This window comes from Halobacillus sp. GSS1, from assembly GCF_017307035.1.
GTDB classification, from domain to species: Bacteria; Bacillota; Bacilli; order Bacillales; family Halobacillaceae; genus Halobacillus; species Halobacillus litoralis.
Genome location: NZ_JAFLHE010000001.1, coordinates 114,335 through 172,005, shown reverse-complemented (window position 1 = coordinate 172,005; position 57,671 = coordinate 114,335). Strand labels below are relative to the sequence as shown.

The 57,671-nt window shown below is 45.0% G+C and carries 54 protein-coding genes (2 of these 54 running past the window's edge); 2 read left to right on the top strand and 52 right to left on the bottom strand.

Features of this window, described 5'->3' with window-relative positions; all coding sequences use genetic code 11:
- The 10 genes from pknB to J0K78_RS00825 all read right to left on the bottom strand — a co-directional run.
- A protein-coding gene (gene pknB, locus J0K78_RS00870) for a Stk1 family PASTA domain-containing Ser/Thr kinase (RefSeq protein WP_206945006.1) crosses the window boundary here: on the bottom strand, positions 1–241 show its beginning. 1,814 nt of this gene lie to the left of the window's left edge; only the first 241 of its 2,055 coding nucleotides appear in the window; its start codon is at positions 239–241; its stop codon lies off the left edge, out of view.
- Positions 241–1,002: a Stp1/IreP family PP2C-type Ser/Thr phosphatase gene (locus tag J0K78_RS00865; protein WP_206945005.1), complete on the bottom strand. Its 762-nt coding sequence runs from the start codon at positions 1,000–1,002 to the stop codon at positions 241–243. Before J0K78_RS00865 ends, pknB begins: the two co-directional genes overlap by 1 nt.
- Before the next feature lie 146 nt (positions 1,003–1,148).
- Positions 1,149–2,495 (bottom strand): 16S rRNA (cytosine(967)-C(5))-methyltransferase RsmB, encoded by a 1,347-nt coding sequence (gene rsmB / locus J0K78_RS00860; RefSeq protein WP_206945004.1) that lies wholly within the window; start codon positions 2,493–2,495, stop codon positions 1,149–1,151.
- Complete coding sequence (fmt, locus tag J0K78_RS00855) at positions 2,488–3,435, bottom strand: methionyl-tRNA formyltransferase (RefSeq protein WP_206945003.1); 948 nt, start codon at positions 3,433–3,435, stop codon at positions 2,488–2,490. Before fmt ends, rsmB begins: the two co-directional genes overlap by 8 nt.
- Before the next feature lie 22 nt (positions 3,436–3,457).
- The gene (gene priA / locus J0K78_RS00850) at positions 3,458–5,866 is read right to left on the bottom strand and encodes a primosomal protein N' (protein WP_206945002.1); all 2,409 of its coding nucleotides are present in this window, start codon (positions 5,864–5,866) and stop codon (positions 3,458–3,460) included.
- A complete protein-coding gene (gene coaBC, locus J0K78_RS00845) occupies positions 5,863–7,068 on the bottom strand; it encodes a bifunctional phosphopantothenoylcysteine decarboxylase/phosphopantothenate--cysteine ligase CoaBC (protein ID WP_206945001.1) in 1,206 nt (401 codons plus the stop codon). Before coaBC ends, priA begins: the two co-directional genes overlap by 4 nt.
- Before the next feature lie 104 nt (positions 7,069–7,172).
- Entirely contained in the window at positions 7,173–7,400 is a 228-nt protein-coding gene (rpoZ, locus tag J0K78_RS00840; RefSeq protein WP_146816568.1) for a DNA-directed RNA polymerase subunit omega, read from the bottom strand.
- A 2-nt stretch (positions 7,401–7,402) separates the two neighbouring features.
- Entirely contained in the window at positions 7,403–8,017 is a 615-nt protein-coding gene (gene gmk, locus J0K78_RS00835) for a guanylate kinase (RefSeq protein WP_160913089.1), read from the bottom strand.
- Positions 8,018–8,031: 14 nt separating this feature from the next.
- The gene (remA, locus tag J0K78_RS00830; protein WP_027954142.1) at positions 8,032–8,295 is read right to left on the bottom strand and encodes an extracellular matrix/biofilm regulator RemA; all 264 of its coding nucleotides are present in this window, start codon (positions 8,293–8,295) and stop codon (positions 8,032–8,034) included.
- Between the two features lie 79 nt (positions 8,296–8,374).
- Positions 8,375–9,265, bottom strand: a complete 891-nt coding sequence (locus J0K78_RS00825) for a YicC/YloC family endoribonuclease (protein WP_242517673.1) — start codon at positions 9,263–9,265, stop codon at positions 8,375–8,377.
- Between the two features lie 141 nt (positions 9,266–9,406).
- Here J0K78_RS00825 and J0K78_RS00820 point away from each other — a divergent pair, with 141 nt between their 5' ends.
- On the top strand, positions 9,407–11,122 hold the full coding sequence (locus J0K78_RS00820) for an Rqc2 family fibronectin-binding protein (RefSeq protein ID WP_206944999.1): 1,716 nt from the start codon (positions 9,407–9,409) through the stop codon (positions 11,120–11,122).
- 104 nt (positions 11,123–11,226) lie between these two features.
- Entirely contained in the window at positions 11,227–11,352 is a 126-nt protein-coding gene (locus tag J0K78_RS20135; protein WP_255534767.1) for a hypothetical protein, read from the top strand.
- 37 nt (positions 11,353–11,389) lie between these two features.
- On the opposite strand, the gene J0K78_RS00815 is transcribed toward J0K78_RS20135, so the two are convergent.
- The 42 genes from J0K78_RS00815 to J0K78_RS00610 all read right to left on the bottom strand — a co-directional run.
- Positions 11,390–13,564, bottom strand: a complete 2,175-nt coding sequence (locus J0K78_RS00815; RefSeq protein ID WP_206944998.1) for an FUSC family protein — start codon at positions 13,562–13,564, stop codon at positions 11,390–11,392.
- A gap of 874 nt (positions 13,565–14,438) precedes the next feature.
- Positions 14,439–15,065 (bottom strand): orotate phosphoribosyltransferase, encoded by a 627-nt coding sequence (gene pyrE / locus J0K78_RS00810; protein ID WP_206944997.1) that lies wholly within the window; start codon positions 15,063–15,065, stop codon positions 14,439–14,441.
- Complete coding sequence (gene pyrF / locus J0K78_RS00805; RefSeq protein WP_206944996.1) at positions 15,040–15,762, bottom strand: orotidine-5'-phosphate decarboxylase; 723 nt, start codon at positions 15,760–15,762, stop codon at positions 15,040–15,042. Before pyrF ends, pyrE begins: the two co-directional genes overlap by 26 nt.
- Positions 15,728–16,660: a dihydroorotate dehydrogenase gene (locus J0K78_RS00800; protein WP_206944995.1), complete on the bottom strand. Its 933-nt coding sequence runs from the start codon at positions 16,658–16,660 to the stop codon at positions 15,728–15,730. Before J0K78_RS00800 ends, pyrF begins: the two co-directional genes overlap by 35 nt.
- Entirely contained in the window at positions 16,657–17,415 is a 759-nt protein-coding gene (locus J0K78_RS00795) for a dihydroorotate dehydrogenase electron transfer subunit (RefSeq protein ID WP_206944994.1), read from the bottom strand. Before J0K78_RS00795 ends, J0K78_RS00800 begins: the two co-directional genes overlap by 4 nt.
- Positions 17,412–20,615: a carbamoyl-phosphate synthase large subunit gene (gene carB, locus J0K78_RS00790; protein ID WP_206944993.1), complete on the bottom strand. Its 3,204-nt coding sequence runs from the start codon at positions 20,613–20,615 to the stop codon at positions 17,412–17,414. Before carB ends, J0K78_RS00795 begins: the two co-directional genes overlap by 4 nt.
- Complete coding sequence (locus J0K78_RS00785) at positions 20,594–21,703, bottom strand: carbamoyl phosphate synthase small subunit (RefSeq protein WP_206944992.1); 1,110 nt, start codon at positions 21,701–21,703, stop codon at positions 20,594–20,596. The genes carB and J0K78_RS00785 overlap by 22 nt, the downstream gene beginning before the upstream one ends.
- Positions 21,684–22,973 carry a dihydroorotase gene (locus J0K78_RS00780; protein ID WP_206944991.1) on the bottom strand — a complete coding sequence of 430 codons (1,290 nt, stop codon included), beginning with the start codon at positions 22,971–22,973 and terminating at the stop codon, positions 21,684–21,686. Before J0K78_RS00780 ends, J0K78_RS00785 begins: the two co-directional genes overlap by 20 nt.
- Positions 22,974–23,870, bottom strand: a complete 897-nt coding sequence (locus J0K78_RS00775; protein WP_206944990.1) for an aspartate carbamoyltransferase catalytic subunit — start codon at positions 23,868–23,870, stop codon at positions 22,974–22,976. It lies immediately after the preceding gene.
- 160 nt (positions 23,871–24,030) lie between these two features.
- Positions 24,031–25,419 carry a solute carrier family 23 protein gene (locus J0K78_RS00770; protein WP_206944989.1) on the bottom strand — a complete coding sequence of 463 codons (1,389 nt, stop codon included), beginning with the start codon at positions 25,417–25,419 and terminating at the stop codon, positions 24,031–24,033.
- A 183-nt stretch (positions 25,420–25,602) separates the two neighbouring features.
- Positions 25,603–26,145, bottom strand: a complete 543-nt coding sequence (gene pyrR, locus J0K78_RS00765) for a bifunctional pyr operon transcriptional regulator/uracil phosphoribosyltransferase PyrR (protein WP_206945876.1) — start codon at positions 26,143–26,145, stop codon at positions 25,603–25,605.
- A 192-nt stretch (positions 26,146–26,337) separates the two neighbouring features.
- Positions 26,338–27,249, bottom strand: coding sequence for an RluA family pseudouridine synthase (locus tag J0K78_RS00760; RefSeq protein WP_206944988.1), 912 nt, complete (start codon positions 27,247–27,249; stop codon positions 26,338–26,340).
- Positions 27,246–27,719, bottom strand: a complete 474-nt coding sequence (gene lspA / locus J0K78_RS00755; RefSeq protein WP_206944987.1) for a signal peptidase II — start codon at positions 27,717–27,719, stop codon at positions 27,246–27,248. The genes J0K78_RS00760 and lspA overlap by 4 nt, the downstream gene beginning before the upstream one ends.
- A 742-nt stretch (positions 27,720–28,461) precedes the next feature.
- Positions 28,462–28,986 (bottom strand): DivIVA domain-containing protein, encoded by a 525-nt coding sequence (locus J0K78_RS00750; protein ID WP_206944986.1) that lies wholly within the window; start codon positions 28,984–28,986, stop codon positions 28,462–28,464.
- A gap of 78 nt (positions 28,987–29,064) precedes the next feature.
- Positions 29,065–29,838 carry a YlmH family RNA-binding protein gene (locus J0K78_RS00745; RefSeq protein WP_206944985.1) on the bottom strand — a complete coding sequence of 258 codons (774 nt, stop codon included), beginning with the start codon at positions 29,836–29,838 and terminating at the stop codon, positions 29,065–29,067.
- 73 nt (positions 29,839–29,911) lie between these two features.
- The gene (locus J0K78_RS00740; protein WP_089652828.1) at positions 29,912–30,181 is read right to left on the bottom strand and encodes a YggT family protein; all 270 of its coding nucleotides are present in this window, start codon (positions 30,179–30,181) and stop codon (positions 29,912–29,914) included.
- Positions 30,182–30,184: 3 nt separating this feature from the next.
- A complete protein-coding gene (locus J0K78_RS00735; RefSeq protein ID WP_206944984.1) occupies positions 30,185–30,634 on the bottom strand; it encodes a cell division protein SepF in 450 nt (149 codons plus the stop codon).
- 21 nt (positions 30,635–30,655) lie between these two features.
- Positions 30,656–31,327, bottom strand: coding sequence for a YggS family pyridoxal phosphate-dependent enzyme (locus tag J0K78_RS00730; protein WP_206944983.1), 672 nt, complete (start codon positions 31,325–31,327; stop codon positions 30,656–30,658).
- A gap of 18 nt (positions 31,328–31,345) precedes the next feature.
- A complete protein-coding gene (gene pgeF, locus J0K78_RS00725) occupies positions 31,346–32,146 on the bottom strand; it encodes a peptidoglycan editing factor PgeF (protein WP_206944982.1) in 801 nt (266 codons plus the stop codon).
- A gap of 57 nt (positions 32,147–32,203) precedes the next feature.
- On the bottom strand, positions 32,204–32,479 hold the full coding sequence (locus tag J0K78_RS00720; RefSeq protein WP_089652824.1) for a YlmC/YmxH family sporulation protein: 276 nt from the start codon (positions 32,477–32,479) through the stop codon (positions 32,204–32,206).
- 700 nt (positions 32,480–33,179) lie between these two features.
- Entirely contained in the window at positions 33,180–33,959 is a 780-nt protein-coding gene (gene sigG / locus J0K78_RS00715) for an RNA polymerase sporulation sigma factor SigG (protein ID WP_146818891.1), read from the bottom strand.
- 82 nt (positions 33,960–34,041) lie between these two features.
- Positions 34,042–34,761 carry an RNA polymerase sporulation sigma factor SigE gene (sigE, locus tag J0K78_RS00710; protein WP_089652821.1) on the bottom strand — a complete coding sequence of 240 codons (720 nt, stop codon included), beginning with the start codon at positions 34,759–34,761 and terminating at the stop codon, positions 34,042–34,044.
- 18 nt (positions 34,762–34,779) lie between these two features.
- Entirely contained in the window at positions 34,780–35,688 is a 909-nt protein-coding gene (gene spoIIGA, locus J0K78_RS00705; RefSeq protein ID WP_370551071.1) for a sigma-E processing peptidase SpoIIGA, read from the bottom strand.
- Between the two features lie 753 nt (positions 35,689–36,441).
- On the bottom strand, positions 36,442–37,602 hold the full coding sequence (gene ftsZ / locus J0K78_RS00700; protein WP_160913051.1) for a cell division protein FtsZ: 1,161 nt from the start codon (positions 37,600–37,602) through the stop codon (positions 36,442–36,444).
- Positions 37,603–37,677: 75 nt separating this feature from the next.
- Positions 37,678–38,973: a cell division protein FtsA gene (gene ftsA, locus J0K78_RS00695; RefSeq protein WP_206944981.1), complete on the bottom strand. Its 1,296-nt coding sequence runs from the start codon at positions 38,971–38,973 to the stop codon at positions 37,678–37,680.
- A gap of 193 nt (positions 38,974–39,166) precedes the next feature.
- A complete protein-coding gene (locus J0K78_RS00690) occupies positions 39,167–39,523 on the bottom strand; it encodes a small basic family protein (protein WP_206945874.1) in 357 nt (118 codons plus the stop codon).
- A 1-nt stretch (position 39,524) separates the two neighbouring features.
- On the bottom strand, positions 39,525–40,229 hold the full coding sequence (locus J0K78_RS00685) for a DUF881 domain-containing protein (RefSeq protein WP_206944980.1): 705 nt from the start codon (positions 40,227–40,229) through the stop codon (positions 39,525–39,527).
- A 5-nt stretch (positions 40,230–40,234) separates the two neighbouring features.
- Positions 40,235–40,939: a DUF881 domain-containing protein gene (locus tag J0K78_RS00680; RefSeq protein ID WP_206944979.1), complete on the bottom strand. Its 705-nt coding sequence runs from the start codon at positions 40,937–40,939 to the stop codon at positions 40,235–40,237.
- Complete coding sequence (locus J0K78_RS00675) at positions 40,926–41,741, bottom strand: cell division protein FtsQ/DivIB (RefSeq protein ID WP_160913045.1); 816 nt, start codon at positions 41,739–41,741, stop codon at positions 40,926–40,928. The genes J0K78_RS00680 and J0K78_RS00675 overlap by 14 nt, the downstream gene beginning before the upstream one ends.
- Before the next feature lie 402 nt (positions 41,742–42,143).
- Positions 42,144–43,238, bottom strand: coding sequence for a stage V sporulation protein E (gene spoVE, locus J0K78_RS00670; protein ID WP_206944978.1), 1,095 nt, complete (start codon positions 43,236–43,238; stop codon positions 42,144–42,146).
- Between the two features lie 64 nt (positions 43,239–43,302).
- Complete coding sequence (gene murD, locus J0K78_RS00665; protein ID WP_206944977.1) at positions 43,303–44,646, bottom strand: UDP-N-acetylmuramoyl-L-alanine--D-glutamate ligase; 1,344 nt, start codon at positions 44,644–44,646, stop codon at positions 43,303–43,305.
- Entirely contained in the window at positions 44,643–45,629 is a 987-nt protein-coding gene (gene mraY / locus J0K78_RS00660; RefSeq protein WP_206944976.1) for a phospho-N-acetylmuramoyl-pentapeptide-transferase, read from the bottom strand. Before mraY ends, murD begins: the two co-directional genes overlap by 4 nt.
- Positions 45,630–45,668: 39 nt before the next feature.
- On the bottom strand, positions 45,669–47,027 hold the full coding sequence (locus J0K78_RS00655; RefSeq protein ID WP_206944975.1) for a UDP-N-acetylmuramoyl-tripeptide--D-alanyl-D-alanine ligase: 1,359 nt from the start codon (positions 47,025–47,027) through the stop codon (positions 45,669–45,671).
- The gene (locus tag J0K78_RS00650) at positions 47,024–48,499 is read right to left on the bottom strand and encodes a UDP-N-acetylmuramoyl-L-alanyl-D-glutamate--2,6-diaminopimelate ligase (RefSeq protein ID WP_206944974.1); all 1,476 of its coding nucleotides are present in this window, start codon (positions 48,497–48,499) and stop codon (positions 47,024–47,026) included. The genes J0K78_RS00655 and J0K78_RS00650 overlap by 4 nt, the downstream gene beginning before the upstream one ends.
- A gap of 48 nt (positions 48,500–48,547) precedes the next feature.
- Positions 48,548–50,470, bottom strand: coding sequence for a stage V sporulation protein D (locus J0K78_RS00645; protein ID WP_206944973.1), 1,923 nt, complete (start codon positions 50,468–50,470; stop codon positions 48,548–48,550).
- Positions 50,471–50,557: 87 nt separating this feature from the next.
- The gene (locus tag J0K78_RS00640) at positions 50,558–52,696 is read right to left on the bottom strand and encodes a penicillin-binding protein (RefSeq protein ID WP_206944972.1); all 2,139 of its coding nucleotides are present in this window, start codon (positions 52,694–52,696) and stop codon (positions 50,558–50,560) included.
- Between the two features lie 17 nt (positions 52,697–52,713).
- Positions 52,714–53,085, bottom strand: coding sequence for a cell division protein FtsL (gene ftsL / locus J0K78_RS00635; protein ID WP_146818696.1), 372 nt, complete (start codon positions 53,083–53,085; stop codon positions 52,714–52,716).
- Positions 53,082–54,062: a 16S rRNA (cytosine(1402)-N(4))-methyltransferase RsmH gene (gene rsmH / locus J0K78_RS00630; RefSeq protein ID WP_160913030.1), complete on the bottom strand. Its 981-nt coding sequence runs from the start codon at positions 54,060–54,062 to the stop codon at positions 53,082–53,084. Before rsmH ends, ftsL begins: the two co-directional genes overlap by 4 nt.
- A 21-nt stretch (positions 54,063–54,083) precedes the next feature.
- Entirely contained in the window at positions 54,084–54,515 is a 432-nt protein-coding gene (gene mraZ, locus J0K78_RS00625; protein ID WP_089652804.1) for a division/cell wall cluster transcriptional repressor MraZ, read from the bottom strand.
- A 162-nt stretch (positions 54,516–54,677) separates the two neighbouring features.
- Positions 54,678–56,303 carry a bacillithiol biosynthesis cysteine-adding enzyme BshC gene (gene bshC, locus J0K78_RS00620; RefSeq protein WP_206944971.1) on the bottom strand — a complete coding sequence of 542 codons (1,626 nt, stop codon included), beginning with the start codon at positions 56,301–56,303 and terminating at the stop codon, positions 54,678–54,680.
- A gap of 792 nt (positions 56,304–57,095) precedes the next feature.
- Positions 57,096–57,479, bottom strand: a complete 384-nt coding sequence (locus tag J0K78_RS00615) for a DUF3397 domain-containing protein (RefSeq protein ID WP_206944970.1) — start codon at positions 57,477–57,479, stop codon at positions 57,096–57,098.
- Positions 57,476–57,671 carry the 3' end of a 2-dehydropantoate 2-reductase gene (locus tag J0K78_RS00610; RefSeq protein ID WP_206944969.1) on the bottom strand. 686 nt of this gene lie beyond the right edge of the window, so the window shows 196 of its 882 coding nt (coding positions 687–882); the start codon falls outside the window, past its right edge; it ends in the stop codon at positions 57,476–57,478. Before J0K78_RS00610 ends, J0K78_RS00615 begins: the two co-directional genes overlap by 4 nt.

The following is a 57,671-nucleotide window of genomic DNA, read 5'->3' as shown; positions in this document are numbered from 1 at the left end:
CTTCTTCCCCCACATCATAAATGTTGACGATATTCGGATGAGAGAGACTCGTAGCTGACTGGGCTTCTCTATGAAAGCGAGCAATAAACTCCTCATCATTTCCATGTTCCAGCCGCAATACTTTAATGGCGACCTCCCTGTCCAGAATGGTATCGTAAGCAAGGTAGACATTCGCCATACCGCCGCCACCGATCATCTCTTGTACACGATAACGGTCATTAAGGAGACGGTTATTCAACATTATTCCGCACCTTCTTTCACGTCTGAAGAAGGATGATGATGAATGACTGCAAGCGTAATGTTATCTTCCCCTCCACGTTCATTCGCAAGGTCGATCATCTGCTGAGTAAAGGATGACCATTCACCTTCAAATGTTTTCAATTCACTTAATTCTTCATCAGTCACTTTATTTGTTAGACCGTCTGTGCATAAAAGGAGGCGGTCATTCTCTTCGAATTCCATCGTTTTTACATCGGCAGTCAAATCGAATTCCGTACCAAGCGCTTTTAATAAAACGTTTTTCCGAGGGTGGTGTTCCGCCTGTTCTTCGGTAATCTGACCGGACCGCACAAGTTCGTTCACAAGGGAATGGTCCTCTGTGATTACCTTGAAACCATAGTCATTAGCAAAATAACAGCGGCTGTCTCCAATATGGCCGATTGTCGCGAATTCTCCTGTACACAAAGCTACCACGACAGTCGTTCCCATCCCTGCACATTCTTCATGAGCATTGGCATAAGATTTGATTTCATTATTTGCCGAGCGCACGGCTTCTTTGATCCATTTTTCTGCTTCATCAGGAGTTTCAATGAGATTGGCTTCCTGCCATTTTTTATGTATATGTGAGGTCGTCATCTGGCTGGCTACATCACCGGCCTGGTGCCCGCCCATTCCGTCGGCTACAATGGCAAGAACTTGTCCAGCATCGTTTTTAAAAACTCCGCCGGCATCCTCGTTATGAATTCTGACTTTCCCCTGATCTGTCTCGTAATAACCTATCATGGTCTCACCTGCCTCATATTTATAACTTCAACCAAACATGGGTGTTGATTCTTAGATGGCATTCCCTCTTTGTTTAAAGGGAAGGAATTGCAACCATTACCGGCGCAGATTCCTTCCTGATTGTGCTTTCTATTTCAAAGGGGGTCTTACTTCTTTCTCAATCGTGTTAAGAAAAATCCATCCGTGTCCCACTCTTGTGGGAAAAGCTGAAGGCCTGTCTCGGTAAGGCCTATGCATTCTTTAAGAGCTTCTGGAAGCTCCTCGAAGAAGGCTGGGTCTACTTCAAAGTCCGGATGCTCTTCTAAGAAATGTCTGACGGCTTCCTCATTTTCATGACGGTCTACTGTACATGTACTATAGACCAGCTTGCCCTCCGGTTTTAATAGTGGTGCGACTTCTCTCAAAAGATCATCCTGAATATTTCTTAGCGAGAAAATATCTTCCTCTTTTTTATGGTATTTAATGTCCGGTTTGCCACGTAAAACTCCAAGGCCGGAACATGGAGCATCCAGCAGGATACGATCAAAGGCCCCCTGCTCATGCTTTTCTCCAAGTTTTCTTGAGTCTGCTTGGCTTGCGGTAATCGATGTGAGCTGCAGCTGTTCGGCCTTTTTGCTTACCAGCTTCGCTTTTTTCTCATGGAGGTCATAAGCTACGACTTCTCCCTCGTCCTCCATTTTTTCAGCGATATGTGTGGTTTTCCCTCCAGGGGCGCTGCAGGCATCCAGTACCATCAAACCTTTCTCAAGGTCCATCATTTCAGCTACAAGCATGGAACTTTGGTCTTGAACCGTGACATAACCATTTTGGAAAAGAGAATGTGAGAGAATCGCACCCTCCAGCACAAGAAATCCTTGAGGAGAAAGTGTACTCTCTTCGACTTTAAAGCCATCGTCTTGGAGCTGCTTCATCGCATCTTCGCGTGAAATTCTAAGCGGCTGGACTCTGAGAGACATAGGAAGGTGTTGGTTGTTTGCTTCACACATCGCTTTCGTTGTTTCAAATCCGTACTGTTCGACCCAGCGATTCACGAGCCATTGAGGATGACTGGTTTCGGTCGCCATTCGCTCTACAGGGTCTTCGATTTTGTCCAGGCTCTGGACTCCTTTACGCTGAACGTTCCGAAGCACGCCGTTCATAAATGATGAAATGCCTTTATGTCCCCGCTTCTTCGAAATTTCCACCGCTTCATGGATGATCGCATGATCCGGTACTCTTTCCAGGAAGATCATCTGGTAAACAGACATATAAAGGAGCCATCTGACCCATGGCTTTATTTTCTTCTGTTTGGCAATGTAAGGCTCGATGGAATAATGGATCAAATCCCGGCGTTGAAGTGTACCGTAGACGATTTCAGTTAACAGTGCACCATCCTGCCTGGAAAGCTTTTGTTTGGAAATCTCCCGGTCTAATAAAACGTGACTGAATCCGCCCTGCTCACCAATCCGAGTAAGAAGATCAAGGGCTGACTCTCTTAATGCATACTTAGTCATGCGTCTCACCTAGGCGTTCGCCTACCTGCAATGACTGACCGGCACCATTAATAAAGGCTTGTCCGTCCATCTTTTTCTTCCCAGAGGGTTGGAGAGTAACGACCTTTACGGCTTTACTTCCGCCTGTGGTTACAAGAAAACCATCTTCATCAATTCTTACAACTGTGCCTGGGGCTTCTTCAAATGTTCCTTCCACTTTCTGAATCCACCAGACTTTCATCGGCTTGCCGTTCCAATACGTATAGGCGACCGGCCATGGGTGAAGACCACGCACATGATTGTAGACCGTTTGTTGATCTTTGCCCCAATCGATAAGTTCCTGTTCCCTCTTGATATTGGAAGCGAAAGTGACTTTGGATTCATCCTGCTCTTCTGGCGTGATCTCGCCATTTAATAATTTCGGCAGGGTGTCCGCTAATAAGTCAGCTCCGGCGACGGAAAGTTTATCATGCAGCGTTCCTACATGGTCATCGTCTTCAATCGGAACCGTCACCTTTGAAAGCATGTCACCTGCATCGAGACGTTTGACCATATACATGATGGTGACACCTGTCTCATTCTTTCCTTCAAGGATGCTGTAATGAATCGGTGCACCACCTCTGAATTCGGGCAATAAGGAGGCATGGACATTGATACATCCATGTTCAGGCTCCTGAAGTAAAGCTTCCGGTAAAATTTGACCGAAGGCAGCGGTTACGATCAAGTCGGGATCGTAAGCAAGAACTTCTTGATATTCTTCTTTGATTTTTTCTGGTTGAAATACTGGGATTCCGTGTTTTTCCGCCGCTACTTTGACAGGGGGCGGGGTCATGGTTTTCTTTCTCCCTTTCGGACGGTCCGGTTGTGTGATCACAAGGACAACCTCATACCCCTCTTCAATGATGCGGTCTAGGACAGGTACGGCGAAATCCGGTGTCCCCATAAATGCGATTCGTGTCATGACTTTGTTGCTCCCTTCTTGCTTACATCAGCTGATACGGTTGAAAATCAACCGTGATCTGCAAACCATTTTCTTGTTTCATTTCATCTTCATAATAATGCAATATCCGTTCAACGAACTTTCGCTGCTCAGGTTCCTTCTTGTATTTTATCATGCATTGATAGCGATATCTATTATTGATCCTGGTGAGCGCAGAAGGAGTAGGCCCAAGAACATAAGATTGATCGGAAAGCTTCTGCTGCATGAACATGGTAATCTTCTGTGTCACTTCCTGCACTTTCAGTTGGTTGGGGTGCGAAATTGTGAAAAGTGTCAAAAAGAAGTAGGGTGGATAGCGGAAAGCTTTCCTTAATTTCATTTCTTCATTGAAAAATTGTTCATAATCATACTGGCTGGCAAGTTCAATACTGTAATGTTCCGGTGTGTAGGTTTGAACGACAACTTCCCCTGGCTTCTCATGTCTTCCAGCCCTTCCGCTTACCTGTGTAAGCAATTGGAATGTTTTTTCTGATGCACGGAAATCAGGAAGATTGAGCAGGGCATCGGCTGCCAGCACACCAACAAGAGTGACATTCCCGAAATCCAGCCCTTTAGCGATCATTTGCGTGCCGAGTAGAATATCCGCTTGTCCATCGCCAAACTTTTTAAGCAGTCGTTCGTGCGCCCCTTTTCTTCTCGTCGTGTCCACGTCCATACGAATCACACGAGCTTCCGGAATCAACTCCTGAAGCGCTTCTTCCACTTTTTGCGTCCCTGTACCGAAATAGCGGATGGTTTTGCTTTCACATTCTGGACACTCTGCCGGCATGGGTTCTTCATGAGAGCAATAATGGCATTTCAAGCGGTTCTGCCTTTTGTGATACGTAAGTGCGATGTCACAATGGGGGCATTCACTGACATGGCCGCAGTCCCTGCACATGACGAAAGTGGAATATCCTCGTCTGTTCAGAAAAAGGACAACCTGCTCGCCACGGGAAAGCCTTTCTTCGATTTTTTCCTTCAACGAGATGGAAAACATCGAGCGGTTTCCACTATGAAGTTCCTCTCTCATATCAACAAGATCCACCGTCGGCATTACTGCTTCATTCATACGCTTTTTCATCGTCAATAGCTGATAATTGCCTTTGACAGCCCTTGCGTAACTTTCAAGCGCAGGTGTGGCACTACCTAAAACGACGGGACATTGATGGGTCTTTCCTCTTTCGATGGCGACATCTCTCGCATGGTAACGTGTACGGTCTTCCTGTTTGTAACTTGTTTCATGTTCTTCATCAATGATGATCAAGCCGATGTTTGTAAACGGAGCAAAGATGGCAGACCTTGCTCCGACAACGACTTGAACCTCTCTGCGCTGAATCTTCCGCCATTCATCGTACTTCTCTCCCGCTGATAAAGCACTGTGGAGAACAGCTACTTTTGAGCCAAACCTTCCTTTAAACCGTTCAACCATTTGGGGAGTTAACGCAATTTCAGGTACAAGCATGATGGCTTCTTCCCCTTTATCCATCACTTCCTGAATGGACTGCAAATACACTTCGGTTTTACCGCTCCCCGTCACTCCATGAAGAAGAAAAACGTCGTGCGTGTTTTCTTCGATGGTCTTAAGAATCGGCTGTATAGCTGTTTCCTGCTCTCCAGTCAGAGGGAAAGGCTGTGTACGTTCGAAGTCACGATCCCCATATGGATCTCTGAAAACTTCCTGTTTGAACTCGCGAATGATTCCCTGTTCGATGAGCGGCTTTAATGAAGCAGGTGTCGTAGATAGCAGATTCAAAAGCCTCTTCTTTTCCAACACATCCGGGTACTGTAGAAAATACTCGACAATGGTTCGCTGCTTTTTCGCTTGTGGAGAGAGGTCCTCAAGCTTCTCCTCTAATTCCATCGGACTTAAGTTAGGCTCGACCATTGTCATCGTCTTCTTCGTTTCCCGGCTTTTCACTTCATAATGGACATCGACGTCTCCATCATTCATGTGTTTTCGGAGGGTGTGGTACCCAATGCCGGATTTCTCGAATTCCTCAAAATCCACAACCGCACGTCCATCAAATAGAGGATCGAGTTCAGAGGCGAGGGGTTCTTCTGTCAGCTTCCAGAGCTCTTTTCGATATTTGGCTTTCATCACTTGAGGAAGCATGACTTGAAGACAGGAGATGTAATAGCTCAATGTATTTTTCGATAACCATTTCCCGAGTTGTAGAAGTTCTTCCGTCAACGTTGGGATAACATCGAGAACATCGGTGATTTTCTTGACGGAAGAGAATGAACTTGTTTCGGAAAGAGATACCACATATCCTAAGATTTTTCGTGGACCGAATGGGACGATGACACGTACCCCAGGCTGAACGATCCCGTCAAACTTTTCAGGTATTTCATAGTCGAAAGGACGGTTCGTATTTTGAGAGGGTACATCAACGATTACGTTTGCAATCAATGAATTTCACTCTCCATCTCACCAGCTGCCACCATGAGAATGTTTTCGGAGAGTTCCTCTTTGCTCATCAACGGATAGGTCATTTCTTCCCCTCTTCTGGTGATAAACAAAGAAGCATTGGTATCCGTCCCAAAGCCCGAACCCTCTTCAGATACATTATTGATGACAATGGCATCGAGGTTCTTTTTGTCCATCTTTTCTCTACCATACTTCTCCACGTCTGTCGTTTCTGCAGCAAATCCAATTAAGTATTGATGTTCTTTGCGCTCTCCTAGCTCCATGAGAATATCTTTAGTCCGTTCCATTTCTACAACATAATTCCCTGGTTGCTTCTTCATCTTTTGATCGTACGTAATTTTCGGACGATAATCAGCTACTGCGGCTGACTTGATGACAAGGTCCTGATCAGCATACGCCTTCAATACTTCCTCATACATTTCCTGGGCTGTTGTAATTTGAACGACTCGCACACCACTTGGAGGATCTAAAGCAACTTGACCTGAAACGAGGGTCACTTCAGCACCAAGTTGTTTAGCTTTTTTCGCTAACGCATACCCCATTTTACCTGTCGATGGGTTTGTAAAATATCGCACCGGGTCGATCTGCTCGCGGGTAGGCCCGGCTGTTATGAGTACTTTTTTGCCTTTAAGTGGCTGAGGCCGATGATATTCTTTCTGTAGCACTTCCACAATCGTTTCAGGCTCCTCCAAACGTCCTTTACCTACATAACCGCAGGCAAGGTAACCTTCCCCAGGCTCAATGAAACGAAATCCCCACTCGTCGAGCTGTTTCAAATTCTTCATCACTGCCGGATGACTGTACATATGAACATTCATTGCAGGTGCTATATAAACAGGTGCCTCGGTCGCAAGTAAGGTTGTAGAGAGCATGTCATCGGCCAGACCATTCGCAAGTTTTCCAATTACATTCGCAGTCGCTGGGGCAATTAAGAAGAGGTCCGCCCAGTCAGCGACATCAATGTGCTGGATTTGAGAAGAATCTTGTTCATCAAAAGTATCGGTATAAACAGGCTGTCTGGATAATGCCTGAAAAGTAGTCGGGGCGACGAATTTTTGAGCACTGTTTGTCATAATTACCTTAACCACGGCCCCTGCTTGAACGAGTTTGCTTGTTAGAGCGGCTGCTTTGTAGGCGGCGATACCACCTGATACTCCTAAGACGATCTTTTTTCCATTCAACATCTGAGAGACCCCTTTACTTGAAAAATGTTGTCACTAAAACACGTAGGAAAAGCCGCGCTGATTTAATCAAGAAGCGCGGCTTTTCCTACGTCGTTTCGATGTTCTTATGTGGTTTCTGTTCGTTCCTGGATTTCATCCGCTTCAATATAGTTCAATTTGCCATCGCGGATTTCTTCAAGCGCCACACCAACTTGCTGATGTGAGGTTGGATGATCGATCATCGGTGCGCTTCCTTGTTTCAATTCACGCGCTCTTCTTGCAGAGAGTGTTACGAGCGTATACTTGGATTTAATTTGTTTTTGTAGGGAATCAATGGATGGTTCTAACATCATGATTATTCATCCTCCAATGCTTTTTTATATTGATGGGCGACACGTTCACGTTTGCAGTGTTCGCTGGAGACGATCGATTTCACTTTCGTCACAGCATTGTCAATCTGATCGTTCACGACGACATAATCATACGCATCCATCATGTCAATTTCTTCTTTCGCTGCCTTCAGGCGGTTCTTCACTTTGTCTTCCGTTTCTGTGCCACGGTTAACAATACGGTCCTTCAATTCTTCCAAAGATGGTGGAATCAAAAAGACGAACACGCCTTCAGGGAAGTTTTCTCTTACTTTGAGTGCCCCCTGGACTTCAATTTCCAAAAAGACATCTTTACCTTCGTTCAATGTTTGCTCAACGTATTGGCGAGGGGTTCCATAATAGTTTCCCACATATTCCGCATGTTCAATCAATTGGCCTTCACTGATCAATTTCTCGAATTCATCTCTTGACTTGAAGAAATAATCGACTCCGTCCACTTCCCCTTCCCGTGGATCACGGGTCGTCATGGATATAGAATAGCGTAAATCTGTCGATTGTTCGAATAATGCTTTACGTACCGTTCCTTTGCCGACACCGGATGGGCCGGAAAGGATGAATAAAATACCTTTCTGATCAATCACTGCAAAAAGTCCTCCTAGTTTTCATCTGAGATCTCGTCGTTACTGATGACACGCTGTCCGACGGTTTCCGGCTGGACGGCTGAAAGGACGACATGATCACTATCTGTAATGATGACCGCACGCGTTCGACGGCCATATGTAGCATCTACTAATTTATTATTGTCACGGGCGACCGTGATGATACGTTTGATCGGAGCGGATTCAGGCGAAACAATAGAAATAATACGATTCGCAGATACGACGTTTCCAAAACCGATATTGATTAATTTCAAGCTCAAAGCTGACTCCTCCTTCTTCTGACCAAGCACTTTCATGACTACCTCTATTATATGAAAAAACTAGGCATAAACACAATTGTTATTCAACATTTTGTACTTGTTCTTTCACCTTTTCAATCTCGCTTTTCAAATTCACAACCATTTCCGTCATTTTGCCATCATTGGATTTTGATCCGATTGTATTCACTTCACGGTGCATTTCCTGCACAATAAAATCGAGTCTTCTGCCAACAGGCTCATCCATGGAAAGTGTGCCTTCAAATTGAATGAAATGGGACTGTAGTCTTGTCAACTCTTCTGTGATGTCCCCTTTCTCTGCAAGCAAAGCGACTTCCTGGAGGATTTTTGTTTCATCGGGCCGGAGTTGTTCTTTGGTGTATTCTTCAATGCGTGTCCGAATCCTCTCTTTATATGCCTCGATGACCATCGGCCGCCTTTCATCCAGGCTGCTCAGCCATCTCCGGGCTTTTGCGATGCGTTTCTCAAGATCTTCGTATAACTCGTGCCCTTCTTTCAACCGCATCTCCACCAGTTGTCTGGCAGCATCATCCATAGCCTCTAATAAAGCCATTTTCCATTCATCTGCATCGTTTTCCATCTCTTTTTCCGAAAAAACATGGTCTAACTTGGATACCATATCAATAGAAATATCACCCGTCAAATCGTAGCGGCGCTGGATATCTTTCAAACGGGTGAAATATTGATCGACAATTCCCCAATTGACATCGATTTTCTTTTCAATGAATGTTTCTCCCTCAAGTGTAACAAAGATATCGACGCGGCCTCTTGTTAAAAGGCCTTTCACGACCTGTTTCAGCCGCTCCTCCAAAAACAGTAATGCATGTGGCATCTTGGTTGTTATATCTAAAAAACGGTGATTCACTGACCTAATCTCGACATGAATCTTTGTTTCACCGACTTCAACCGTACTCTTTCCATACCCTGTCATACTTTTTAACAATATGATCATCACCTATATGTAAAATGAATTCCACACCTATTTTAGCAAAAGAAAGGATGTTGTTGCGAATGTTTGGCTTTAGCTGATGAAAAATCTTAGAATAACAAGCTTTACTCATGCTATACTTCTACAAGTAGAGAGGTGAAGACGATGTCTTTTGACGGAATTGTAACCCGGGCGATCACGAACGAATTGAATGAAACGATCCAGTCCGGACGTATTATGAAAATTTATCAGCCAACCGAAACGGAGCTCGTATTTACGGTCCGTTCCAATCGAAAGAAACAAACGCTATTATTGTCCGCACACCCGAGTTATGCTCGCTTCCATTTGACGGACGATCAATACCACAATCCTAAGGAACCACCCATGCTCTGCATGCTTCTCAGGAAGCATTTGATTGGGGGATTTATTGAACGCATCGAACAGGTGGACATGGAAAGGATCGTAAAGTTCCATATCCGAACCCGTAACGAAGTCGGCGATGAAACCATGAAAACGCTCATCATTGAAGTGATGGGCAAACACTCCAACATCCTGCTTGTCGATGAAGAAGAAGGACATATGCTCGACAGCATCAAGCATTTGCCCCCTTCGCAAAACCGGCATCGGACGATCATGCCCGGACAGCCTTATAAACTCCCACCGGAACAAGGGAAAATCAACCCCGTTGATCTTGATCCAGATTCTTTCATTAAAAAATTGGATTTCAACTCAGGCAAAATGGATAAACAAATTTTGAATGTGGTGATGGGTTTTTCACCTATGATTACGAAGGAAATTGTTCAGAGAGCAGGTCTTGGAGGCTCACAAACTGTGAAAGAAGCCTACCGTGAAATCAGGGAAATCATACTCAACCATGCGTATGAACCACAGATACACAGGGCAGAAAAAGAGCAGTTTTACGTCATCCCGTTACATGCGTTTTCCGATGATGTTGAAAAATTTGAAAGCGTCAGTGCAATGCTGGATGATTATTATTCAGGAAAAGCTGAGCGGGATCGTGTTAAGCAACAGGCAGGAGACCTGCATCGTTTCTTGAAAAATGAGCGGGATAAAAATAAACGGAAGATTAAAAAACACGAAACTACGTTGAAGAAGTCGGAATCTGCAGAAGAGTATCAAAAACTTGGCGAACTTTTAACTGCACACATGCATATGGTCAAAACGGGTGATGAATCTGTGACGGTCGTTGACTACTACGACCCTGACCAAGCAGAAATGACAATCGAACTCAACCCTAATAAAACGCCGAGTGAGAATGCACAAAGCTATTTTCAAACGTACGCAAAACTTAAGAAATCCAAAGAAGTGGTACAAATAGAAATACAGAAAGCAGAAGATGAAATCCTTTATTTCGATCGTCTGATCCAACAAGTCGAAACAGCAAGAGAAGAAGACATCGAAGAAATCCGTGAGGAACTGCGGGAACAAGGCTACTTAAAGAAAAAGCCCGCGACAAAAGGGAACCGTAAAAACAAACCACAAAAACCGAAACCGGAGAGTTTTGAATCAACGGATGGTACGTTGATCTACGTCGGAAGAAACAACAAACAGAACGAATACTTGACGAACCGGATGGCGAACAAAATGGATATTTGGCTACATGCCAAAGATATCCCAGGATCTCATGTGGTGATTCGTGATGAAGACCCGAGCGAAGATACGCTGTTTGAAGCCGCACAGCTTGCTGCAAACTTCAGTAAATCAAGCAGGTCCTCTTCTGTTCCCGTTGACTATACACGGATACGTCATGTGAAGAAACCATCAGGAGCAAAGCCAGGGTTCGTCACGTATGACCAGCAACAAACGTTGTTCGTGACACCTGATTCGACTTTCATTAAACGGTTAAAGAAAAAAGACTAACCCATGATCCCTGTGCCTATAATTGGCACAGGGATTTTCACATAGACAAACTGAGATTACAAATAATATAAAGGCAACTGAATCTTACCAAGGAGGTTGCTGTTATGCCAAAGAATTCAAAATCAAAACGTAACCCGAAAAAGAGCAGAGATGCTGTTCAACCAGCTACGGGAGAAGAACGAATTACCATCTCGAAAGCCGGCGAAGGGTCTTACGATCGTAACAGATAAACAAAAAGCAGCACCTGCGAATTCGCAGTGCTGCTTTTTAATCTTCCAACCTTTCCGCTGTAACAAGCCCCATTCTTTCACCAACTACCAACAGAGCTTGATTGATTTTCCAAATATAAAAGAGGTGGTGGACAATATCTCCCTCTCCTTCTTTGTGTCCCGGGGCAAACCGTTCAATCATTTCCCGCTCATGTTGAAGCTTGAACAGTTGTCCACTCATTACTTCTCCGTTCATGACCGCCATGATCGTGCGTATGTTATGCTTATAAACCTTTTCCGTTCGATGGAGAGCCTCTATGATTTCCTCGGAATGATGAAAATCCTTTTGATACGTAGAAGCGAGTAATTGTTTCGCATAATAATTAATAGCCGTAAATGACATCAACAGCCTGGGAATTCCCGAATACTTATTCGCTCCAGGTCTTTGCAACGCAGGTTTTGCCTCTTCTTCTAGCAGCTGGATCTTCACATCCATCTGAAAAGCGAGATCTGCCAGCCCCTTCATGCTTTCTGAACGGCGGAAATTGTCCATGTAGGACAGGATGTAACCCTCGAGATCTTCTAAGTACTCCACCAGCTGTTCTTTCATTTTTTCCAATGTTCGTGTAGGAAAAATGAAGGCGGCAGCCGCTAGTGCAATCCCAGCTCCTGCAATGGTATCGACCACACGGGCTAGCAGCAATCCATAACTGATTCCTCCCAACATGAGGTCATACATGAAAGCGATGAGCATTGTGATGAACATACTCATCACAGTGTAGGAAACGGGAAGCGTGTAAAAAGCAAAAAAGATAACCGCAAAGATCAGGGCTACTTCCAGTTCAGACTGACCTGACACTGTCTTTGCTAAAATGAAACCAATAATAGCTCCCACGATCGTGCCAATGGACCTTTCCAACCCCTTCAGATATGTGCGCCCAACGGTCGGGGTCCCTAATTGAACGATAAAAGTCGTTAACAACACCCAGTAGGGCTGTATAGGAGAAATCAAGTGACCGACAACGACAGCGATTGATCCTGCGATCACCGACTGAATAGCTTTTTTCGTCGAAGGTTCCATCCCTTTCGTTTGTTCTTCCTCTTCTGGTAATTTCTTGTCTTCGGACAATTCAGCACCAGAATCATCTTTGCCACTGTATTTGATGGCAAGGGCTCCCTCCGTCACATGCGTAGCAATCGCCTCAATCCTGCGGAGCAGATAAAGCCATCCTTCAGGTCTTGTTTCACGTTCGCCAAATTTCTGGTCGATCGTGTTTCTCAAAGCGCTTACTACACGCTCTGCTTCAGCAAGGTGGCTTTCTTTCTGCTCCAATTTAAGAACTTCAGCCTTCTGCAATGTACGTATGAGTCGTAAGAGGGTGAAACGGAGTTCTTCCGACTGAAGCGCTCCGCTTTCTTTTAATTTTTCTAAACTATCCGAAAGCGTCATGACAAACATCGCTGTGTCGAATACATATAACCGTAATTGTTCTGTACGGACCCCCGGCCAGACTTCTCTGATATTCTGTGCATTCAAATCCGTGGAGACGTGATTTGCGTAGTCTCTCAGCTTTTTCACATTTTCCGTCAACTTTTTTGAGCGGATCTGGTTTGTATCTGGATCATCTATGACTTCTGTCAACAGTTCGAACGTCAGGTTGGCCTGCCTGTGAAATGATTGGACACTGCGCCTGAGCTGCTGCGCCGTATCTCTGAAAATGATGAAATTATATAGAAAAGCGTAGCAGATGCCTATACAAATGGCGCCGTAAAACCATGGAAATTCTTCTGGGGGAAGTTTTAAAAAGGAAGAAAAATAAACCGTGATAAACCCGATCATCCCTAAAGAAAAGTAGCGACTACCAAATTTAGAAAAATAAAAGCTGCAAAAGATGATCAAGATCATTAACGCGGATACGAGAACGGCACTAAAGGAGAGCAAAGACCCAAGCGTCACTCCACAGATGGCCGATAAAGGAAGCAAAATTGTTGTCCCCTGCTTTTCTTTTTTGGTATCATCCATGACCGCCATGATGCCCAACAGGCCGCAAACACCTGATATGATTGCGGGCAGAAGTGGATCCTTACCAAGGATATTCAAGATCAGTAAGGTAGTAAAGACAGCTGAGATTACACTCAACGTCGCTTTTCCAGCCTGTTGCAACCGCTTATGTCCCGGATCGGACGCAAGCATCCTCTTCAACCAGTACGATTTTTTTCCTATTTCATACATTGAATAACTCCTCCTTTCCTTTGTATGTGGTGAATCGATTCCATCTATTAAATAAATCTTCATTTATGTAAAAAGTACGCACAACCAGTTTTATTCTTCCATTACATGAGTAACTAGATAGATAAAAATAGATTATAGAGCGCTCTATCCCATCTGTCAAAAGGGAAAGCTGCCTTTCTTAAGCTTCCATCCAATTGGCTATATTTGATATGTACTCATTTAGTAAAAGAGCAGGATTGTATAAGGCTCAAATTTCAAGATGTTTGTGTACCGGGGCGACGTGGAGTGCCTCGCTTTAAGCGGGGGTGCGGTGAGCCTCCTTGGACTTGGTCCTGTGGGGTCTCACCAAGCACTCTTATCCCGTAGAAGGCTCTCTGTCATCCCCGCAGGAAAACGAGCCCGCCCCTGACTCTCAATAGGGCAAACGAACCCTGATTATCTCGAAGCTAAATCACAAGGAATAGAGAGCTCATCTAGTAATTATTAAAAATTAGTTTTGTGGCATTGGATTAAAAAAACCACGATTGAATCGTGGTTTCAGGTTAGAAAGTATGCGAATACTGCTATCGATGCCAGATAAGAAAAAACCGCTTGTGCCCAATACCTTCGGCTTTCGCGCTTCAGCATATACACATTCCAAAGAATGAATAAAGCAAGGGATGCGAATAAGCTTAATAAAGGTTCCAGGGACCACATAGACTCCATAAATGCAAAGGCCACCCATGTATATAAATAAACAAAACAGGTCAATAAACCAAGCGAAGCATTCATGAGTATGAAAAAAGAGTGTTTTTTAGATTTCATTTTCATCACCAATACGTTTTGATGACTTCATCGTACTAGGAGAATGCAGAAATAGCAACTCCTCTATACGTTAAGAGTTCGTAAAAACATAAGGATCTTTGCTCCACTTCATCAACAGCTGTTCCTGCTCTTTTTCAATTTGATTTTCATTGAGTAACTGTTGCAGAAGCTCTTCATAACTTGTCAGGGATTGATAAGAATAGCTTTTATCCTTAAATGCATCCTCCGCCGCTTGAAGGTTATAAGTGAAGATCGACAGCACTTCAACCACTTCCACACCTTCTTTTTTCAGGGCTTCTGCAGCTTCTATCGACGATTTTCCTGTTGAAATTAAATCCTCGACGACAATGGCCTTTTGCCCTTTTACAACATGACCCTCAATCTGGTTTCCCTTTCCATGCTTTTTGGCTGAAGACCTGACATAAACCATGGGAAGGTCCATAAGGTCTGCCACCCAGGCAGCATGGGGAATACCTGCTGTTGCACACCCTGCGATGACATCGATGTGGCCCAGGCGCTTGATTTTCTTCACAAATGCTTCTGCAATGCTTTTTCTTATTTCAGGATAGGACATCGTTAAACGATTGTCACAATAGATTGGTGATTTCAGGCCAGATGTCCATGTGAAATAGTTATCGGTTTCAATTTTAACTGCTCCTATGTGAAGCAAGTCACGTATGAGTGTTGATTGACTCATGTTGAAAGGCCTCCTTTATTGTTTTGTAGATGTCTCCGGGGTTTTCTGCATCTCTGATTGCTCGCCCCACAACCATCGCATCACTCCCGTTTTCCCGGGCTTTTTCCGGGGTAGCCACTCGCTTCTGATCATGGTTTTCTCCCCCTGCCAGGCGTATTCCCGGTGTCAAAGCAGCAAGCGTCGTATGTTTTTTTATGATCTCGGCTTCTTCCACCGAACAGACGACACCATCCACGCCGCATTTCTCCGCTCGCATCCCGTAGTGCTTGACCACTTCGGCTAAAGGACGGTCGATGAGCAGCTGCTCTTTCAACATTTGCTGGTCCGAAGAGGTAAGGACGGTAACAGCTAATAAAACGGGTACATGCCCTTGTGCTCCTTCTTCCAAACCGATTTTAGCAGCTTTCATCATTTCTTCCCCGCCTTGAGCATGTACGTTGACGACATCGACTTTCATGCTGGCAAGGTTTCTCATCGCACGACGTACCGTTTCTGGAATATCATGCAGTTTCAAATCGAGAAAGATTTCATGCCCCATTTCTTTCAATTGATGGATGATGGCCGGACCTTCTTTATAAAAAAGTTCCATGCCCACTTTAACTGGTATGCCTGTAAGGTCATTACGCTTCAAAAAGTCGAGTGCTTCTTTTCCCGTTTGGAAATCAAGGGCGAAGTACAGAGGTTTCAACTTTTTCATCATGGGCACCTCCAATCGCTTGCTTTACGCTTGAAAACCCATAGCGTGAAAGAGTCGCAGGCAAGTCTTCAATGACTTCCTTACAAATGAGAGGATTTTTGAAATTTGCACTTCCGATAGCAACGGCACTTGCACCGGCTAGTAAGTATTCCAACACATCTTCTGCGGTTTCAATCCCACCCATACCGATGATTGGAATGGATACAGCTTGGTACACCTGATGGATCATCCGGATGCTGATCGGTTTGATCGCTGCTCCGGAGAGGCCTCCTGTTCCATTTGCAAGGACAGGTTTGCGTGTTTTAGGGTCAATCCGCATCCCTGTGAGTGTATTAATCATGGAAAGACCTGAAGCACCCGCTTCTTCTGCTGCAAGAGCCATTCCGACAATATCGGTCACATTAGGAGAAAGCTTCACATACACAGGCACAGTGCTCATTTCGACGACATAACGGATGACTTCTTTCGCTAACAGAGGGTCGGTGCCGAATTGCACCCCTCCCTCTTTGACATTCGGACAAGATATGTTCAATTCGATGGCATCCACATGAGAGGAGATTTGTTCAGCAACCTCCCCATATTCCTCTACCGTACTCCCGGCTACATTGGCAATGATTGGTAGGTTATGATTTCTCAAGAATGGAATTTCATCCGAGATGATGCTTTCCACACCAGGGTTTTGCAGTCCGATCGCATTCAGCATGCCGCTTGCGGTTTCTGCTACTCTTGGTGTGCCATTTCCAAAGCGGCGTTCCTTTGTGGCTGCTTTCATAATGACGGATCCAAGGATTGCAAGGTCATAAAATTGAGCGAATTCCTTCCCGAATGCGAAGCAGCCACTAGCCGGCATAACGGGATTTTTCAAGTTTAAACCCGGTAGATTCACAGATAAATTCATGATAAGACGACCTCCCCGGCTTTGAATACAGGACCATCACAACAGATGCGTTTGTATCCTTTATCATCCTTCGATTCGACGACACAGGCAAAGCAGGCACCGATTCCACAGCCCATCCGTTCTTCCATCGACAGATACCCTGGTGTATCCGGATGTTGATCAGCGACTGCTTTTAACATCACCGTCGGGCCACAGGATAAAAAGAGCTGGTAATCCTCTCTCACATCAGAGAGAGCGTCCGTTACACGGCCGCTTTTCCCTAGTGACCCATCTTCTGTCGTCACATGCACTTCTCCAAGGGCACGGAATTCATCCAGTAAAAAGGCATCCTCCCTGGATCTGAAACCGAGAATACTCGTGACGTCCACTCCGTTCTCCTTCAGTTTCTTAGCGGTGCTGTAGAGGGGTGGCACTCCGATACCCCCACCAATAATCAGCGCATGATCAGAATAGATGCTAGTGGTCGGAAAGCCTTGACCTCCCGGGCCAAGAACATCTAAGCGGTCACCGACCTGACAACGAGTCAAAGCTTTCGTCCCGTCTCCCATGACTTTATAAATCAAAGTCACGGTACTATTTGCCGGGTCATAATCTGCAATGGATATCGGACGCCGCAGGTAGAAACCATCAATCCTGACGTGTACGAATTGACCAGGATCCGCGATCTCCTGAACCAGTTTTCCTTCCAGTACGAGAAGGTGCGTATCTCTCGCCATCTTCTCATGCCTAAGAATGGTCATCCGTTCATTTTTCATCCTGTCACTCCTTCCATCGGTGTGATGGCACGAGCCGAGAAGGACATCGCATTAATCACATCTACAATGGTTTTGGCTGTGTCCAGGCTTGTTAAACAAGCAAGTCCATGTTCGACCGCTTCTCTCCGGATTCTGAATCCATCCGATCTTGCCCGCATGCCTTTGTTTAGTGTATTGACAACGAACTGGACTTCTCCTTGTTGAATAAGGTCGATGACGTCGCGCTGATCCGACCCCACTTTTCCTACCGCTTCTACAGGAATCTGTGCTTCTTCTATCACAGATGCTGTTCCTTCCGTCGCGAACAGACGGAAACCCAGCTCAAAGAACGTTTTCGCAATATCCAGCATTTCTGATTTGTCTTTGTCTGCAACAGTCAACAGAACAGATCCTTGCGTCGGAATCTTTAACCCTGCTGATGTCATTCCTTTGTAAAGAGCTTTTTCCAATGTTTGATCATACCCGATGACTTCACCGGTCGATTTCATCTCAGGTCCTAGAGTCGTATCAACACTTCTCAGTTTTTCAAAGGAGAAGACAGGCACTTTGACATACACCCCATTCGGCTTTGCAGCCACTCCTGATGAGTACCCTTCCTCTTTCAATGTTTTGCCTAAAAGAACCTTTGTTGCGAGCCTGGCCATCGGAACCCCTGTAATTTTACTCAAGAAGGGTACCGTCCGACTTGCTCTAGGGTTCACTTCAAGGACATAGGCCGTCCCTTTGTAAACGACAAACTGGATGTTGATGAGGCCTTTCATATTCAGCTCTCTGGCAATCTTTGTTGTCGCATCGATACATTGTTGTTCAAGTTCTTTTGTAAGCCGCTGGGTCGGATAAACGGCCATGGAATCTCCAGAATGGACTCCTGCGCGTTCAATGTGTTCCATGATCCCCGGGATGAAAACATCTTCCCCGTCCGAGATGGCATCGACTTCGATTTCCATTCCGGTCATGTACTTGTCGATCAAAATTGGATGACCATTGTGTGCAGATGCATTTGTTTCCAAGTAAGAGGAGAGCTCTTCGTTTGAATAAACGATTGCCATCGCACGCCCGCCGAGGACATAGGAAGGTCTGACGACAAGTGGGTATCCGATTTTCTCAGCAGCAAGAAAAGCTTCCTCTGCGCTCGTGACACTTTCCCCTCCAGGTTTAGGGATATTCAAATCGTTGAGCAGCTGTTCAAACAAGTCCCTGTCTTCTGTTTTATCAATCGACTCCATTGTAGTACCCAGGATCTTCACGCCTTCTTTCGTCAATCCGTCCACGAGGTTGATGGCTGTCTGTCCTCCAAACTGGACGATGACGCCTTCAGGTTGTTCGAGGTCAATGACATTCATTACATCTTCGAGTGATAAAGGTTCAAAATAAAGCTTGTCAGAAACACTGAAGTCTGTGGAAACTGTTTCCGGGTTGTTGTTCATAATGATGGCTTCATAGCCCATTTCCTTCAGTGCAAGGACAGAATGGACGGTCGCATAGTCGAATTCGACGCCCTGGCCGATACGGATCGGACCAGACCCGATGACGAGCACCTTTTTATTACCACTTGGGATGGCTTCGTTTTCATCTTCATAACTGCTGTAAAAATAAGGCGTTTCCGATTCAAACTCCCCTGCGCACGTATCGACCATTTTGTACACCGGACGGATCCCATGACTTCTTCTCCACTCTCGAACTTCTGATTCTTTCCGTTTTGTTAATCGTGCAATCTGTTGATCAGAAAATCCGGTTTTCTTTACTTTCTCCAGTAAAGATCCATCCATTTCTCCGTGTGCCACTTTCTCCTCAAGCTGGATGATCCGTTGTAGTTTATAAAGGAAGAATAAATCAATCCCCCCTGTGATATCATGCAGACTTTCAATGGAATACCCTCTCCTTAATGCTTCCGCGATTAAGAATATCCGTTCATCATCCGCTTTTTTCAATCTTCTATTCAGTTCTTCCTCTTTCATATGTTCGGCATAAGAAAGATAAAGCTCTTCTGTATCACCCTCCAGCGATCGGATCCCTTTCAGTAGAGATTCTTCAAAGCTTCTGCCGATACTCATCACTTCACCGGTCGCTTTCATCTGGGTACCAAGTGTACGGTTTCCCTTCGCAAATTTATCGAACGGCCAGCGTGGGATTTTCGTTACAACATAGTCGAGAGCTGGTTCGAAACAGGCATAGGTTGTACCAGTTACCGGGTTTTTGATTTCATCCAGCGTCATTCCTACAGCAATTTTGGCTGCTAGTTTTGCAATTGGATAACCAGTCGCTTTGGAAGCAAGGGCAGAAGAACGACTGACGCGCGGATTCACTTCGATGATGTAATATTGGAAACTATCCGGATCAAGAGCAAGCTGGACATTACATCCACCCTCAATCTGGAGAGCCTGGATGATCTCCAATGATGCATTTCTTAGCATTTGATATTCCCGGTCACTAAGTGTTTGGGAAGGAGCGACAACGATGGAATCTCCCGTATGAATGCCGACAGGGTCGAAGTTTTCCATATTACAAACGACGATTTTATTGTCCGCCCCATCGCGCATCACTTCATACTCCACTTCTTTGAAGCCGGCAATGTTTTTCTCTATCAAGCACTGACTGACAGGAGATGCGGCCAGTCCGCTTCTAGCAATTTCTTTTAACTGAGCAGCATCGTCACACATGCCTCCACCGGCTCCGCCCATGGTGTAAGCCGGGCGGACGATGACTGGAAAACCAATCGTCTCTGCAAAATCCAGTGCTTGTTCCACCGTGCTGACAATTTCACTTTCAGGTACAGGCTGATTCATCTCATGCATCAATGCCCTGAATTTCTCACGATCTTCGGCTTGTTGGATGGCATCAAGCGGCGTCCCTAAGAGTTCCACATTAAATTCTTCAAGAATACCAGAGTCACTCAACTCTACCGCCATATTCAGTCCCGTCTGCCCTCCAAGAGTGGGAAGAATCGCGTCCGGGGTTTCTTTTCTAATAATTTTCTGAAGAAACTCAAGCGTCAGTGGTTCCATATAGACTTGATCAGCAAAGGTATGATCGGTCATAATCGTTGCTGGGTTTGAATTAGCCAGGATGACTTCATATCCTTCTTCTTTCAAAGATTGACAGGCCTGGGTTCCGGAATAGTCAAATTCAGCAGCCTGACCGATGACAATCGGACCGGATCCGATGACGAGTATTTTTGTTAGATCTGTACGCTTAGGCATTGAGAGTCCTCCTTTGTGTTCTTCTGGTTCTGATCGATCATTTTCAAGAATTCATCGAATAAATGGGCTGTATCTTCCGGGCCTGGTGAACTCTCCGGGTGGTATTGCACAGAGAAAACCGGCTCTTTCTTGTGTTTCAACCCTTCCACTGTGTTGTCATTCAAAGAAACTTGGGAAAGCCGCAGTTCGGTCTCTTCCAGTGAATGAAGATTGACGGCATAGCCATGGTTCTGAGAAGTGATATAGGTTCTCCCCGTATCCAAATCTTTCACCGGCTGATTGATTCCTCTGTGGCCGAATTTCATTTTAGAAGTATCTGCCCCAGAAGCAAGAGCAATCAACTGGTGCCCAAGGCAGATCCCGAATATAGGTACTTGACCGATCAGTTCACGAATGGTTTGAATCGCCTCAGGAACATCTTTTGGATCTCCAGGACCGTTCGAGAGCATCACACCATCCGGTTTAAGTCTCAGGATCTCCTCTGCTGACGTATGGTAAGGAACCACGGTCACATGGCAATCGCGCTTCGTAAATTCCCGTAAAATGCCGTGTTTCATACCGAAATCTACGAGTACAATCCGCTCGCCTCGACCTGGAACAACATACGGTTTTACGGTCGATACCTGTTTCACTTGATCATTCAATAGTGGAGTAGCTTCCAATAAGCTGAGTACTTCATTAATCGGACGATCGGATGAGGCGATCATCGCCTTCATCGTTCCATGCTGGCGGATGATTTTCGTCAGCTTCCTCGTATCAATGTCACTGATTCCTGGAATATTCTTCGCTTTTAAAAATTCGTCGATTGTTTCTTCATTACGGAAATTGGAAGGGAAATCACAGTGTTCTTTTACGATGACCCCGAATACCCCCGGGTTGACGGTTTCAAAGTCATCGCGATTGATTCCATAGTTTCCGATGAGTGGATATGTGAAGGTGATGAGTTGTCCGTAATAAGACGGGTCAGAAATCACTTCCTGATAACCGCTCATCCCCGTATTGAATACGACCTCACCAATCGTTTCCCGTTCACTGCCGAATCCTTCGCCTACAAATACCGTTCCATCTTCAAGCACGAGTTGTTTCATGCGTTTTCCCCTCCCATACAATTTTTCCGTCTACCATAGTAAGCTCCGGCCATCCTTTCGCTCTCCAACCATGGAAAGGTGTGTTCTTTCCTTTCGAAGCAAAGCTGTGACGGTCGATCATCTTTTCATGGTTTACCTCCACAATGGTTATATCTGCTGGTGCTCCTTTTTCTAAAGTGCCATAAGGGATACCGAATACCTCAGCCGGCTTGCTCGTCAGCCATTCCACAAGACGCTCCAGCTGAATTCCATGCTTCTCTACGAAGTGGGTGTACAAAAGAGGAAAGGCTGTTTCCAAACCCGTAATTCCAAATGGCGAGTAAAGGAAGCCTTCTTTCTTATCCTCTTCGGTATGTGGCGCGTGATCCGTTGCAATAAAATCGATGGTTCCGTCCATCAAACCTTCAATGAGCGCTTTCTGATCTTCTATGGATCGAAGCGGCGGATTCATTTTGAAAAAGGCGTCGTCTTCCTGGACATCCATTTCGTTAAGAATCAAATGATGCGGCGTTACTTCTGCAGTTACTCGAATCCCTGCTTTCTTCGCATCACGGATGACTCTTACCGACTCTTTCGTTGAAACGTGACACACGTGATAATGGCAGCCGGTGGCTTCCGCAAGCAGAACGTCTCTTGCAATTTGTACAGACTCAGCAATGTTTGCAATCCCAGGTAGACCGAGTCTCTCACTCACATCACCTTGGTGGGCGACCCCTTTATATACGAGTGAATTGTCCTCGCAATGAGCTACGATCGCTTTATCCAGCCGGCTTGCTTCTTTCATCGCTTCGTACATCATGCCAGCCGTTTGAACTCCTACGCCATCATCGGTAAAGGCGAACGCGCCCATTTGTGATAAGGTTTGCATATCAACAAGCTCTCTTCCAAGCTGCCGCGTGGTTATTGAAGCATAAGGAAGCACTCTGACTGATGCATCCTGCTTGATCTTCTCCATCAAATTATTCATGTTCTCTTCAGAATCAGGTACAGGCTTCGTGTTTGGCATAGCACACACAGTTGTGAAGCCTCCACGAGCTGCAGCCTCTGTCCCTGTAAGTATGGTTTCTTTTTGTTCGTCTCCAGGTTCACGTAAATGAATATGGACATCGACCAATCCTGGCAGCACAAGGCCCTCTTTCGCATCAATAATTTCATCTGCTTCGCCGACAGACGGTGCTATTTCAACAATCGTACCGTCCTCGATCAAAATTTCAGATTTCTCGAAGCGATGCTTCGTAAAGACCTGCCCGTTGATGATTTTCTTTTTCATTTAAAGCTCCCCTTTCATGAGTGCATGGATGATGGCCATCCGCATCGTCACTCCATTTGTCATCTGCCTGAAAATCTTTGACTTTTCGCATTCGACGAGGCTCTCATCGATCTCCACCCCGCGATTCACCGGCGCAGGATGAAGAATGATACTATGTTTCATCATCCTCGCTTCCCTTTCCACTGTCAGTCCATATTGTTCCAGATAGCTACCCGTTTCTTCATGACCCGTATGACGTTCATGTTGAATTCGAAGCAGCATCAGGACATCACAAGTTTCCACTGCTTCGTCCATTGTGATGTAATTCTGTGCCATTGTAGGATCCTGCCATTCGGGTTTACTGACAAAAGATACGGTGGCCCCGAGCTGTCTTAATGCATAGGCATTAGATCTGGCAACCCGGCTGTGTTTTAAATCTCCCGCAATGCAAACATGCAAGCCTTTGAAACTTTGAAAATGTTCATAAATGGTGTACAAGTCCAGAAGGGATTGTGTGGGATGCTCCCCACAGCCATCCCCGGCGTTGATTAAGGGTATATCCACCCCTTCCGTACATGTCGAGAGGCCATCCACTTCTGACTGCCGCACGACAGCCAGACCCACACCGAGCGACTCCAGCGTCTTTAAGGTGTCATATAAGCTTTCTCCTTTTGTTAAGCTGGAATCTATCCCATCCAACTCAACAACATCGAAACCCAACCTCTTTTCAGCGATGTGAAAACTCGTTTTTGTTCGCGTGCTCGGTTCTAAAAATAGATTGGCAGCAAATTGTCCTGAAAAAGAGGGACGGTTCACGGGATCTTTCAGTTTTTCTGCTAAATGAATCAGGTGATAAATCTGTTCATTGCTCAGTTGTTTGATGGAAAGCAAGTTCCTTTTTGATCGAATTGCGGTCATGTACATCTCTCCGTTCCTATGAAGTTAACGGGGACTAAGGAGAAAAAAGCACCCCCAGGTGTCTGGGGGTGCTGAACTCGTCGCATGACAAACGAGCCCATCCCTAGTACACCTTTTCGAGCCTCTCTGGACTCATTTAAAACGTGAAGCTAGTGTTTGGTTATGCTACATGATTTTTCTTCTTTTGTTGTTCTACTTCAGGCGCTTCGAACATCTGTCCATTTCCGTGTCCTTTTTCTTTACCTGGTAGGATCAAGTTAAGACCGACACCGATGATGGCAGCAAGCGCCATTCCTGCGATTTGCACTTCCTCCGTCACTTGGACGAAAGCACCTCCGACCCCGATGACGAGGACGACTGAGGCGATGATCAAGTTTCTCTTTTCACCAAAATCGATTTGATTATCGATCAGCATACGCAGACCGCTGGAAGCGATAATTCCGAAGAGGAGAATAGATACGCCTCCCATGACGGCAGTCGGAATCGAACTGATGACTGCCGTTACCATGCCGATGAAGCCAAAGACGATGGCGATGACAGCTGCTCCGCCGATGACGAACACACTGTACACTCTCGTAATCGCGAGCACTCCGATATTTTCTCCATACGTGGTGTTCGGAGGTCCTCCCAGACAGGAGGCAATGAATGTCGCCACACCATCGCCAAGAATGGATTTATCCAGTCCTGGATTTTTCAAAAAGTTTCTTCCTACCACTTTCGATAAGACCATCTGATCTCCCGTATGTTCCGTGATTGTGACAAGCGCAAAGGGAACCATCAGAAAGGCGATTTCCCAGCTGATTACTTCCAGTGGGGAAAAGTCAACGAATGGGACAACGAAATCCGGTGCTTGGAAGAGTGCGGCTATGGCAGCTGAAAACGAACCTGCTGTCGTAATTGCTGTCCATTCTTCCTGAATGCCGCTCGTATCCACAATGCCTTGGGTCATAGCGAATGCATACCCACCGACAATTCCGAAGAGAATCGGCAGCAGGGAAAAGAACCCTTTAAAATAGATGGAAGCGATAATCGTTATGGCCAGTGTAACAAGGGCGACCATGAAGTGAGTTCCACTGTAGATGTTTTCTTCCTGCCCCGGCAGGTACATCGCCATCTCCACCGCCGTTGATGCTAACCCGAGACCGATGACAATAATGACCGGGCCGACAACAATCGGAGGAAGCAGGTTCATGAGCCACTTCGTTCCAAAAATAGAGATTAAGAGAGCAACCAGCCCATAGACGAGACCGGCAAGAAAGCTTCCGACCATCGCTCCCGCAACCCCGCTCGACTTGGAAACTTCAATGATCGGAGCAATGAAGGCGAAACTAGATCCTAGATAGGCTGGTACCTTCCCTCTCGTTATGAGCAGGTATGCGAGTGTTCCAAACCCGCTTGATACAAGAGCGACTGATGGCGATAATCCGGTCAGAAAAGGAACGAGAATCGTTGCGCCAAACATCGCGAACAGATGCTGGAGGCTTAGGACAAGCCATTTATTTAGTGGTGGTACTTCATTAACGTCGAGTGCTGCTTTATGTTGTTTCATATCGAATTCCTCCTTCGTGTCTCTTCCTGTTTGAGGGTGGTACATGTTATGGCATCCCCGGGATTTTCACATAAAAAAACCTCTTTGCGCTTAAAGGTACGCAAAGAGGTAGACGTGTAGAGTACACGTATCCTTACGAACCTTTTAAGCCTCACGGGACTTTATTTAAAGGTTACGGTTCATTCATTTTTCATAAATCTTCACTTCGTCTGCTTCATCCGTTTCAGATAAAGTGACGGTAATGATTTCTTCCTGGGAAGTCGGAACATTTTTTCCGACATAATCTGCGCGGATCGGCAGCTCCCGGTGTCCCCGGTCCACTAAAACCGCCAGCTGTATTTCTTTCGGGCGTCCATGGTCGATCAGTGCATCCATTGCGGCACGCACCGTTCGGCCTGTATAAAGGACATCGTCGACGAGAATGACTTTTTTTCCATCAATATCCGCCGTAATGTTCGTTTCTTTCAATTGAGGTTCCGCTCCATTTCCCTGAGGAGTCAAGTCATCACGGTATAGGGTGATATCAAGCTCCCCGTCTGGAAGATCTGCACCTTCAATCTCCTGAATTTTATCCTTAAGGCGCTGAGCAATCGGAACGCCTCGTGTTTTAATTCCTACAAGGACGAGATCCTCAATACCCTTGTTCTTTTCTATGATTTCATGAGAGATCCTGGTCAATGCCCGACGGATCGCTGCATCATCGAGTACAGTCGCTTTTGCATTCATCATTGAGTCCTCCTTGATTCGCTGGATTCAGATACGAAAAAACCCCTTTTCCGCATAAAGGCAGAAAAGGGGTTTTAATACACGTGTCCTGTGCATAACCGTCACCTTTTCAGCCTCACGGGACTGTCTTTTAAAGGTCTTTATATTCTATATGGAAGTATGACACTCCCTATAAGCTTTGTCAATAGCTTATTAAACCTCTTTTGTCTCCAAGTACTTCAGTGTTTCCTTGAATTCCGCTGGAGGTTCGACCTCAAACTTTTTCCATTCCCCGGTCCTCGGATGCTCAAAACCCAGAGATTTAGCATGCAGTGCTTGCCCATCAAGGTCCAACGTTTTACGTGGGCCGTACTTCGGATCACCCGCTAGCGGATGATCAATATAGCGCATATGCACACGAATCTGGTGTGTACGCCCTGTTTCCAATTTACATTCGACTAAAGTGAAATCAGTAAAATGACGCAGGACACGGAAATGAGTCACCGCATCACGCCCGCCATCGACAACTGCCATCCTCTGCCGATCCTTAGGATCCCGTCCGATTGGTGCATCAATCGTGCCATATTCATGATGAATTTCTCCGTGTACGATCGCTTCATATTTACGTTCCACGGTTTTTTTGGACAATTGCTCCGCCAGTGATTGATGAGCGAGATCATTCTTAGCTACCATCAATAGGCCACTGGTATCTTTATCGATCCGATGAACGATTCCCGGACGCTCCACCCCGTTGATTCCAGACAAATCCTTTACATGGAATAATAGAGCATTCACGAGTGTACCTGAATAGTGACCCGCTGCCGGGTGGATCACCATGCCGGAGGGTTTATTGACGACAATCACATCTTCATCTTCATACACAATCTCAATCGGAATGTCCTCAGGAAGGATATCCATCGGTTCAGGCTCTGGGATATGCCACGTAATACTCTCCCCCTCCTGCACCTTGTAATTGCTCTTTACTGCTTTTCCATCCACAAAGACAATGCCATCTTTAAGCCATCCCTGAATTTGAGATCTGGACGCTTCTTCGATGACCTCTGTTAATAATTTATCAATCCGCTTTGACTGATCGTTTTCAGTAACCTTATAGTGTTCACTCAAGATTTCAAACTTCCTTTCTTTCTGCGCTCATCAATAAAAGTAGCAATCATGACAAAAATCACTCCAACGACAAGAGCAGAGTCCGCTACATTGAAAATAGGAAAATCATAGCTGAAAATGTAGGTGTTGGCGAAATCGACCACTTCCTTACGAAATACACGATCAATGAAATTCCCAACCGCTCCTGCGAGAATGAAGGCAAGAGCTACACCTACAAAGCGACTTTCTTTTCCATACTGATGTAAATAATAAATGACAAATCCTATGACAATCACCGTTATAATATAGAAGAACCACATCTGCCCTTGCAATATTCCCCAGGCAGCTCCCTGATTCCGGTGAGAGGTCAGGTAGAAAAAGTTTTCGATAATGGTTATGCTTTGGCCAATATCCATTTTTGTGACCACAAGCCATTTCGTCCATTGATCAAGGATAATGAGACCAATGGCGATGATATAATACAAAATCATAAGCGTCCCCCATGAATCTTAGTCCTAGCCTATTGTACCACAAAACTCCGCCTGCAAAGAACAACTTCTCACTTCCACATAAGCTCTCTATTCTTGAAGACTCAGTTTCGAGACTTTTGTTGAGTGGAGTGGGGCTGCAGGGAATAGCTCGCTTTCCGCGGGAGCATAAGGAGCACCTACCGCGTATCCTTAAAGGAAGAGATCTCTTCTTGAAATAATGAATGACAATACCTGGCCATGGATACAAGGTCAGGGAAACGACGTTTTGCAGTGCTTTAGAACAGTCAGTAGAAAAACATACACGTTTGTGTCCCCATTCGCTATTCATGCGGACGTTTTTCAGACTCTGTTCTCACGCCTGAATCTTGCAGGATCTATGGTTAACTCAAATCAATAACAACGTACGTGAATAGGACTTCATTATAGAGCTCGATAGGTTACTAATAGAGGTATTTCGAGAACCTCATGTAGTTAAAGGGACGGAGGGAAACGGTGAGACTCCTGTGGGAAGTGCGTGGTAGATGAGACCCCGCAGAGCGTTAGCTCGAGGAGGCTCATCACTCGCCCACGGAAAGCGAACCTTTTCCAGGAGTCCCTAAACACACAAAAAAGTCTCGAAATCAAGTTTTCTAGAATCCTACAGTTTGCTTAAGGAAGGGTGGAAGAGAAAAGGTGCCGTTCTTGTAGGAACGGCACCTTGATTTGTATGAAAGTATGATTTCCGTATGTACACGGGATGAAATTAAGGCTGTGAGCTGTATTCCTCTTCCATTTTACGCTCTACTTCTTTCTCATCATCAAGCTCTGTATCAAACAGATGATCCCAGTCATTGTTGTCAATCATATCGATTTGAGCTTCTACCAGCATACGTAGTCTTGTTTTGAAAACTTTCGCCTGTTTTTTCATGTCTTCTACTTCGATATTAATGCGGCGAGATTTTTCAAGAGCTTCATTGATGATACGATCGGCGTTTTTTTCTGCTTCTTTCACGATTAGTTTCGATTCTTTGTTCGCACTGTTTTTTACGTCTTCTGCAGTTTCTTGAGCGACGAGAATCGATTTATTGAGCGTCGTCTCGATATCGTTGAAGTGACCCAAACGCTCGTTCAACTGACTGACTTCGCGTTCAAGCTCTTTCTTCTGACGTATGACGATTTCATAATCTTTGATGACTTGATCGAGAAACTCATTGACTTCATCTTCATCATATCCTCTGAAACCGCGAGTGAATTCTTTGTTATGAATATCCAGTGGTGTTAATGGCACACCATCCACCTCCCCAAAACATCTATCCTATCTTAAATAATTCGACAGGAACCTACGTTATCCTTCTTTACTGATGCATTAATTTAATTTTGATGTCATCACTTTATATTTTTCTTTCCTTGTTTCACCGAGCACTTCATCCAGCCGGCTCCTCCCTTTTCCACGTAAAGAAATGAGATCGCCTTCCTCTAATAAAAATGAAGCATCTTCTACGGTACGAAAATTGACCTTCACCTGTCCCGCTTCAATAAACATGGATGCCTTATTGCGGGACATTCCGTAAATCTCCTTAACCATAACATCCAGGCGTAACGAAGAAACAGTCGTTTGTTTCGTTGCCCATGTTTCATTGCTCACTATACGGGAAGATAATGGCTTTTCATCAAACTGCACATTGGAACGTTTAATGCCGGTTAAGTTCATTTTAATATAGTCACTGATTTCAGAAGCTGTCGTAATTTGAATCGTGCCATCCTGCACAACGAGATCTCCCATTTTCTCTCTGCGAATCCCTAACGACATAAAAGCACCCAGAACATCCCGGTGCTCAAGCGTAACAAACTTTTGAGGATAAGATGCTTCCAGAAGCGTCAACTGATAGTCATCTTTTTCAATGATTTCATAATCAGGAGCAATGATCGCTCGTTGGCGTTCACTTCCTTCAGCGCCGCCTTCCAATCCGTAAATAAGATCCGGGTCATTCCCCATAATCGCCTTCATAATCATTTGTTCCCTCGGATCGAGGAAATCTGTCAGCTTCCGCTGATATTTAAGAGACACATCTTCACGAAAAGATAAGACTTGATCTATAAATGGCTTTTCTTCTTTTCGAAAATGCTGATAGATATCCACCTAAAAAACCTCCATAATTACCAAAAGGAACAGATGTGAGAACATAGATGTGCTCTCTGATCTGTTCCTCGACTTATAATCCCATAATGATGTAATATAATTCGCCTAATCCTGCTCGCGCAAAGTTCAGGACGAGAATGGCCACAATCGGCGAAATGTCAATCATTCCAAGTGGAGGAATGATTTTTCGGAAAGGTTCCAGGAATGGCTCAGCCAACCGGGAAAGAACTTCACCGAAACTGGATTCACGTGCCCCAGGGAACCAGGACATTAAAATGTAGATGATGAGAATCCAACTATAAATTTGTAGTGCAGTCATTAAAATCTGAAACAAAAACGCCATGTCTTACCACCTTCTGTTAATATCATCGTCTTCTTGTGCAATCATTTCTGAAATAGACCCTGAAATTTCAACGTTATCAGGAGTACAAAGAAATGTTTGAGTTCCAAGCTTCTGAATATCTCCACCTATAGCATATACTGTTCCGCTTAAAAAATCTACAATCCGCTTTGCCTGATGATGGTCGACACGTTGTAAATTGATAACAACAGCACGTCGGTTCACTAGCTGATCAGCGATATCCTGAGCTTCATTATAGCTGCTCGGTTCACTCAATACCATTTTGGATGAGGACTTAGCACTTTTCAAACTGACTACATTGCCCTGTTCCTGTTTCTTCGTTCCTCGTTGACGCTGCGCAGGCTCTTCTTCGTAATCATCTTCCACTTCTTCTTCAATGTACTCGTATTCATCATCCAACGTGAAAAACGAACGAAATTTATTTTTCATGCTCATTTTCATCACCTCTGATTTTATTTATTCACCGACAAGACTGGAGCCAAGACGGATATGTGTCGCTCCTTCTTCGATCGCCAGTGCAAAGTCGTTACTCATTCCCATGGATAAATACTCACAAGGGGCATGACGATAACCTTTATCCCTGATGCGATCCCTTAGTGCCCTCAATTGGCGGAACACGCCACGTAGTTTCTCTTCGTCTTCCGTATGCGGGGCCATCGTCATCAGTCCGACCACTTTAACATTTTCATAATGACTCAATGCTTCTATGAAAGATTCGACCTCTGAAGCCGCTAATCCATGTTTGGATTCTTCTTCACTTATGTTGACCTGAATGAAACACGGAACCGGGCAGCTGGCTCTTTTGTTAATTTCTTTTGCCAGTGACTTCCGGTCAAGGGAATGAATCATGGAGACTTGTCCAATTACGTCTTTTACTTTTCTCGACTGCAGCGTCCCAATAAAATGCCAGGTTGCCTGCTCACCGATTTCCTCGTATTTTTCCAGAAGGCCTTCTTTCCTGTTTTCCCCAAGATGTTTGATTCCTGCATCCAGGGCTTCCTGTGCACGTTCAGTAGTAACGTATTTGGTAACAGCTATAAGGGTGATTTCATTTTTAGGTCGTCCACTATTTTTACAAGCTTGTTCTATTTGTTGATCTATTTTTGCTAAGTTATCTTCAACCGACATGTTAGAACTCCTTCCCGCTCATAAAGTCCGAAGCGTGATAAACCCAAGCATACGCCCCGTCCTTCCTTGATCGCGCCGGTGGGAATAAAACGTTTTTTCTTCCTCGTATGTACAAAAACCAGTCATTTGAATATGTTCTTCCTTCAAGCCTTCCTCGATCATCATTTTCTGGTGAAGAACTTTCAGGTCTAATTGATATTTCCCTTTTCCTTTACTCATCACACATTCTTTTTTGTAGTTTTCAGGAATGAAGCTTATGACACGGTCATCGACTTCATAGTGTTTCCTACCAATGGACGGGCCAATGACAGCTTGTATATTTTCGAGCTTACATCCTTTTTCCTGGAGCGCCCGGATCATCTTCCCTGCCATCCCGTTTACTGTTCCCTTCCACCCAGCATGGGCAATACCTACCCATCCTGATTCAGAATCAGAAAAATATAACGGTACGCAGTCCGCATAAAAAGCACCCAGTACCAGATTTTCCTCATTGGTTATCAATCCATCAACGTTCGAGACGGCGGTTTGTAAGGAAGTCGTACCCGCACCGGCATTCCTCTGATCTACGGCAGCGACTTCGGTGCCATGAACCTGTTCACCGATCACCCATCTTGAAAGTGGAATGCCGATTTCCTCAGCAAGCGCTCGTCTATTCTTCAACACATCTTCCTTTTTATCAGATACATGGAGCCCCATGTTCAGTGAATCAAAAGGGGCTTCACTATGTCCCCCTTGACGTGTTGTCAATCCTGCAGTCACATGCTGGTGGGAATGAAAACAAGTCATCTGTCTGATGGAATGTGATTGGAAAGGTTCCATTTGAACACCACCTCAATTTCACTCCATTTTAACACATTTTTCATCCAATTTCTTCTCTTATTCGTCTGATTCTGTCTTTTGTACCGTAGAAATGCTTTTGTAACCATTTTTTTTCACTAAAATGACATCTGCACCGATGTTGACGATTTGATCCCAAGGAATCGTCATCTCTTCTTCCTTCCCGAATAGTCCCATCGCTTTTCCTTTCATTGTGAGAACAAGTCCCTTAAGCCTGCCTCTTTGTGTATCGATATCAAGGTCACTGATATAGCCCAGACGTTCTCCTGTTTCCATAGCAATGACATCTTTCATCTGCAGTTCCGTGATTTTCATTTCTCCTCACTCTCCTTACTCTCACTATATGCATAGAATCAATAATTTAGAAAACAGACAAATCGATTCCACCCATTTACTCAAACTCTTATTAAAGTATATGGCAGGATTGTTGAAGACTCAGTTTCGAGACGTTCCGGAGTTCGTTGCCAGGGTTGAGCGTCAGGGGTGGTTGGGAAGCTACTCGCTTTCCTGTGGGGGAGTGCCGTGCTTCCTCGGGCTACGCCCTGCGGGATCTCGCCGATCTCCTTTCTCCCACGGGAGTCTCGCAGCTTCCCAACCACCCCTTTCGATGTAAGGGAGAAACGAACCCCTGTACAAAGTTGGATGGTCTTTCATCGTCCAACTGTTAGAGGTAAAAAGCGCTCTAGACCAAGCTTTTAAGTGCTATGGAGATGTTCTATAATCCACTTCCTATAATCATACGAGCTGACTTTTTAATAGTGGTTTTGAGAATCTTTCATGGCAAAGGGGCGGAGGGGAATGGCGAGACTCCTGCGGGAAAAGAGTGCTTAGTGAGACCCCACAGGACGCAGTCCGAGGAGGCTCACCGCGCTCCCGCGGAAAGCGAGCTATTCCCCGTAGCCCCCATCCACTCAACAAAAGTCTCGAAACTGAGTCTTCCACTAAAGGGAGCGTTTGTGGAATAAAAGAGAGTTTGTGCATAAAAAAAGCTTCTGCGTGGGCAGAAGCTTAGGGTTCATTGGAACATGGATGAATTCATTTCTTTAATCGCCGCTTTTTCTAAACGCGACACTTGAGCCTGTGAAATTCCGATTTCTTCTGCCACTTCCATTTGCGTTTTTCCTTGGAAGAATCGCTTAGTCAAAATCATTTTCTCTCGGTCATTCAGTTGCTTCATTCCTTCTCTGAGCGATAGTTCATCGAGCCATACCGAGTCTTTTTCCCGGTCATCTTTCAACTGGTCGACCACAAAAATGGGATCACCACCGTCATTGTAGATCGGTTCGAATAGGGATACGGGATCCTGTATGGCATCCATCGCAAAGACTACATCTTCATGCGGGACTCCCATTCTTTCTGCAATTTCATGTGGGGCCGGATCCTTACTTGTCTCACTGATCATTTTCTCACGCATCTGCAAAGCTTTATAAGCTGTGTCACGCAAAGATCGGGAAACACGAATCGGGTTGTTGTCTCTTAAGTACCTGCGGATTTCTCCAATGATCATGGGTACTGCGTAAGTAGAAAATTTAACATTGTGGCTTAAATCAAAATTATCAATGGATTTCATGAGACCGATGCATCCAACCTGGAACAAATCGTCTCCATACTCTCCGCGATTGTTAAAACGCTGAATAACGGATAAGACTAGGCGGAGGTTGCCATTTACCAGCTGTTCTCTTGCCTCCAGCTCTCCACTTTGCAAGCGTTCAAACAGGTCTCTCATTTCTGCATTTTTAAGTACAGGAAGTTTTGAAGTATCTACGCCGCATATCTCTACTTTATGTCGTGTCAATGTAAGACCCTCCCAGGAAGCTGTAATCAGTTCTCAGTATCTCCCTGGGTGGGAAAATTATGCATCAACGCGACGTCGCCTGCTAGACCATTTTGTCGAATTCGCGTTGTAGCCGCCGGATAATCTTCTTCTCAAGCCTTGATATATATGACTGAGAGATGCCCATCATGTCTGCCACATCTTTTTGTGTTTTTTCTTTTTTTCCAATTAAGCCAAAACGAAGTTCCATGATTTGCTTTTCACGATCATTCAATTGTTCAAGCGCCGATTTTAGTAATTTCTTATCGATTTTCTTTTCAATTCCTTTTGTGATTAAATCCTCATCTGTACCTAAAATATCAGATAATAAAAGTTCATTTCCATCCCAATCCACATTCAATGGTTCATCAAAGGATACTTCTGTTTTCAACTTGTTGCTTTTTCTAAGGTGCATGAGAATTTCATTTTCTATGCAGCGGGAAGCATAAGTCGCGAGTTTAATTTTCTTTTCTGGATCAAAGGTGTTTACTGCTTTGATAAGTCCAATGGTTCCGATACTAATTAAATCCTCTATGTTCAACCCCGTGTTTTCAAACTTCCTGGCGATATAGACGACAAGCCTTAAGTTGCGCTCAATAAGCATCGCGCGTGCCGCTTTATCCCCTTTTGGAAGAAGTTCAAGCAATTCTCTCTCTTCTTCTCTGGATAATGGTGGTGGGAGCGCTTCACTTCCACCAATGTAATAAATCTCATCTTGTTTGATTCCGAGCTTCATAAGCAAGCGATAATACCAAAGCCGCGCTTTAAAGAACCATTTGAACATGGAATCCCCCTCCTGAAATCACGCTGATTTTCCTTTGACCATCATGTGCGGGTGAATGAGCATTTGATAAAGTCGATCGTGTGTCAAATCCTGTTGCTGCACCCCTAATAGAGGCGCTTTCATTTCTAAATTCCCTGTCTCTGTTTTAACCGTAATCTTATCCACCTGTAACGTCACAAGCAGCTTCCCTGTCACACCCGCCGCCTGATAGGGCACAAGCCGGACGGAGGACTGAATATCCTCGGGTAACTCTGCTAGAGCAGTTACGACATGATCCACTTCGAGCTTCTGGAGCTCTTCCTTCGAGACAAATTGTTCCCATAAAAATGAATCGGCTAGAAATACCATTTTCCGACTGATCGGATCCACGAGCTGGTTTCCACTATCCACTAAACCTTTACAAAGAGCAGTTCTGCCATTCCACTCCACTGTCACGTCATAAATATCCTCAAGCTTCATCTTATGGACGCTGACTTGGTTCAAACGCCATTTCGTAAAAACAAAGGAACAAGGAAAACCAATCACTACAAACAACCAACTGACCGGGTCTCCATAACCACCACTAAATGTTACGATTGAACCCCCTTGTAAGCTGATCTCTGTCGCAAGAAAATAATGAACCCCCATCATGCTTCCACCGATGGCGAAGGTAATAAAATAAAAACTGATCCACTGGACAAAAAATGCACGGAGAGAGGTGTATGAAAAGGCCACCCAGATGATGAACATCGAAAAAAAGATTTTCCCGAGGCTTCCTACAAGCCAGAAGTCCGGCATATAAATGGTAATCGGGACAATCGTAGAGGCGACAAACGCCCCGGCGACCATTCTGATTTTCGATGATTTCGCTCTCGTAATCCCCTGTGTAAGCGATAAAATCATGCCATCCATCAAAAGGTTGAGCAACCAGACAGCATCAAGATAAATGATCCTCTCTCCCTCCCTTCTCTTTATCTGCTGTACTGAAAAGTATAAGCCCGTCCGGTTAAAAAGTCTGTCACAATCTGAACCCCTGGCTAGCAAGTTTTGTAGAAGGATGGAAAGAATTCCTTTATCCCACAAACGCTCCCTTTAGTGGAAGACTCAGTTTCGAGACTTTTGTTGAGTGGATGGGGCTGCGGGGAATAGCTCGCTTTCCGCGGGAGCGCGGTGAGCCTCCTCGGACTACGTCCTGTGGGGTCTCACCCTGCACTTTTTTCCCGCAGGAGTCTCGCCATTCCCCTCCGCCCCTTTACCATGGAAGGTTCTCGAAACCACTACTATATGGTCAGCTCGTTTGATTATGAGAAATGGATGATAGAACACCTCCCCCAGCACGGAAAAGCTTGATCCAGAGCGCTTTACACCCCTAACAGTTGGATAGAGAAGAACATCCAACTTGGTAAAGGGGTTCGTTTCACTCATACGTCGAATGGGGTGGTTGGGAAGCTGCGAGACTCCCGCGGGAATGGATTGGCTGGCAAGACCCCACAGGACGAAGTCCGAGGAGGCTTGCCGTCATCCCCGCAGGAAAGCGAGTAGCTTCCCAGCCACCCCTGAGCTCAACCCTGGCAACGAACCCAAGAAAACATCTCGAAACTGAGTCTTCCACAATCCTGCCATTATGTTTAATAAGTGGTTGATGGTGAAAGGAAATAAAAAACCCGTCACACTGGAATGTGTGACGGGTTTATATGAGTATTATCGGCGACGGTTGCGGTTACGCAGGAACGTCGGGATATCAAGAGTGTCTTCCTCTTGATTTGGTTTGTTTTGTGGTTGTGGCGGAGCTTGGCGACGAGGAGGTTGTTCCTCTCGTACGTTGCGCTCTGGTTGTTGTTCTACTTGCTTTTGCTGGTTCACAGGGTTCACGGTTGGACGCTTCTTCTGCTGACCTTGAGCAATTTGTGCTTCATCGAAACCTGTTGCAATAACAGTAACGACGATTTCGTCTTTCAAGTTTTCATTGATTACAGAACCGAAGATGACGTTTACTTCCTGATCTGCTGCAGAGGTTACGATATCCGCTGCTTCCTGAACTTCATAAAGGCTCAAGTTGGCACCACCGCTGATGTTCATCAGGACGCCGTGTGCACCGTCGATGGAAGTTTCAAGTAGTGGAGAGGAGATCGCCTTTTTGGCTGCTTCAGCCGCACGATTTTCCCCTGTCGCTATACCGATTCCCATAAGCGCGGATCCTTTGTCGACCATGATTGTTTTTACGTCGGCAAAGTCTACGTTGATTAATCCTGGTACGGCAATCAAATCGGAAATACCCTGTACACCTTGACGAAGAACGTTATCCGCTTCACGGAACGCTTCAAGCATCGGTGTATTCTTATCTACGATTTCAAGCAAACGGTCGTTCGGGATGACAATCAGTGTATCAACCGCACCTTTAAGGCTTTCTGTACCACCGCTCGCTTGGGTAGAACGCTTACGTCCTTCAAACGTGAATGGGCGAGTGACAACACCTACCGTAAGAGCGCCTAGCTCTTTAGCAACTTGGGCGATGACGGGAGCAGCACCTGTCCCTGTTCCGCCTCCCATTCCCGCAGTTACGAAGACCATGTCTGCCCCTTGAAGAGCTTCTTCGATTTGTTCTTTGCTTTCTTCAGCGGCTTTACGACCGACTTCCGGATTCGCACCTGCACCAAGTCCACGAGTCAGTTTTCCACCAATTTGCATTTTAACTTCTGCTTTTGAAAGGTTAAGCGCTTGCGCATCCGTATTGACGGCGATGAATTCGACGCCTTGGACACCATGTTCAATCATACGGTTAACGGCGTTACTTCCGCCGCCACCTACTCCGATTACTTTAATCGTTGCTAGCTGGTCCATGCTTGTATCAAAATCTAACATCTTACGTTCCTCCTAATACACGAGATTACAAGATTTATTGGTTCGTCCGTCCCTTGACCGACTCAAACTTGTTCATTAATCAAAGAAATACTTCAAGAGATTACTGAAACCTGATTCTTTTTTCTTCTCTGGTTTCTCGGTTTCTTCTTTCGGTTGTTGCTTTGTCGCACGCTTTTGCTTTTTAGGTTGAGGTTTTTCCTGAAATTCTTCAGTTACAGATGGAAAGATCTCTTTGCCTTGTATTTTCGCATTACGATAGGCGAATTGCAAGATTCCTACCCCACTCGTAAATTGCGGTTCTCTTACTCCGATGTAATCCGGAATCGCAAGCCTTACGTTTGCGTGGAAAACATCCTGCGCTAACTCCAGAACACCAGGCATGTTCATCGTACCACCGGTCAGTACAAAACCTCCCGGAAGTTCACGTACACCCATGCGCTGAATTTCCTGTGCAGCAAAGACAAAGATTTCTTCTAGTCTAGCTTCAATCATATCAGAGATTTGCAATTGATTGAATGCCTGTTGACGATTACTTCCAATAATCGTGACAGAAAAATTTTCCTCTTCATTCGCATCGTCAAAAAATGCATGTCCATGCTCCAATTTCACCTGCTCAGCCTCTTCTGTAGAAGTACGAAGGCCGATGGACAAATCTTTTGTTAAATTGTCCCCACCAAAAGGAATCATGCTTGTCCCTTTTAAGTGTCCTTCTTCAAATACCGAAATCGTGGTTGATCCACCTCCGACATCGATAAGTGCTACGCCCAGATTCGTTTCATCACCGGATAACGAGACAGTTCCAGAAGCTAGCGGCTGCAAACAAACATCCAGTACTTCCAAACCTGCTCGTTCTACACACTTCAAAGTATTATGTAAAACGGTTTTAGCACAGGTAATAATCATACCTTCCATCTCAAGACGTACCCCGATCATTCCTCTTGGGTCTGTGATTTCATCCTGCCCATCTACGATGAACTGACGAGGGATCACATCGATGATCTCTCTTTCAGGCGGTACGGAAACCACTTGAGCAGCATCAATCACTCGTGTGATGTCTTCGTTCCCAATTTCCCTGCTCTCGCTGGAAACAGCAACGACACCATGGCATGGCTGCAATTGAATGTGATTGCCATTCACACCAACAACGACACGATCAATTTTCATATCCACCATGCGCTCAGCCTGTTCAACAGCTGAACGTATAGAATGGACCGTTTGATCGATATCTACAATTGCGCCTTTCTTCATTCCGTTCGATTTAGCTGTTCCTACCCCAATAATATTGAGGTTATCATTCATAATTTCTCCTATAATCACTTTGATTCGACTTGTGCCTATATCTAAACTTACTAAAATTTCATTTTGATTCACCAGTGACGCACCTCCTGTAGCAAGCCATATAAGTAGTTCAAAGCATATCGAATTCACGCTTAAAATACAATCTTTGAAATACAAACGTAAATGAATTGATATATTCCGCGGGGTATATCCCTTGAATATGATAGAAAAAACACGTTCCTATGTTGTTTTCCACAGTGTTTCGTGAATTTCCTCTTAAATACGTTTATTTTTTTCTAAATTTCGTTAGCAATTTCTGGTCGATGACAATTCTTCTGACGATAGCAAGGTTTCTGAACAATCGGACGCCAAAGGCAAAGACAGCTGCAAGATAGAGATCCACGCCTAATTGAACTCCAAGAAAGGCAAGTAATGCAGCGAGTGTGATGGTGAAAAAGAAACCGGTCAGAAACACGGTGTCATCGAACGTCTTCTCCAACTGTGCCCTGATCCCGCCAAGAAGCGTGTCAAAAGCGGCCAAGACAGCAATGGATAAATAATCGGAATAGGCATCAGGTATACGGATATCCGTCAAGATGCCAAGGGTCACACCGATAATGAGAAATAAAAGGGGTAACCACAAATTAACCACCAGCTTCTTCTAAAATTTCTAAATGGAGAGGGTCATCATACTTGGGAAGTACCAATTGTTCTTTCACCTCAAATGTGATTTCCATATTGTCGATGTTGAATATGTCCTGTGTGGGACTTGCTTTCATGTGGTCCTGCAATTTTTCAGGATCTTCAGCCAGCACCTTAAGGGTCAGAGGGAGCGAACCGATCGGCCGATTATTTACATAGGTCGATCCATTTACATCCCTCACCGGAGTAAGGTTTGTCAATCGTTCATTCCCGATACTGATATCCTCAGCTCCATACGTATTCAGTTCATTTAAAAGTCGACTGAGGAGATGAGGAGATACGCGGGGATATTCCTGCCCTGAAGCCTCCTCATCAAAAATAGGACGAATGTTAAGTTCTACACCTGTCCCCGTTTTTTTCTGAAGGCCTATCTTGTTCTCCAAGGTCTCAATGGATCTCTTCAATGTCTCCACTTGCTCGCGTGATGATTGCTTTTCATAATTTTCAATGGTCTGATCAGCTCCAGCAATTTTCTCTAAGAGGTCCTGTTGGTGTTTCTGCTGTATTTTCAAATCTTCCCGTACTTCCCACACATCTCTTGTGTCTCTCATCTCTGTTTCATGGGAAGTGGTTTGAAACTGCACAGCTACCATAAATCCAATCAATAGAAAAATGATGGATAGGAGCCATTGTGTTCTACGCTTCATGTTGATCACCCTTCAGAGGATAGCCTCGCCTTCATTTCCAATTGGTTTTCTTTCGATAATTGCACATCAACATTTTCGCTGAGCAGTTGATCGACGACACCTCTGGTCAGGTTTAAGCTTGAATAGAGAACCTCTGGGTCGCCGATTGCAGAAATGACGAACGGAGCCGGGTGTTGGATCCCGTCCACAGTAATGACCGGTCCTGTACACGAAATATAACTATCTCTCATATACCTTTGGCCATTGATAGCAATGGCCTTTGCACCTGCACTAAGAAGTTCGTTAATCACACTATGAACATGGCTTTCGTGAACGATATACTGATTCACCTGATCATCATCGGGTATATATTCAGCATCGCTCAAAACGACTTCCACCCCTTGCCCTTCGACCGGAACCTCACCATTCAGCATCTGGAGCTTCTTTTTACGTTCAACGAAATCAGCTACCACCTGTTCACTTTCGGCCATCTCATTTTCAAAGTCTTGAATGGTATGCCGCTTCTCTTTTAACTCCTCACGCAGCTGTTTGTTCCGTTTTTCCATGTCCAGCAGCTGTTGTTGATAGAAGTATTCTTTTTCCCATTGAGAATCATTCAATTGAACCATCTGTGGTGAACTCTTTGTCAGTTGATAGCTGTAGCTGACAAGGAAACCTGAGATGAGTAGGACAAGAGATAAGATGATCGGTTTCCCTTTAAGTCTCTTCATCCGTGTTCTCCTCTTCCTCAACTGCATCTGATTCACTTTGCGCCTCTTCTTCTTCCGATTGAGGATACTCCTCGAAATAGGCCCCTACATCGATATGTATGATTCCCTCAGCTCCTTCATCAAGCTGGGCAACGATGGAAGGGTATGCCGGCATTTTTTCGGAAAAACTGCGGATCGAGGCTTGCACCTGATACCCATCATTCATGTAAAGAAGAATCTGATACGGATTCCCGTCACGAGGATCCCAATGGATTTCTGAAATGAGACTGCTTACACTTGATGGAAGTTCTTTTAATTCTTGTGAAATTTCTTTCAGATACGTTTCCTTATTGAACCCGGCAAGGATTGGAGCATCTCCTCCCGGTAGAGCTGTTTGTCCTTCCAAACGGGACCCATCTTCAAGAATGGCATGATAGGAACCATCCTGTTTGATGTAACCGATTCGTTCCGCTTCCTTCACTTCAATTAGAACATTGTTCGGAAAGGAACGGTCGATGGAAGCAAAGGTGATTTCTTGATGTGCCTCAATCTGCTGTTTCATCTCTTCTTCATCGACTCTCCAATAATTCGTGGATGTTGTGACTCCGGCAAGCTCGATAATTTCTTCCTCAGATACGTGATACTCACCTTCCACAACTATATGACGAACATTACTGAGTGGCGACTGGAGATAGATGACAGTCGCTATCAGCAAAAATAGAATAGTCAAATACAGAATCAAGCGACGATTGGCTTTTTTCCGCCTCGTCTGTTTTAATTTTGGTATGCGATCTTCTATGGAAACCACTTTTCTCTCTTCCATAACGGGCATTTCTCCTTATTGCTAGACACCCTTTACGCTGTTTGTCCTAGCTGTTTGAAAGAATGATGTTCCTCTAAAAGATGCCGAGCTTGCTCTACATCTATACGTTTCCCATTATATCACAAAAATAGAGTGAAATATTGATAGAGTTTTACTAGTTTCCTATCAATTTTATTACAGGAAAACCCGCATTTCGATGGGGTTCAAGTGATTTCGCTAAAATGGTTTACCCATTATCCACCTTAGATAAACTTACAATCATATATTTTTCTATATTTCTTCATCTTCAGCCACTTCTCTTTTGTTAAAACTCACTTTCAGCCTTCCATAATACCTTCCTAATGTTAAGAAAACCCATTACGATCAATAAAAAGAAGCCATGGACTTGACTCCATGACTTCTTTATTTTGTCGAGAAACGGCTGACGCTTAGGAGTAATCCCAGAGACGCTAAAGTCAGTGTCAGGGACGACCCTCCATAGCTGATTAGAGGAAGCGTGATTCCTGTGACGGGGATCAGGCCTGTCACTACACTGATATTGATCATAACTTGGATGCTGATCATCCCTACAATGCCAAGGGCAAGTAAAGAACCGAAAAGGTCCGGGGCAAGAAGACTTGCCCTGATCCCCCGCCATAAAAGAATAAAGAAAAGACCAAGGACGAGTAATCCTCCAAGGAACCCCAGTTCTTCAGCAAGAACTGCAAAAATAAAGTCCGTCTGAGGTTCAGGCAGGTAGAAAAACTTCTGCATACTATTTCCGAGTCCTAAACCCATTAGGCCGCCGGGACCGATGGCATATAAAGACTGGATGATCTGAAATCCTGCCCCTAAAGGGTCTTCCCATGGATGCAGGAACGCGGTGATCCTTTTTATACGGTAAGGAGCAGAAGCGATCAACCCGACCATTCCTGCTGCTCCTGCGCCGGCTATCCACATAAAATGACTGATCCTTGCCCCAGCTGTAAACAACATGACAAGGCATGTCCCGACCATGACGACACCTGTCCCTAAGTCAGGCTGAAGCATGATGAGTGCGAACGGGACCAAAATCAAGGCGAGAGCTGGAAGGAAACCTTGTTGGAAAGAGTTCATGAGCTTTTGGCGTTCGGATAAAAATCGTGCAAGGAAAAGGATCAAACCAAGTTTCATGAATTCTGATGGCTGGATGCTGAACATCCCCACCCCGATCCAACTTCGCGCCCCGCCGCGGACCATACCCACTCCTGGAATAAGTACGAGTATGAGAAATACAAGACACACGATCATAATGATCTTTGAATGTCCATGCCATACATAGTAAGGAATTCTTGATAATACAACCATGGCAATCAAACCGGCAACGGCAAAAAGAATCTGCCTTTTTGCGTAAAACCAAGGATCGTCAAACTTATATTCGGACCAGATGCTCGATGAGCTGTAAACCATCACCACCCCGATGATCAAAATTCCGAGTATGGCGGCCACCAACCATAAATCCGGCTTTTTTTCTTCCATAAAAAAAGCCCTACCTCCCATCTAAGTGGAAAACAGGGCTTAAGCTTGTCGCACAAAGCCCTTATTAGAGCTTATGCACCGCTTGGATAAACATGTTGCCTCTTTCTTCAAAAGTACGATACTGATCCCAGCTAGCACAAGCAGGTGAAAGGAGGATGACATCATCCTCTGCTGAGTATTGATACGCCTGCTCGACAGCTTCCTGCATCGTTTCAACTTTCGTAAATTCCTCAATACCAGCTTTCTTAGCCGTTTCGATTAATTGGTCAGCCGTTTCTCCAAACACGACCATGGCTTTGATCCCTTTCATGTATGGAATCAAAGATTCGAAACTTGTCCCCCTGTCAAGACCGCCCGCAAGCAGGATGACAGGATTCTCAAATGATTTTAAGGCATAAGAGGTCGCTAAAATATTCGTCGCTTTAGAATCATTGTAAAACAAACGATCATTTTTTTTCGTTACAAACTGCAGGCGGTGTTCCACACCCGCAAAGGTTGTCAATACCTTGACAATCGCTTCGTTGCGTATTCCATTCACTTTGACTGCTGCCACGGCAGCGAGGATGTTCTGCAGATTTTGTTCCCCTACTAAAACGATATCCTGTTTTTTCATTATCGGTTCATCTTCAAAGTAAATGAAAGTATCATCAGCCCAGGCACCTTCCCCTTCATTTCTAATAGAGAAAGGTACACGTTTCGCTTTCACATCGGGTAAGAAACCAGCGATACGTTCATCATCCGCATTGTAAACCAACGTGTCTTCAGCCGTTTGATTCGCAGTTATCTTTGCCTTTGCCTGATGATAATTTTCTAAAGTATGGTGATAATCCAGATGTGCTTCATAAAGGTTGAGCCACACAGCAATTTCAGGATGGAATTTTTCAGTCCCAAGTAATTGGAACGATGAAAGTTCGGTGACCATCGTTTCATCTGCCTCTGTACTTCTGGCCACTTCACAAGAAACATGACCAATATTGCCTGCAAGCGAAACCTTTTGTTGGTCTGCCTGAATCATTTCGTAGATCAATGTTGTGGTCGTCGTCTTCCCATTGGAACCGGTAACGGCTACAAAAGGCCCCTCATGGAGGAAGCTTGCCAATTCAACTTCGGTAACCACCGGGATATTCCGCTTCTCCGCTTCCGCGATGATAGGATTCTCATAAGGGATACCAGGATTCTTGACGAGGTAATCCACGTTGTCCAATACGGACAGCGGGTGCCCTCCTGTGATGACTTCGGCTCCTTTTTCGATTAGCGTACGCACGGCCGGGTCATTCTGGTCAGCCTTTAAATCATTGATTCGCACTTGGATGCTGCTGTCCAGGAATAACTCAGCAGCTGCTGTACCACTTTTCGCAAGCCCGAGGACCAGGACCTGCTGATATGGAAAGTTTTTTAATATTTTCATCCGAACATCACCTCTATATAAATGCCGATTACTGCAAAGACAAGTCCAACCGCCCAGAAAGTCGTCACAACACGCCATTCTGACCAGCCCTTCAATTCATAATGGTGATGAAGCGGACTCATTTTGAACACACGTTTCCCTGTCGTTTTAAAAGAGATGACCTGAATGATGACAGACAGGGTCTCAAGAACGAACACACCGCCGATAATGACAAGAATGAGTTCAAGTTTCGTTAAGATGGCGATGATCGCAATCGCTCCTCCTAATGCAAGCGATCCAGTATCTCCCATGAATACTTTTGCAGGATGAGCATTAAAGACAAGGAAACCAAGCAATGCTCCGACTATAGCAAGTGAGAAGATGGTGATTTCAACATTCATCTGACCTGCCCACGCTAAAATTGCGAAAGCACCAAAGGCGATCGCCGCCGTCCCAGCGAGCAGTCCATCAAGACCATCTGTCAGGTTCACAGCATTCGAGGCACCTACGAGCATAAACAGGATCAGTAAGGCGTAACCCCAGCCAAGATCTACTTCAAAAGTTGTGCCGGGAATACTAATATACGTTGGGAAGTCCGAGTTTCTTAGAATGAAATAAACAACGAGGGCAATGACGATCTGTCCGAGCATTTTCTGCTTTGATGTAAGACCCAGGTTCCTTTTCATAGCCACTTTTATATAATCATCCAGGAACCCAAGCAGCCCATACCCGACTAAAACAAATAACACAAGGAACATTTGTGTGTTCCCCGTGTCCGGGGTAAACCAAAAGGATGCAAGAATGGTAGTGATGACCACAGCTACTATGATCATCACCCCTCCCATTGTGGGGGTTCCCGATTTTTTCTGGTGGGACTCTGGACCCTCATCCCTAATAGCCTGACCGAACTTCAACCTTCTCAAAAAAGGGATGATCATCGGCGAGATCACAACAGTGATTGCGAATGAAATAGCCATAGTGATTAGTAGTATGTATTCGTTCATGTATAGTTCTCCTCCTTTTCCATCATCATCGCCTATCGATCAATCCACGAGATTCTCTAGTAATTCCTCAAGCTTCATTCCTCTGGAAGCTTTGATGAGTACGACTGTGTCCGCGGTTAACTCTTGACGGACGTGATGACTTAACGTTTGTTTGTTTTTAAAATGTTGCGTTTGAATGGAAGGGTGGTTTTTCTTGACGGCATCGGTTATAGCGTTGGAATCCTGACCAATCGTATAGACCGCATGGATCTTCTCATCGATGGCATCGGCTACGCTTCTATGAAGCGTTTCTGATTGTTCCCCTAACTCAAACATATCACCTAATATTAACACTTTCCTGCTTTTAGATGTCAATTGACTGACAACTTCAATAATAGCTTTCATGGAAGTCGGAGAAGCATTGTAGGCATCATTAATGATCAATGATCCTTTATGCCCCTCATGTTTTTCAAAACGCATGGCAGACATTTGCAACTGCCGGAACCCCTGCTGGATCTCTTCCGGAGATAACCCTAAGCGCTCCGCAAGAGCGATGACATATGTAGCATTTTTCACATTATGTTTCCCAGCCATAGGCAATTCAAAAGACTGCCCACCGACTTTAAACGTACTGTTTTCATCTGTCAATTGAAGAACCTCAGCCTGATAGTCAAGCTGGGCATCGAAACCGCATGTAACCGTCCATTCTTTAGACCTTTGTTCCTGCAATAATGGCTCATCTCCATCGAGAATTAAGGCCCCTTCTTTAGAAAGACCTTCTGTAATCTCAAGCTTCGCCCCTGCGATTGCTTCTCTGGAACCAAGATTCTCAATATGGGACTCACCGATGTTCGTTATGATGGCATACCTAGGTTCAGCAAGTTTGGATAAAACGGAAATTTCCCCTGCGCGATCCATTCCCATTTCCAGAACGACAGCTTCTGTTTCTGGATCCATGGCAAGGATCGTGAGAGGAAGACCGATATGATTATTGAAATTTCCAGCGGTCTTATGTGTTTTGTATTTGACTTGAAGGACAGATGCAGCCAGATCTTTCGTTGTAGTCTTTCCATTCGAACCGGTAACACCTACTACAACAGGATCTATCTTTTTCAAATAATAAGAGGCCACCTGCTGGAGAGCCTTCGTTGTGTCTTCCACGAAAAAGACCGGGAAATCTGTAGGTGTCAGCTTCGGCAAAGGTTGATCCTCCTGCCAAAGCGTGGCAACTGCTCCTTGTTTAATGGCATCTCCAAGAAAATGGTGCGCATCGAAATTCTCTCCCACAATCGGTACGAACAAGCTTTGTTTCGCTGTTTTCCGACTGTCTGTCATTACAGATCCAAGCTGAATCTGATCCGATGCTGCTCCTTGTTTTTTCGGAAAAAGTTTTGTAAGTTCGTTGACTTCTAAAATCATGATGGATGCTCCTTCATTTCTATTAATATTGTACGGGCCACCTCGCAATCATCGAAATGATGACGGATGCCTTTGATTTCCTGGTACGTTTCATGGCCTTTACCTGCAATTAAAACAACATCTCCCGTTTTCGCATGATGCAGCGCATATTTTATGGCCTCTTTTCGATCATCGATCTGTTTATAACGCCCTTTCACATGGGCGGTCATATCACGGAAGATCTGTTTAGGATCCTCTGTACGGGGGTTATCGTTGGTGAAAATAACCCGATCCGCATAATCGACACTTACTTTTGCCATCTCAGGACGTTTGCTGCGGTCACGGTCCCCTCCACACCCAACAACAACGGTGATGGTCCCTTTACATAGGTCCCTAAGCGTCTGCAACACGTTCTTCAAGGAATCTGGAGTATGGGCATAGTCTACGACAACACCGAACCCCTGCCCTTCTCTAACAGGTTCGAACCTCCCTCTGACACCTTTGGTCTCTTGAAAGGAATGCTGAATGGTTTCAAGGGGGACCCCTGATAGAATCGCGGCACTCGCTGCAGCTAACATATTATAAATACTGAACAGCCCCATTAGTGGACTCTTAATGGAGACCGATCCGATGGGAGTGGTCATAATGAAGGCAGTACCCGTTTCTGTCATCGTGTACTCCTCTGCTTTTACATCCGCCTGTTCGTAAATACCATAAGTTAACAACCCTTGTGAGGTAGAGCGGATAAATTTCCTGGCTTGAGGAGAGTCGTTATTGATGACAGCAAATTTCTCACGTTCCTTATTATACCCATTCCCTAATTGAGCGAACAATAGGGACTTTGCACGAAGATAATCATCAAAATTTTCATGATAATCCAGATGATCCTGCGTTAAATTCGTAAACACGGCAATATCGAAATCACAGCCGTACACCCTACCTTGATCAAGGGCGTGGGAAGACACTTCCATGATCGCATGATCAACGTCTGCCACATGCATTTTATGAAAATAACGCTGCAAGGTAAGTGCGTCCGGTGTCGTGTTTTTCACCGGGAACGTTTCTCCAGCAATATTCACCTGAATCGTTCCAATGATCCCCGTTTTCTTTTTATACTGCTGAAAAATTTCCTCAAGTAAATAAGTAATGGTCGTCTTGCCATTCGTGCCGGTCACTCCGATGACATGGAGAGACTCTGAAGGGCAGCCGTAAAAAGCAGCGGACGCCATAGCAAGTGCTCTTGACGTATCGTTTACAAGCACAATAGGAACAGGGACATCCACCTCTTCTTCAGCAATGACAGCCACGGCCCCGCGTTCCACTGCACCTTTCGCAAACCGGTGTCCATCCACATCCACCCCGCGGAGACAGACAAACACATCTCCCTGCTCTGTCGTCCTTGAATCCATAGAAAGGCCTGTGATGTGGAGGTCTGCCACTGATTTCGTCACTTTATAAAAAGGAATGTACCGCAAGAGTTTCTTCATTTTCATATGTGTCACCCTTACCTGCTCACAAGTTTTATTATACCAAACGTGGGTTTAATTCCCCAGATACACACGAATGGTCGAACCACTTGGCACTTTGACACCCGCTTCAGGCGCCTGTGTAATCACTTTGGACCCGCTTCCACTGACTTCCACTTCTAAGTTCAAAAGCATTTGATTTAACTCTTTTTTCTCCATCCCTGTAACATCAGGAATTTCCACTAACGGCTCATCCGGCCAGGAATATTCTTTTTCCAACCCGTCTTTCCTAGGTTCAACCCCTAAGGCGCGCAAACTGTCGCCCATGATGTTCCCGACAATCGGGGCAGCGACGACACCACCGAACTGAACGGTATTTTTCGGGTTGTCGATCGCTAGATAAACCACCAGTTCAGGGTCATCCGCTGGAGCGAAACCGATGAAGGATACAATGTGGTTATTTTCCATGTATCTGCCGTCTGGCCCGACTTTCTGAGCGGTACCGGTTTTTCCGCCGACACGATACCCCTCCACATAGGCGCCTCTCCCTGTCCCTTTAGCGACAACACTTTCGAGAGCACGGCGGATTTCAGCCGACGTTTCTTCAGAAATAATTCTCTCTTTCAGTTCAGGTTCATTTTTTTCTAACGTTTCACCACTGGTTGGGTCGAGCCATGCTTCCTGAATATAAGGCTCGTAATAATAACCCCCATTCACTGCTGCTGCGACAGCCATGACCTGTTGGATCGGTGTGACGGATACCCCTTGTCCGAAAGCCGTTGTCGCCTGCTCTACAGGACCAACATTCTCCGGCTTGAACAGAATTCCCTTTCCTTCCCCTTCAAGGTCAATGCCGGTCTTTTTACCGAAACCGAAGCGATCAATGTATTCAAAAAGCTTTTCTGTGCCCAGCCGCTGGCCGAGGGTGACAAAACCAGGGTTACAGGAGTTTTGAACGACTTCCAGGTACGTTTGATCCCCATGCCCGCCTCGCTTCCAACATCGGAGAGTGGCTCCGTCCACTTTGATCGAACCGGAGTCATGGAAATGTTCTTCATCAAGATCGACGAGGTCTTCCTCCAAAGCGGCGGCAAGCGTAATAATTTTAAAAGTGGAACCAGGCTCATACGTACTCCATACGGGCAGGTTCCTATTGTAGACTTCCGGTTTCACTTCCTGATAGTTGGCTGGGTCGAAATTAGGACGAGTCGCCATCCCCACCACTTTCCCTGTATCAGGATCCACCGCTAACGCCACTGCTCCATCAGGGTTGTATCTAGCCTGAGCGATATCAAGCTCGCGTTCCATAATCGATTGGACCTTGTAATCAATTGTCAATTGCAGGTCTTTTCCATCTTCGGGCGGCTTATAAATATCTGCCATATCCGGCATCCTCTTCCCTTTAGCATCGGAGAAAAAAGACAACGCCCCTTTTTCTCCCCTCAATTCATCATCATAGTACGCTTCTAAGCCAAGCAGCCCCTGATTATCTATGCCGCTGAACCCAAGAACATGCGAAAGGAAAGAGCCGTGAGGATAATATCTCTTCGAATCTTCGGCAATGTACACACCAGGCATCTGCAATGATTGGATGGCCTCCGCCTGTGCCTCACTTATTTTACGTCCCTCTGGGTGGATTCTTTCAATCGAGGTCACTTTCGTCACGTGAGAATAAGCCTTCTCTTCGCTCATGTCCAAAATCTGCGCGAGACTTTTTGCTGTCTGCTCTGCATCTTTGATTTGTCTCGGGACCACCATAACGGTCGGAGCTGATTGATTACCGACGAGCACTTCACCATTCGAATCGAGAATCTTCCCCCGCTCCGGTTCGAAAGTAATATCCCGGCTCCATGATTCCTCCGCCTTTGAAATGAGGAAGTCACTTAAGAAGAACTGGACGTATCCAAGCCTCCCTGCGATGACAAAAAAAATAACCATTCCAACAAGAAAGACAGCGACTAATCGTTTCTTTACGACCACTTGTGATACTCGTCTCATCTTAATAACTCCTTTTTGAAGTCAATAGAGTCAGCTTGTATCACTATATGCAATCTAGAAACGATTAGAACACTGCCTGGAATGGTGTTACTCCTCTCTCGGAGGAGCTAATTCTACGACTAAATAGCCGCCTTCTTTTATGCTGGAGCCTTCGGGGATGCTTTGCTTTTCAACAAAACCGTTCCCCATCGTCTCGATATTCAGGTTGAAATGCTTCACAATTCTGTGTACATCACGAGCTGAATATCCTGTCAAATCAGGCATGGCCGGTTTATCTGTAATGACCATAACTCTTTGATTTTCTACGGCTTTAGAGCCCGTTTCTGGAAGGACGGCGGTTACCTCGCCACCGTTCCCAATCACTTCTACATGGGAGAACATTTTTTCCAGTTCATCTTTTGCCTTAGACGTGCCTTTCCCGACTACATCCGGAATGGTCAATGGGGATACCGATTCATCCACCTCTTTATCCGGTTGGATATCCATGTAATGGAGACTGTTTTCAAGCACAGTCCTCGTAATGTAAGAAACAGGCTCAGAACCTAACTCCGTAACTTCCAGGTCCGGCTGCTGAACAGCGACGTACATAAGTAGTTCCGGATCCTCTTTCGGGGCCATGCCCATGAAGGAGAAGATGTAGTTGTTCCGGCCAGTCAAATAACTTCCATTCTCAATCATCTGAGCCGTTCCTGTTTTCCCTGCAAGGGTGTAGTCATCTAGTTTGAACGACTGAGCGGTTCCTTGTTCAGACGTGACGACGGTACCCATAAGCTCACGCATTTGTTTCGCTGTGCTTTCTGAAATAGGTTGTCCGATTTCTTCCGGCTTGTTTTCCTTTAACACTTCTCCGGTTTCACTTGAAGTGATCTTCGACAACATATACGGGCGCATCATTTGGCCATCATTCGCAACAGATGTCGCAGCCGTCATCAATTGGATCGCTGTGAAAGTAGACCCTTGTCCAAACGAAGTGGTTGCCTGTTCAGAGGCCTTGTTGTAAACAAAACGTCCGTTCTTTTCATTCGGAAGGTCGATGCCTGTCTTTTCATCAAAATTAAAATCGCTCAAGTATTTTCGTAGTTTCGTAGGACCAAGAACCTCCAGGGCGATTTTTGAGGAAGCGACATTAGAAGATCGTTGAAACCCTTCATCAAAAGTAATAGAACCCCAGCCTTGATCATTGTTATGATCCCCGATGGTATGGCCGGGAACTTTATACGTACCTGACTCGTACATATCGCTCCCCTTATAAACGCCTTCTTCCATAGCAGCAGCCCATGTGAATATTTTCATTGTTGACCCGGGCTCAAAGGTGTAGGAAACAAGATCGTTATACCAGTTATCAACCTCACCAATATCGTTCGGATTATAACTAGGACGGTTACTCATCGCTAAGATCTCACCCGTATCTGGATCCATGACCGCAGCCATGATTTTTTCCGGACTATACTGCTCATCCACCTGTGACAAAGCATCTTCTAAGAACGTTTGTATTTTTTGATCGATGGTCAAATGAACATCGTTTCCGTTTTTAGGTTCTGTCATTACTTCATTCGGATCTAACAGTTTCGTTCCGTACTTGTCCCGTTCATAACTGATCTTACCCTTTTCTTCCTGCAGATGCTTCTCCATCTGCTTCTCCACCCCTGTCACCCCGTTGATGTTTCCATCCTGGCTGCGGGCGAAGCCGATGACATGCGACGCAAATTTACCATTAGGGTAATACCGCTTCGACTCTTGCTTGAAGGCAATGCCATTCAACTCAAGCTCTTCAATTTCATCTTTCGTCTCTTGGGAGATAGAACGTCCACTGGAGCCGAATTCGACTTGGAAACGTTCATTTTCCTGCCCTTCCTCGATCGTTTTTCTAATTTCACTTGCTTCCATATCCAGTAGTGGAGCCAGTTTCTCTGCTGTTTCACCTGCATCCGTAACGTGTCTCGGTGGATCGAGGTTAACAGAGTATTCCGGATCTACGATGGCATAAATTCTATAAGTAGGCCGGTCATATGCCAGCACCATACCGTTTTTATCAAAGATTTTACCTCTGTCAGCATCGATTTCATAAGAGCTTGTACGAATATCTTCCGCCCATTTCTGCAAGTCGACACCTTCCACCGTCTCTGCTGTCTCAATATAAATGAAACGCCCCGCAATGATGAAAAATACAATCGCAAAGGCAATCATCAATAATGCGGAGCTTTTATTACTGTTCTGTTTTTTCATGAGGAAATCACCAGCCGTTACTCGTTATTGATTTTACCGGCTTGCTTTACTTGGGCATTCTGAATATTCAGTCCATTTTCCTTAGCAATGCTCAAAATCCGATCCGGGTTACTAAGTTCTTTCACCTGATAAGCAAGATTTTCATTGAGAGACTCCTGTTGCTGAATCTCTTGCTCTAAACCGCGAATATCACGGTTGATGGTATCTGTTTGTGCAGATGTCTGAACTAAGAACACCGATGCTGCAAGCACTGCAGTCGTTGCAAACGAATAGAGGAACTTCTCCCCTGTACTAATCCACTTCTTCTTTTTATGTACCTTTACTTTGGCCTGTTTTTGTCTCTCAGGCTGCTGTAAAGGCTGCTGTTTTCTAATCTGTTCAGCACTCATGTTTGTTTCCACCCTTCGTTAAATTCAAATTCCTTATTCCAAGGTTTGACTTTCTCGACAATCCTCAGTTTCGCAGAACGTGAACGACGATTCTCCTCAAGCTCTGACTCATCAGCTACAATAGGCTTTCGGCTGACCAATTGAAAAGGTGGCTGTTTATCTTCCGGGATCATCGGGATGTTTTTCGGTAATGGAGGATTAGTACTCCACTTTTTGAACGCCTGCTTGCACAAACGATCCTCCAGGGAGTGGAAAGTGATAACAGCAATGCGTCCACCGACCCCAACCACTCTAGCCGCCTGATGAAGACTGTCCTGAAAAGCTCCAAGCTCATCGTTGACGGCAATACGGATGGCCTGGAAAACCCTTTTACCAGGGTGGCCGCCTTTCCTTCGTGCGGGAGCAGGAATCCCTTCCTTGATGAGTTCAACCAGTTCTCCTGTCGTTTCAATGGTTTTCTCTTCTCTTGCAGCTTCAATCTTTCTTGCGATTTGTTTCGAAAATTTCTCTTCCCCGTATTTGAAGAAAATGCGAACGAGATCCTCATAGGGCCATTCATTGACTACTTCTTTCGCACTGAGTTCTGCTTCCTGGTTCATCCGCATGTCAAGCGGAGCATCCTGATGATAGCTGAATCCTCGCTCTTCGACATCCAATTGGGGACTGGAAACGCCAAGGTCATAAATAATACCATCGACATCCGTTACCTCAAGTTCTGCTAATTTCTCTTCCAATTGACGGAAGTTCGCATGGACGAAAATAATACGGTCCTCGTAATCTTTCAGTCGATCCTTTGCAGCTTTCAATGCAATCTCATCCTGATCGAAAGAAATTAATCGACCTTTCCCTTTCAAGGCTTTGGCAATCGCTTCGGAATGCCCCCCACCTCCTAAGGTACAGTCGACATAAGTACCTTCTGGGTCCAAATCTAAATGTTGTATCGTTTCACTTTTTAGTACACTGTAATGTTCAAACATGGTTTCACTCGTTTCTATCGATCAGATATCAAAATCCAACATATTTTCTGCTATTTCTGAGAAGGACTCTTCTGATGCCTCGAAATAACTTTCCCATTCATCATGACTCCAAAACTCAATCCGATTGGATACGCCAATGACGACACATTCTTTTTCCAGTGATGCATACTTCCTGAGAGGTTGTGGAATGTTGATTCTTCCTTGCTTGTCCACTTCACATTCAACAGCTCCAGAAAAGAAAAACCGGGTAAAAGCGCGGGCATCTTTTTTTGTTAAGGGGAGTTTTTTCAGCTTCTCTTCAAGCAGCTTCCACTCGTTCATAGGATAAGCAAACAGACACTGATCTAAACCTCTTGTGAGGACAAAGCTGTCACCAAGGTCCGGGCGGAATTTCGAGGGTACGATGATCCGTCCTTTTGTATCAATGTTGTGTTGAAATTCACCCATGAACATAGAGTTTCCCCACCTTCTAATTTCACCTTACCACATCGCCCCACTTTTCTCCACTTACTTTTTTATCATTCTCTTTACATGAAAAAAATCCTGCCCGTGAAGGCAAGATTTTAAAGGGTTTAATCATATTTTTTTGTGGTGGGGGATGGTGGAGGACCTTCCCTACAAATATACGACATAATGATCGTTTCTAAAGCTCAGATGGTGTCTGTTCATCTGCTGAAAAACCGTCTCTCCGTAGTTATTCACCCATGGGACGATGCTCCACATCCTCTCCTGCAGACCACCACCAGGATGAAGTGTCCATTCCATGTTCTCAAATTGATCCATTTCATGTTGATGTTGTGATTCCATCGATTTGTGGAGACGTTTCTCCAGGAAGTCGATGTTTTCCAAAATGTATTCCAGATTCTTCTCTGCCAGTTGGCCGAGATCTGCACCGAGGGCAGCAGATTTTTCCCGAAGGGGCGCATGGACGGTGTCAATTTCCTTCTTCACCTGTTCAGTTAGATGATGAATCTGAGGGGTGCTTTGAGAAGCAATCCAATTCATCTTCTTCTCTCTCACACCAGAGCGGATGGCTTCATCCGCAGGGATCTGAAACTTTTCCAACTGCTGACCTGTCTTCCTGTCAATCATTGTAAAAGATAAACGCGGAAGAACAGGCGGCATACACAAGCCTGCCGCTTCAAAAGCTGGCTTTAGAACTGACCAGTAATTGATTTCTCCCGGGCCTCCGATAAACGCGAGGACTGGAAAAAGAGCCTCCTGCATCAACGGCCTTGTGACTACATTATTACTGAGAAGCTCAGGCGTTTCTTCTGCAATCTTCAAGAGTTCTTCTTCTGATAGGACGACTTCATTGTTTTTCCCTCTATAATAGCCTTCCTCATCACGTACCAGGAGCACTCTTTCCCCTTCAAAACTGTAGAACAAGTGGGCATCACCCATCTCACTATCCAGAAGTGTCTCATATCCTTCCTGACGGTTTTTCTGCAAGATTGCATACACACCACTGGCTATTTCTCTATTCTTTTCAATCATCGTTGTGAAATAAGAAGTCTCCATCCGGCGCACTTCAGGGGCATGTGCATCAATTAAGACGAGTCCTTCATCAGGGAAAAGCTGATAAACAACTTTAGCAAAAAAGTCGCTGTAGGTGTCCGATTCTTTCAACAGCCTTTCCATTTCTTTGTAAAAGTCCTGCGTATGCTCTGTTTCCTTAACCATTGCAAAGACATCCTTCAGCCAGGCTGAAGCTTTTTGTTGATCAATGGTTATCTCCGAAACGGAAGCTTTAGTCTCTGGAGTATGGTCGATTGTTACCTTTTCCATTCCGCTTCCCTGTTTCATCATGATATGGTGAATCTCATCAAAATCATGATCCTCCCCAGCAATCCAAAAGACGGGGATCACTGGTTTACCCAGGTCTCTTTCCTTTTCCTTCGCAAGCTGCAGAACTGAAATGATTTTATGCACGGAATAGAGCGGTCCGGTCAGCAAGCCGGCCTGTTGACCGGCAATGACGACGACGCTCTCTTCATCTTTTATCTTTTCAATATTATCAAAGGTTTCTTCAGGAGCCTCCCACCGTCTATTCATATGATTCAGCACATTAGAAAGCTCAGTCCTTTGATACGTTTGATTCCTTAGTTCAGATAACCGGCGCTCCCAGGTAGATTCTTCAAAGGGGGGGTGGTTAAACCGATCAGCTATTCTTTCATAATCATTTTTATAGTCACGAAACAGCGTTTGTTTCGGTGCAAGTTCAATCGGTTCGATACGCATCTCTATACGACTCCTTTATAGGCAATAATTACATGATAAAATTATGTATCCTATTGTATTGTACAAAAAACCACCACAGACTTCACATTATCTGTTTGAAACCTCTTAATTCTGCAATAGCTCCCTTTAGTATGAAGACTCGGTTTCGAGATGTTTGTGAGGTGGGTTGGGACTGCGGGGGATGACTTGCTTTCTGCGGGAGCGCGGTGAGCCTCCTCCGACTGCGTCCTGTGGGGTCTCACCCTGCACTTTTTCCCTCGTAGATATCCGGTTCCGGCGCCTGCACACTTAAGTTAGGAGTCTCGCCATTCCCCTCCGCCCCTTTGCCTTATAAGTATCTCGAAACCACTTCCAGGAAAGGGGAAGCTTTTACTCCCAGGGAAAGTGATGCAATATGGATTCTCCCACCGTTATTCAGAACGATAAAGCCTGTAATAGAGCACTTTAACATTATAGATTCAAGATTTGTGACAGACACTCATACTAGGCAAAGGGGTTCGTTTCTCACCTTAATCGTATGTGGTGGTTGGGAAGCCCGCCACTCCCCCCACAGGAAAGCGAGTGGCTTCCAGGCAACCCCTGACGCTTAACTCAGACAACGAACCCTGGAAAGTCTCAAAACTGAGTCTTATACAAGACTGCCCTATATTTTAATAACTAGTGATAACATTAATTTATTGATAGGGACTTTCACATGGGTAAGCACAGCCTTTTCATTTGGGCTGTGCTTTTTTTATCTTTTATTATTTTATGTCGGACTGAAAAATTCATGTAAAAGCCTTCCCTCTTGCTCTAGGTGAAAAAGACTCTTGTTACAAGACCAAACGTACTCAATCCCATGTAAAATAGCATGAATAATAGAAAACTTACGCGCCAGAACCCTTTGAGTGCTCGGAAGAGACGGACTTCTTCGTTTATTTTGTATTGCGCGACCATCGAAATGCCTAAGAGGATCAAAAGGAAGACAATGATGAAGGGCAGAAAGCTGCGTTCAAACAAGACGACAAGCAGGACATGGACCGACATTATAAAAATAGGGGCGGTATAGTTCGCTGTGCGGTGCAGAGCCTTTAACTTATGCTTGCTCCATTTTCTGGCGCATAGATAGAAAACCACTAGGAAAGGAAGAGGCAGGGTAAGCAGAAACGCAATCGTGTACACAATCAGATTACTCATCGTTTTCGAACCCCCCTTTCATATTCGAGTGCATGGATCGCATGCACGACGAAATGATGGTAAGGAAGTGGTATTTTTCCATGATCAAGGATGTAGCCACTGATGCTGTCCACTTCTGTTAACCTGTGTTCGGTGATGTCCCTCAACATCGATGAATGATTTTCTCCTGTTGTTTCAGCGATTGTCTTCACT

Excerpts from the sequence above, each read along its gene's own strand:
- J0K78_RS00650 (WP_206944974.1), bottom strand. The coding sequence starts at position 48,499 with ATGAAAATGAAGAAACTCTTGCGGTACATTCCTTTTTATAAAGTGACG.
- J0K78_RS00800 (WP_206944995.1), bottom strand. The coding sequence starts at position 16,660 with ATGAATTTATCTGTGAATCTACCGGGTTTAAACTTGAAAAATCCCGTT.
- mraZ (WP_089652804.1), bottom strand. The coding sequence starts at position 54,515 with ATGTTCATGGGTGAATTTCAACACAACATTGATACAAAAGGACGGATC.
- murD (WP_206944977.1), bottom strand. The coding sequence starts at position 44,646 with ATGAAAATATTAAAAAACTTTCCATATCAGCAGGTCCTGGTCCTCGGG.
- J0K78_RS00820 (WP_206944999.1), top strand. The coding sequence starts at position 9,407 with ATGTCTTTTGACGGAATTGTAACCCGGGCGATCACGAACGAATTGAAT.
- J0K78_RS00770 (WP_206944989.1), bottom strand. The coding sequence starts at position 25,419 with ATGAAACAACATAAAGCAGCACTCGACGTTAATGAAGTACCACCACTA.
- rsmH (WP_160913030.1), bottom strand. The coding sequence starts at position 54,062 with ATGTTTGAACATTACAGTGTACTAAAAAGTGAAACGATACAACATTTA.
- J0K78_RS00720 (WP_089652824.1), bottom strand. The coding sequence starts at position 32,479 with ATGAAAATCACGGAACTGCAGATGAAAGATGTCATTGCTATGGAAACA.
- J0K78_RS00655 (WP_206944975.1), bottom strand. The coding sequence starts at position 47,027 with ATGATTTTAGAAGTCAACGAACTTACAAAACTTTTTCCGAAAAAACAA.
- J0K78_RS00685 (WP_206944980.1), bottom strand. The coding sequence starts at position 40,229 with ATGAAGCGTAGAACACAATGGCTCCTATCCATCATTTTTCTATTGATT.
- pyrE (WP_206944997.1), bottom strand. The coding sequence starts at position 15,065 with ATGAGTCAATCAACACTCATACGTGACTTGCTTCACATAGGAGCAGTT.
- J0K78_RS00815 (WP_206944998.1), bottom strand. The coding sequence starts at position 13,564 with ATGTATGAAATAGGAAAAAAATCGTACTGGTTGAAGAGGATGCTTGCG.
- lspA (WP_206944987.1), bottom strand. The coding sequence starts at position 27,719 with ATGATTTTGTATTATATCATCGCCATTGGTCTCATTATCCTTGATCAA.
- J0K78_RS00680 (WP_206944979.1), bottom strand. The coding sequence starts at position 40,939 with ATGAAGAGACTTAAAGGGAAACCGATCATCTTATCTCTTGTCCTACTC.
- pyrR (WP_206945876.1), bottom strand. The coding sequence starts at position 26,145 with ATGAATGCAAAAGCGACTGTACTCGATGATGCAGCGATCCGTCGGGCA.
- fmt (WP_206945003.1), bottom strand. The coding sequence starts at position 3,435 with ATGACACGAATCGCATTTATGGGGACACCGGATTTCGCCGTACCTGTC.
- coaBC (WP_206945001.1), bottom strand. The coding sequence starts at position 7,068 with ATGTTGAATGGAAAAAAGATCGTCTTAGGAGTATCAGGTGGTATCGCC.
- J0K78_RS00795 (WP_206944994.1), bottom strand. The coding sequence starts at position 17,415 with ATGAAAAATGAACGGATGACCATTCTTAGGCATGAGAAGATGGCGAGA.
- spoVE (WP_206944978.1), bottom strand. The coding sequence starts at position 43,238 with ATGGAAGAAAAAAAGCCGGATTTATGGTTGGTGGCCGCCATACTCGGA.
- bshC (WP_206944971.1), bottom strand. The coding sequence starts at position 56,303 with ATGCGTATCGAACCGATTGAACTTGCACCGAAACAAACGCTGTTTCGT.
- ftsL (WP_146818696.1), bottom strand. The coding sequence starts at position 53,085 with ATGAGTGCTGAACAGATTAGAAAACAGCAGCCTTTACAGCAGCCTGAG.
- rsmB (WP_206945004.1), bottom strand. The coding sequence starts at position 2,495 with ATGACTAAGTATGCATTAAGAGAGTCAGCCCTTGATCTTCTTACTCGG.
- sigE (WP_089652821.1), bottom strand. The coding sequence starts at position 34,761 with ATGTTCAAATGGTTCTTTAAAGCGCGGCTTTGGTATTATCGCTTGCTT.
- rpoZ (WP_146816568.1), bottom strand. The coding sequence starts at position 7,400 with ATGATGTTAGAACCATCCATTGATTCCCTACAAAAACAAATTAAATCC.
- pyrF (WP_206944996.1), bottom strand. The coding sequence starts at position 15,762 with ATGAAAAAGTTGAAACCTCTGTACTTCGCCCTTGATTTCCAAACGGGA.
- J0K78_RS00730 (WP_206944983.1), bottom strand. The coding sequence starts at position 31,327 with ATGTCGGTTGAAGATAACTTAGCAAAAATAGATCAACAAATAGAACAA.
- ftsZ (WP_160913051.1), bottom strand. The coding sequence starts at position 37,602 with ATGTTAGATTTTGATACAAGCATGGACCAGCTAGCAACGATTAAAGTA.
- J0K78_RS00640 (WP_206944972.1), bottom strand. The coding sequence starts at position 52,696 with ATGAAAAAACAGAACAGTAATAAAAGCTCCGCATTATTGATGATTGCC.
- J0K78_RS20135 (WP_255534767.1), top strand. The coding sequence starts at position 11,227 with ATGCCAAAGAATTCAAAATCAAAACGTAACCCGAAAAAGAGCAGAGAT.
- carB (WP_206944993.1), bottom strand. The coding sequence starts at position 20,615 with ATGCCTAAGCGTACAGATCTAACAAAAATACTCGTCATCGGATCCGGT.
- J0K78_RS00740 (WP_089652828.1), bottom strand. The coding sequence starts at position 30,181 with ATGGCGTTTTTGTTTCAGATTTTAATGACTGCACTACAAATTTATAGT.
- J0K78_RS00615 (WP_206944970.1), bottom strand. The coding sequence starts at position 57,479 with ATGAGTAATCTGATTGTGTACACGATTGCGTTTCTGCTTACCCTGCCT.
- J0K78_RS00865 (WP_206945005.1), bottom strand. The coding sequence starts at position 1,002 with ATGATAGGTTATTACGAGACAGATCAGGGGAAAGTCAGAATTCATAAC.
- J0K78_RS00780 (WP_206944991.1), bottom strand. The coding sequence starts at position 22,973 with ATGAAAAAGAAAATCATCAACGGGCAGGTCTTTACGAAGCATCGCTTC.
- J0K78_RS00645 (WP_206944973.1), bottom strand. The coding sequence starts at position 50,470 with ATGAGACGAGTATCACAAGTGGTCGTAAAGAAACGATTAGTCGCTGTC.
- J0K78_RS00735 (WP_206944984.1), bottom strand. The coding sequence starts at position 30,634 with ATGAGCATGAAAAATAAATTTCGTTCGTTTTTCACGTTGGATGATGAA.
- J0K78_RS00825 (WP_242517673.1), bottom strand. The coding sequence starts at position 9,265 with ATGATCATATTGTTAAAAAGTATGACAGGGTATGGAAAGAGTACGGTT.
- pgeF (WP_206944982.1), bottom strand. The coding sequence starts at position 32,146 with ATGGAACCTTTCCAATCACATTCCATCAGACAGATGACTTGTTTTCAT.
- J0K78_RS00785 (WP_206944992.1), bottom strand. The coding sequence starts at position 21,703 with ATGAAACAACTCGTGCTTGAAGATGGAACGGTATTTGTAGGCGAAGGA.
- J0K78_RS00775 (WP_206944990.1), bottom strand. The coding sequence starts at position 23,870 with ATGACCGCAATTCGATCAAAAAGGAACTTGCTTTCCATCAAACAACTG.
- J0K78_RS00675 (WP_160913045.1), bottom strand. The coding sequence starts at position 41,741 with ATGGAAGAGAGAAAAGTGGTTTCCATAGAAGATCGCATACCAAAATTA.
- mraY (WP_206944976.1), bottom strand. The coding sequence starts at position 45,629 with ATGAACGAATACATACTACTAATCACTATGGCTATTTCATTCGCAATC.